This window comes from Edaphobacter sp. FHG110511_03 (genome assembly GCF_059115365.1).
This window is the reverse complement of record NZ_JBZYWL010000001.1, coordinates 749483-805182: the sequence shown is the minus strand read 5'-3', so window position 1 is coordinate 805182 and position 55700 is coordinate 749483. Positions and strand designations below refer to the sequence as shown.

59 protein-coding genes and 1 riboswitch (2 of these 60 running past the window's edge) are annotated in these 55700 nt (G+C 57.9%); of the genes, 26 read left to right on the top strand and 33 right to left on the bottom strand.

Annotation, left to right across the window (positions count from 1 at the left end; genetic code table 11):
* Both AC5S26_RS03165 and AC5S26_RS03160 read left to right on the top strand, forming a co-directional pair.
* Nucleotides 1-325: the final stretch of a hypothetical protein gene (locus AC5S26_RS03165; protein WP_494183397.1), read on the top strand. It extends 524 nt beyond the left edge of the window; the window shows 325 of its 849 coding nt (coding positions 525-849); the start codon falls outside the window, past its left edge; it ends in the stop codon at nt 323-325.
* A gap of 32 nt (nt 326-357) precedes the next feature.
* Nucleotides 358-636: a DUF2164 domain-containing protein gene (locus AC5S26_RS03160; RefSeq protein WP_494183396.1), complete on the top strand. Its 279-nt coding sequence runs from the start codon at nt 358-360 to the stop codon at nt 634-636.
* A gap of 8 nt (nt 637-644) precedes the next feature.
* On the opposite strand, the gene AC5S26_RS03155 is transcribed toward AC5S26_RS03160, so the two are convergent.
* Complete coding sequence (locus AC5S26_RS03155; protein WP_494183395.1) at nt 645-1220, bottom strand: elongation factor P; 576 nt, start codon at nt 1218-1220, stop codon at nt 645-647.
* Between the two features lie 102 nt (nt 1221-1322).
* Nucleotides 1323-1781, bottom strand: a complete 459-nt coding sequence (ruvX, locus tag AC5S26_RS03150; protein ID WP_494183394.1) for a Holliday junction resolvase RuvX — start codon at nt 1779-1781, stop codon at nt 1323-1325.
* Between the two features lie 337 nt (nt 1782-2118).
* Between ruvX and AC5S26_RS03145 the strand changes: the two genes are divergently transcribed.
* Nucleotides 2119-2424 carry a carboxymuconolactone decarboxylase family protein gene (locus tag AC5S26_RS03145; RefSeq protein WP_494183393.1) on the top strand — a complete coding sequence of 102 codons (306 nt, stop codon included), beginning with the start codon at nt 2119-2121 and terminating at the stop codon, nt 2422-2424.
* Nucleotides 2425-2540: 116 nt separating this feature from the next.
* On the opposite strand, the gene AC5S26_RS03140 is transcribed toward AC5S26_RS03145, so the two are convergent.
* From AC5S26_RS03140 to lpdA, 6 genes are all read right to left on the bottom strand, one after another.
* The gene (locus AC5S26_RS03140; RefSeq protein ID WP_494183392.1) at nt 2541-4181 is read right to left on the bottom strand and encodes a 2-oxo acid dehydrogenase subunit E2; all 1641 of its coding nucleotides are present in this window, start codon (nt 4179-4181) and stop codon (nt 2541-2543) included.
* 224 nt (nt 4182-4405) lie between these two features.
* Nucleotides 4406-4726 carry a hypothetical protein gene (locus AC5S26_RS03135; RefSeq protein WP_494183391.1) on the bottom strand — a complete coding sequence of 107 codons (321 nt, stop codon included), beginning with the start codon at nt 4724-4726 and terminating at the stop codon, nt 4406-4408.
* On the bottom strand, nt 4723-5268 hold the full coding sequence (locus AC5S26_RS03130; protein WP_494183390.1) for a hypothetical protein: 546 nt from the start codon (nt 5266-5268) through the stop codon (nt 4723-4725). Before AC5S26_RS03130 ends, AC5S26_RS03135 begins: the two co-directional genes overlap by 4 nt.
* A gap of 106 nt (nt 5269-5374) precedes the next feature.
* Complete coding sequence (lipB, locus tag AC5S26_RS03125) at nt 5375-6130, bottom strand: lipoyl(octanoyl) transferase LipB (RefSeq protein WP_494184597.1); 756 nt, start codon at nt 6128-6130, stop codon at nt 5375-5377.
* Nucleotides 6131-6157: 27 nt separating this feature from the next.
* Nucleotides 6158-8209, bottom strand: a complete 2052-nt coding sequence (locus AC5S26_RS03120) for a DNA/RNA helicase domain-containing protein (protein WP_494183389.1) — start codon at nt 8207-8209, stop codon at nt 6158-6160.
* Nucleotides 8210-8319: 110 nt separating this feature from the next.
* Nucleotides 8320-9741 (bottom strand): dihydrolipoyl dehydrogenase, encoded by a 1422-nt coding sequence (lpdA, locus tag AC5S26_RS03115; protein ID WP_494183388.1) that lies wholly within the window; start codon nt 9739-9741, stop codon nt 8320-8322.
* Between the two features lie 210 nt (nt 9742-9951).
* Between lpdA and AC5S26_RS03110 the strand changes: the two genes are divergently transcribed.
* A complete protein-coding gene (locus tag AC5S26_RS03110) occupies nt 9952-11514 on the top strand; it encodes a GMC oxidoreductase (protein ID WP_494183387.1) in 1563 nt (520 codons plus the stop codon).
* Between the two features lie 143 nt (nt 11515-11657).
* Nucleotides 11658-12641 carry a nucleoside hydrolase gene (locus tag AC5S26_RS03105; protein ID WP_494183386.1) on the top strand — a complete coding sequence of 328 codons (984 nt, stop codon included), beginning with the start codon at nt 11658-11660 and terminating at the stop codon, nt 12639-12641.
* 94 nt (nt 12642-12735) lie between these two features.
* On the opposite strand, the gene AC5S26_RS03100 is transcribed toward AC5S26_RS03105, so the two are convergent.
* On the bottom strand, nt 12736-13632 hold the full coding sequence (locus tag AC5S26_RS03100) for a 2-dehydropantoate 2-reductase (protein WP_494183385.1): 897 nt from the start codon (nt 13630-13632) through the stop codon (nt 12736-12738).
* A gap of 22 nt (nt 13633-13654) precedes the next feature.
* On the opposite strand from AC5S26_RS03100, the gene AC5S26_RS03095 reads away from it, so the two are divergent.
* Complete coding sequence (locus AC5S26_RS03095; RefSeq protein WP_494183384.1) at nt 13655-14392, top strand: aspartate/glutamate racemase family protein; 738 nt, start codon at nt 13655-13657, stop codon at nt 14390-14392.
* Here the strand turns inward: AC5S26_RS03095 and hemB are convergent.
* Complete coding sequence (gene hemB / locus AC5S26_RS03090; RefSeq protein ID WP_494183383.1) at nt 14346-15335, bottom strand: porphobilinogen synthase; 990 nt, start codon at nt 15333-15335, stop codon at nt 14346-14348. The two genes, AC5S26_RS03095 and hemB, sit on opposite strands and share 47 nt — an antisense overlap.
* A gap of 91 nt (nt 15336-15426) precedes the next feature.
* A complete protein-coding gene (locus tag AC5S26_RS03085) occupies nt 15427-15876 on the bottom strand; it encodes a hypothetical protein (RefSeq protein ID WP_494183382.1) in 450 nt (149 codons plus the stop codon).
* Between the two features lie 244 nt (nt 15877-16120).
* Here AC5S26_RS03085 and AC5S26_RS03080 point away from each other — a divergent pair, with 244 nt between their 5' ends.
* Nucleotides 16121-18697, top strand: coding sequence for an endonuclease MutS2 (locus AC5S26_RS03080; RefSeq protein ID WP_494183381.1), 2577 nt, complete (start codon nt 16121-16123; stop codon nt 18695-18697).
* Between the two features lie 66 nt (nt 18698-18763).
* On the opposite strand, the gene AC5S26_RS03075 is transcribed toward AC5S26_RS03080, so the two are convergent.
* From AC5S26_RS03075 to AC5S26_RS03055, 5 genes are all read right to left on the bottom strand, one after another.
* Nucleotides 18764-20341, bottom strand: coding sequence for a tannase/feruloyl esterase family alpha/beta hydrolase (locus AC5S26_RS03075; protein WP_494183380.1), 1578 nt, complete (start codon nt 20339-20341; stop codon nt 18764-18766).
* 189 nt (nt 20342-20530) lie between these two features.
* The gene (locus AC5S26_RS03070; protein ID WP_494183379.1) at nt 20531-20860 is read right to left on the bottom strand and encodes a hypothetical protein; all 330 of its coding nucleotides are present in this window, start codon (nt 20858-20860) and stop codon (nt 20531-20533) included.
* Nucleotides 20857-21207: a PadR family transcriptional regulator gene (locus AC5S26_RS03065; RefSeq protein WP_494183378.1), complete on the bottom strand. Its 351-nt coding sequence runs from the start codon at nt 21205-21207 to the stop codon at nt 20857-20859. The genes AC5S26_RS03070 and AC5S26_RS03065 overlap by 4 nt, the downstream gene beginning before the upstream one ends.
* A gap of 144 nt (nt 21208-21351) precedes the next feature.
* On the bottom strand, nt 21352-22362 hold the full coding sequence (locus tag AC5S26_RS03060; RefSeq protein ID WP_494183377.1) for a hypothetical protein: 1011 nt from the start codon (nt 22360-22362) through the stop codon (nt 21352-21354).
* A gap of 4 nt (nt 22363-22366) precedes the next feature.
* Nucleotides 22367-22780, bottom strand: coding sequence for a PadR family transcriptional regulator (locus AC5S26_RS03055; protein WP_494183376.1), 414 nt, complete (start codon nt 22778-22780; stop codon nt 22367-22369).
* Between the two features lie 108 nt (nt 22781-22888).
* Between AC5S26_RS03055 and AC5S26_RS03050 the strand changes: the two genes are divergently transcribed.
* Nucleotides 22889-24151: a serine hydrolase domain-containing protein gene (locus AC5S26_RS03050; RefSeq protein ID WP_494183375.1), complete on the top strand. Its 1263-nt coding sequence runs from the start codon at nt 22889-22891 to the stop codon at nt 24149-24151.
* Nucleotides 24152-24273: 122 nt separating this feature from the next.
* Here the strand turns inward: AC5S26_RS03050 and yidC are convergent, their stop codons facing one another.
* A complete protein-coding gene (yidC, locus tag AC5S26_RS03045) occupies nt 24274-26091 on the bottom strand; it encodes a membrane protein insertase YidC (protein WP_494183374.1) in 1818 nt (605 codons plus the stop codon).
* A gap of 152 nt (nt 26092-26243) precedes the next feature.
* On the opposite strand from yidC, the gene AC5S26_RS03040 reads away from it, so the two are divergent.
* Nucleotides 26244-26723 carry a GNAT family N-acetyltransferase gene (locus tag AC5S26_RS03040; protein ID WP_494183373.1) on the top strand — a complete coding sequence of 160 codons (480 nt, stop codon included), beginning with the start codon at nt 26244-26246 and terminating at the stop codon, nt 26721-26723.
* 24 nt (nt 26724-26747) lie between these two features.
* Here AC5S26_RS03040 and yidD read toward each other — a convergent pair whose 3' ends face one another.
* The 5 genes from yidD to rpmH form a co-directional block, all read right to left on the bottom strand.
* Nucleotides 26748-27014, bottom strand: coding sequence for a membrane protein insertion efficiency factor YidD (gene yidD / locus AC5S26_RS03035; protein WP_494183372.1), 267 nt, complete (start codon nt 27012-27014; stop codon nt 26748-26750).
* A gap of 2 nt (nt 27015-27016) precedes the next feature.
* Complete coding sequence (gene rnpA / locus AC5S26_RS03030) at nt 27017-27460, bottom strand: ribonuclease P protein component (protein ID WP_494183371.1); 444 nt, start codon at nt 27458-27460, stop codon at nt 27017-27019.
* A 68-nt stretch (nt 27461-27528) separates the two neighbouring features.
* Nucleotides 27529-27888, bottom strand: coding sequence for a PilZ domain-containing protein (locus tag AC5S26_RS03025; RefSeq protein WP_494183370.1), 360 nt, complete (start codon nt 27886-27888; stop codon nt 27529-27531).
* Nucleotides 27889-28109: 221 nt separating this feature from the next.
* Complete coding sequence (locus tag AC5S26_RS03020) at nt 28110-28283, bottom strand: hypothetical protein (protein ID WP_494183369.1); 174 nt, start codon at nt 28281-28283, stop codon at nt 28110-28112.
* Between the two features lie 214 nt (nt 28284-28497).
* Entirely contained in the window at nt 28498-28653 is a 156-nt protein-coding gene (rpmH, locus tag AC5S26_RS03015; protein ID WP_022843327.1) for a 50S ribosomal protein L34, read from the bottom strand.
* A gap of 710 nt (nt 28654-29363) precedes the next feature.
* Here rpmH and dnaA point away from each other — a divergent pair.
* A complete protein-coding gene (gene dnaA, locus AC5S26_RS03010; RefSeq protein ID WP_494183368.1) occupies nt 29364-30797 on the top strand; it encodes a chromosomal replication initiator protein DnaA in 1434 nt (477 codons plus the stop codon).
* Nucleotides 30798-30876: 79 nt separating this feature from the next.
* Here the strand turns inward: dnaA and AC5S26_RS03005 are convergent, their stop codons facing one another.
* Nucleotides 30877-31218, bottom strand: coding sequence for a head GIN domain-containing protein (locus tag AC5S26_RS03005; RefSeq protein ID WP_494183367.1), 342 nt, complete (start codon nt 31216-31218; stop codon nt 30877-30879).
* 31 nt (nt 31219-31249) lie between these two features.
* Complete coding sequence (locus AC5S26_RS03000; protein WP_494183366.1) at nt 31250-31696, bottom strand: hypothetical protein; 447 nt, start codon at nt 31694-31696, stop codon at nt 31250-31252.
* Nucleotides 31697-31831: 135 nt separating this feature from the next.
* Here AC5S26_RS03000 and AC5S26_RS02995 point away from each other — a divergent pair, with 135 nt between their 5' ends.
* Together AC5S26_RS02995 and AC5S26_RS02990 are read left to right on the top strand one after the other, a co-directional pair.
* Nucleotides 31832-32512, top strand: coding sequence for an RNA polymerase sigma factor (locus AC5S26_RS02995; RefSeq protein ID WP_494183365.1), 681 nt, complete (start codon nt 31832-31834; stop codon nt 32510-32512).
* A gap of 299 nt (nt 32513-32811) precedes the next feature.
* Nucleotides 32812-33336 (top strand): DUF3617 domain-containing protein, encoded by a 525-nt coding sequence (locus AC5S26_RS02990; protein WP_494183364.1) that lies wholly within the window; start codon nt 32812-32814, stop codon nt 33334-33336.
* A gap of 6 nt (nt 33337-33342) precedes the next feature.
* Here the strand turns inward: AC5S26_RS02990 and AC5S26_RS02985 are convergent, their stop codons facing one another.
* Nucleotides 33343-33987, bottom strand: coding sequence for an NAD(P)-dependent oxidoreductase (locus tag AC5S26_RS02985; RefSeq protein ID WP_494183363.1), 645 nt, complete (start codon nt 33985-33987; stop codon nt 33343-33345).
* Nucleotides 33988-34662: 675 nt separating this feature from the next.
* On the opposite strand from AC5S26_RS02985, the gene dnaN reads away from it, so the two are divergent.
* On the top strand, nt 34663-35826 hold the full coding sequence (gene dnaN / locus AC5S26_RS02980) for a DNA polymerase III subunit beta (protein ID WP_494184596.1): 1164 nt from the start codon (nt 34663-34665) through the stop codon (nt 35824-35826).
* Between the two features lie 170 nt (nt 35827-35996).
* Here dnaN and AC5S26_RS02975 read toward each other — a convergent pair whose 3' ends face one another.
* Nucleotides 35997-37124 (bottom strand): ScyD/ScyE family protein, encoded by a 1128-nt coding sequence (locus AC5S26_RS02975; RefSeq protein ID WP_494183362.1) that lies wholly within the window; start codon nt 37122-37124, stop codon nt 35997-35999.
* Between the two features lie 374 nt (nt 37125-37498).
* On the opposite strand from AC5S26_RS02975, the gene AC5S26_RS02970 reads away from it, so the two are divergent.
* The gene (locus tag AC5S26_RS02970) at nt 37499-38527 is read left to right on the top strand and encodes a DUF481 domain-containing protein (protein ID WP_494183361.1); all 1029 of its coding nucleotides are present in this window, start codon (nt 37499-37501) and stop codon (nt 38525-38527) included.
* A 109-nt stretch (nt 38528-38636) separates the two neighbouring features.
* On the opposite strand, the gene AC5S26_RS02965 is transcribed toward AC5S26_RS02970, so the two are convergent.
* Nucleotides 38637-39425, bottom strand: a complete 789-nt coding sequence (locus tag AC5S26_RS02965) for a tetratricopeptide repeat protein (protein ID WP_494183360.1) — start codon at nt 39423-39425, stop codon at nt 38637-38639.
* The gene (locus AC5S26_RS02960; RefSeq protein ID WP_494183359.1) at nt 39415-40215 is read right to left on the bottom strand and encodes a hypothetical protein; all 801 of its coding nucleotides are present in this window, start codon (nt 40213-40215) and stop codon (nt 39415-39417) included. Before AC5S26_RS02960 ends, AC5S26_RS02965 begins: the two co-directional genes overlap by 11 nt.
* Before the next feature lie 229 nt (nt 40216-40444).
* On the opposite strand from AC5S26_RS02960, the gene AC5S26_RS02955 reads away from it, so the two are divergent.
* The 3 genes from AC5S26_RS02955 (at nt 40445) to AC5S26_RS02945 (ending at nt 42290) form a co-directional block, all read left to right on the top strand.
* Nucleotides 40445-40906 (top strand): GyrI-like domain-containing protein, encoded by a 462-nt coding sequence (locus tag AC5S26_RS02955; RefSeq protein ID WP_494183358.1) that lies wholly within the window; start codon nt 40445-40447, stop codon nt 40904-40906.
* Between the two features lie 232 nt (nt 40907-41138).
* Nucleotides 41139-41582: a PA2169 family four-helix-bundle protein gene (locus tag AC5S26_RS02950; protein ID WP_494183357.1), complete on the top strand. Its 444-nt coding sequence runs from the start codon at nt 41139-41141 to the stop codon at nt 41580-41582.
* Between the two features lie 156 nt (nt 41583-41738).
* Nucleotides 41739-42290 (top strand): Jag family protein, encoded by a 552-nt coding sequence (locus AC5S26_RS02945; protein ID WP_494183356.1) that lies wholly within the window; start codon nt 41739-41741, stop codon nt 42288-42290.
* Nucleotides 42291-42322: 32 nt separating this feature from the next.
* Here the strand turns inward: AC5S26_RS02945 and AC5S26_RS02940 are convergent, their stop codons facing one another.
* From AC5S26_RS02940 to thrS, 3 genes are all read right to left on the bottom strand, one after another.
* Nucleotides 42323-43045 (bottom strand): PEP-CTERM sorting domain-containing protein, encoded by a 723-nt coding sequence (locus AC5S26_RS02940; RefSeq protein WP_494183355.1) that lies wholly within the window; start codon nt 43043-43045, stop codon nt 42323-42325.
* Nucleotides 43046-43232: 187 nt separating this feature from the next.
* Nucleotides 43233-43766 (bottom strand): SRPBCC family protein, encoded by a 534-nt coding sequence (locus AC5S26_RS02935; protein ID WP_494183354.1) that lies wholly within the window; start codon nt 43764-43766, stop codon nt 43233-43235.
* A gap of 309 nt (nt 43767-44075) precedes the next feature.
* On the bottom strand, nt 44076-46127 hold the full coding sequence (gene thrS, locus AC5S26_RS02930) for a threonine--tRNA ligase (RefSeq protein ID WP_494183353.1): 2052 nt from the start codon (nt 46125-46127) through the stop codon (nt 44076-44078).
* Between the two features lie 154 nt (nt 46128-46281).
* Here thrS and AC5S26_RS02925 point away from each other — a divergent pair, with 154 nt between their 5' ends.
* Nucleotides 46282-46536 (top strand): hypothetical protein, encoded by a 255-nt coding sequence (locus tag AC5S26_RS02925; protein ID WP_494183352.1) that lies wholly within the window; start codon nt 46282-46284, stop codon nt 46534-46536.
* Between the two features lie 10 nt (nt 46537-46546).
* On the opposite strand, the gene AC5S26_RS02920 is transcribed toward AC5S26_RS02925, so the two are convergent.
* The gene (locus tag AC5S26_RS02920) at nt 46547-47203 is read right to left on the bottom strand and encodes a TetR/AcrR family transcriptional regulator (RefSeq protein ID WP_494184595.1); all 657 of its coding nucleotides are present in this window, start codon (nt 47201-47203) and stop codon (nt 46547-46549) included.
* A 50-nt stretch (nt 47204-47253) separates the two neighbouring features.
* On the opposite strand from AC5S26_RS02920, the gene AC5S26_RS02915 reads away from it, so the two are divergent.
* The gene (locus tag AC5S26_RS02915) at nt 47254-48147 is read left to right on the top strand and encodes an aldo/keto reductase family oxidoreductase (RefSeq protein ID WP_494183351.1); all 894 of its coding nucleotides are present in this window, start codon (nt 47254-47256) and stop codon (nt 48145-48147) included.
* A 142-nt stretch (nt 48148-48289) separates the two neighbouring features.
* Nucleotides 48290-49360 carry a linear amide C-N hydrolase gene (locus AC5S26_RS02910; RefSeq protein WP_494183350.1) on the top strand — a complete coding sequence of 357 codons (1071 nt, stop codon included), beginning with the start codon at nt 48290-48292 and terminating at the stop codon, nt 49358-49360.
* Nucleotides 49361-49499: 139 nt separating this feature from the next.
* Here the strand turns inward: AC5S26_RS02910 and sugE are convergent, their stop codons facing one another.
* Nucleotides 49500-49823 carry a quaternary ammonium compound efflux SMR transporter SugE gene (sugE, locus tag AC5S26_RS02905; protein WP_494183349.1) on the bottom strand — a complete coding sequence of 108 codons (324 nt, stop codon included), beginning with the start codon at nt 49821-49823 and terminating at the stop codon, nt 49500-49502.
* 12 nt (nt 49824-49835) lie between these two features.
* Nucleotides 49836-49900: riboswitch (guanidine-III (ykkC-III) riboswitch) on the bottom strand.
* A 139-nt stretch (nt 49901-50039) separates the two neighbouring features.
* Here sugE and AC5S26_RS02900 point away from each other — a divergent pair.
* The 6 genes from AC5S26_RS02900 to AC5S26_RS02875 all read left to right on the top strand — a co-directional run.
* Nucleotides 50040-51527, top strand: coding sequence for a bifunctional folylpolyglutamate synthase/dihydrofolate synthase (locus tag AC5S26_RS02900; RefSeq protein WP_494183348.1), 1488 nt, complete (start codon nt 50040-50042; stop codon nt 51525-51527).
* 130 nt (nt 51528-51657) lie between these two features.
* Nucleotides 51658-52464, top strand: coding sequence for a lysophospholipid acyltransferase family protein (locus AC5S26_RS02895; protein ID WP_494183347.1), 807 nt, complete (start codon nt 51658-51660; stop codon nt 52462-52464).
* Between the two features lie 39 nt (nt 52465-52503).
* On the top strand, nt 52504-53292 hold the full coding sequence (locus AC5S26_RS02890; protein ID WP_494183346.1) for a gamma-glutamyl-gamma-aminobutyrate hydrolase family protein: 789 nt from the start codon (nt 52504-52506) through the stop codon (nt 53290-53292).
* 89 nt (nt 53293-53381) lie between these two features.
* Complete coding sequence (rsmG, locus tag AC5S26_RS02885; RefSeq protein WP_494183345.1) at nt 53382-53990, top strand: 16S rRNA (guanine(527)-N(7))-methyltransferase RsmG; 609 nt, start codon at nt 53382-53384, stop codon at nt 53988-53990.
* A gap of 224 nt (nt 53991-54214) precedes the next feature.
* Nucleotides 54215-55228, top strand: coding sequence for a ParA family protein (locus tag AC5S26_RS02880; protein WP_494183344.1), 1014 nt, complete (start codon nt 54215-54217; stop codon nt 55226-55228).
* 70 nt (nt 55229-55298) lie between these two features.
* Nucleotides 55299-55700, top strand: partial view of a ParB/RepB/Spo0J family partition protein gene (locus AC5S26_RS02875; protein WP_494183343.1) — the 5' end (the start) only. It continues 558 nt past the right edge of the window; the window shows 402 of its 960 coding nt (coding positions 1-402); the start codon lies at nt 55299-55301; its stop codon lies beyond the right edge, outside the window.

Here is a 55700-nt window from a genome sequence, read left to right as displayed (position 1 = left end):
CGATATACTCACCAAGTCAGGCGGGCTGTATCAAGGAGCGATTCAGGATCGCATGTTGAACAATGATGGCTCGCTGCAGAGCATTACGCTGGCGAATCCGCGGCGGTTTGAGCGCGCCGATTTTCGCAAGGCGAAGGGCGCGGACCTCGCCACCGTGCCGGAGGAGTTCTGGTTCAACATTCCAGGCAATCTCTTCATTGTGATGGCATCCGACATCGCCAACCTGAACCTGCGCTATATTCGCCGCAAGCCGCTCTCGTTCCAGCCTTCCAATGAGGAGCGCGAGGTGCTGACTCGGCTGCTGGACCGGTTGAAGGAGAAGTAAGGCCGCTGTTCGCGGCGTAAAATCTCATCGAGATGACGATTGAGATATCGGAACAGGCCCGCACGGAGGCCATCGCCTCCATTCAGCGCTACTTCGAAGAGAACATGCCAGAGCCCATCGGCAATCTCCCAGCAGGGCTGTTGCTGAATTTTTTCATGGAAGAGATCGGGCCACTGATCTACAACCGCGCCATCGCCGATTCGCAGGCGCGTATGGCCCTGCGAGTCTCAGATCTTGGCGGTGAGTTGTACGCCGATGAGTTTCAATACTGGCCCAAGGTTGACGCCAAGCGCAGAAACCGCAGAAAGTAGTTGGACAGTCATGCCCGTCCGGCGAAGTCACGCGTCTCGGTTGAGACCTTCACCTTCTCTCCCTCCTTGATGAAGAGAGGAACGCGAATCTCCAGGCCAGTTTCAAGTTTGGCTACCTTGGTGACGCTGCCACTCGATGTGTCGCCTTTGATTCCGGGCTCGGTCTCAGCAACGTTCAGCTCGACGAAGATCGGGAGCTGCAGGCCGATAGGGTTGCCGTTGTATTTATGCACCTGGATCTCAAGGCTCTCAATGAGAAAATCAGTTGCGTCACCGACCATTCCTTCTGTGAGCGTGAGCGTATCAAAGCTCTGCTGGTCGAGGAAATTAAATCCGTCGCCGTCACTGTAGAGGAAGGTTGCGGGAACGAGTTCCAGGTCGGGCTCCTTGAACTTTTCACCGGCCTTGAAGGTCTTTTCGAAAACGGCGTTTGTCAGCAGATTGCGCATCTTGAGACGTACAAGGGTCTGGCCACCGCGCGCTGTCGGCGAGCTTATGTCGGCTTCCATGCAGTAGAAGGGAATGTTTTCGTGCTCGAACAGCGTCTTGCGCTTAACGTTGATTGCTTCGATTAATGCGGCCATGCACTCCTCAACAAACAGGTCCAGATAAAGACAGCGGTACGAACCTGATCTTTACTCTTGAGTATAGGTGCCGCGGGTCGATGCATAAAGGCGGCTGCCCGGTTACTCTTCTCCGCGAGTTTCCTGCTTGAGGCTTTCCTTCTGTTCGCGAGCCTGCATCCAGTCGCGCAGGATGACCACAGCCGCAACCTGATCGATGACATATTTGCGATCGCGCCGGTCGTGTCCGGCCTCGTCGAGGATCTCGTGGGCGGCGCGGGAGCTTAGTCTCTCATCCCACAACTGCACCGGCAGACCCGAGCGTTCGCGCAGCTCTTCGGCAAACTGATGCACCTTCACAGCCCAGGAGCTGATGTCGCCGGACATGTGCAGCGGATTGCCGACGACGATCTCCGTAACCTCGTGCTTTCGAATCAATTGCAGCAGGCTGCGCAGGTCTTCACCACGGCCCTTGCGCCACACCGTCAGCAGAGGCTGCGCTGTGTAGCCCAGCGGATCAGAGAGAGCTACGCCGATGCGCGCCTTACCGACATCCAACCCCATCACGCGTCCCGTGGCCATGCCTCAAGTCTATCGCTCTCACTGGATGCGAGAGACTGCGTTGCAGGACTATAGTGATGTCGAGGTGCGACGATGAACTACAAGTGGTTGAGCCGGCTGAACACAGCTCGGGCCTGGATGTTCGGCGCAACGCTGTTCATCGTGGGAACCGTCTGGCTGGTCCGGCACTAAATCCTGCCCATTGCGGACAAGACACACGCACCTTTTATGTATGTGTAACCTTTGCCTGTCGCAATACCTCTAACGATTCGTCACGGCGGTAACCGCAATGGCATCGACTGGCCCACTTACTTATGCGAACACACATTCCCGAACCTTTTTATAAGGAGACGATTCCATGTTTGATATGAAGAACCTGACCAAGCTGAAGAAGCTTGAAGAGCACGCGCCCGAAGCAGCCAAGGCATTCTGGGCCTTCGATAAGGCCGCGTTTCAGCCTGGCGCAATCGACGTTCTACACAAACAGCTGATGGCGCTGGCCGTCGCGCTGACAACGCAGTGTCCCTATTGCATCGAACTGCACCGCAGAGCAGCGGTAGAGGCTGGCGCCACCGAACCGATGCTGGCGGAGACCGGTCTCGTCGCCGCCGCGATGCGCGCAGGCGCCGCAGTGACCCACTCGACGCATCTCTTCAAGGATTAGTTCTTTCAGGCTCCAACGAGTCGAATGATCTGAAATAAAAGCGGCGGCTCCGTGAGGAACCGCCGCTCGTAGTTTTTAGTGCCGCGCCGAAGGCGCCTTTCACCGTGCGCGCAGCACTAGCCGATGTCTTCGGACCAGTTCTCGAGGTAGGCTTTGAAGTCGCTCATGAACTTGCCTGCGTCGGCTCCGTCCACGATGCGGTGATCGAAGCCAAGCGTAAAGCGCTGGATCGAACGGATCGCGATGGAATCGTTGCCGTCCTTGTCGGTGAGGACTTCGGCTTCTTTGTTGAGTCCGCCGATGCCCAGGATGGCAGCCTGCGGCTGGTTGATGATCGGTGTGCCGAACTGCTCGCCGAAGATGCCGGAGTTGGTCAGGGTGAAGGTTCCGCCCGAGATCTCATCGGGAGCGAGCTTCTTGTTGCGTGCACGATCGGCCACGTCAACGATGCCGCGCGCGATGCCGAGGAAGTTCTTCTCTTCGGTCTGCTTCAGCACCGGGACGATCAGACCCCAGTCCAACGCGACCGCGATGCCGATGTTGATGTTCTTGTTGTAGCGGATCGCGTCGCCTTCGACGGCGCCGTTGACGATAGGATGCTTGCGCAGGGCATAGATTGCCGCCCGCGTGATGAACGGCATGTAGGTCAGCTTGACGCCGTTGCGCTGCTCGTACTTGGATTTCTCCTTCTCGCGCAGCTTCACGATGCGGGTCATGTCGACCTTGAAGACGGTGTGGACATGCGGGCTGGTGCGCTTCGATTCGACCATGCGCTGCGCAATGATCGAGCGCATCTTGGTCATCGGAACGACCTCGCCGGGCATCGGGGGTAGTGCGGCTGCGGGAGCAGCAGGCTTCGAAGCGGCAGGAGCGCTGGCTGTTGGGGCTGCGGCGGCGGGCTTCGCTCCACCCTCAAGGTGGCCGAGAATGTCTTCCTTGGTGATGCGGCCTGCGGAGCCGGTGCCTGCGACCTGCGCGAGATCGACGTTGTTCTCCTGCGCGATCTTGCGAACCAGCGGCGAGGAACGACCACGTTCGCCCGCAGAGGCTGACGTGGCAACAGGTGCAGCGGCAGCAGGTGCAGCAGGAGCTGCCTTAGCAGGTGCAGCGGCGGGCTTGCCCGCGCCTCCACCGATCACGGCGACGACCGTATTGATCCCGACGGTGTTGCCTTCTGCCACCTTGATCTCGGTAAGGGTTCCGGCGACCGGCGAGGGGATCTCGGCGTCGACCTTATCGGTTGAAATCTCAAAGATCGGCTCGTCTCGCTGGACGGTATCTCCGACCTTCTTGAGCCACTTGGTGATGGTGCCCTCGGTGATGGATTCGCCCATCTGGGGCATCAGGACTTCCGTCCCGCCGCCTTGTTCGATGATGGTGCCGGCGGCAACAGAATCGGCTTCGGCGGGATTGCCCTGGGTCGCCGCAGGAGCGTCCTCGGCGGCAGGGGTCACCGTATCGGCAGCAGGAGCTGCCGCAGTCTCGGACTTCGCCGGTGCGCCGTTGTTCACGCCTCTGCCGCTCGCCTCAATGATGGCGACCACGGTGTTGATCGTAACGGTGGTGCCTTCGCCGATCTTAATCTCCGTCAGCGTACCTGCCTCGGGCGAGGGAATCTCTGCGTCGACTTTGTCCGTGGAGATCTCAAACAGTGGCTCGTCGCGCTGAACTGTATCTCCTGGCTTCTTCAGCCACTTGGTGATGGTGCCTTCTGTGATGGACTCGCCCATCTGGGGCATGACTACGTCTGTCGGCATGAAATTCTCCCTGAAGCTGGTGCGGGCGGGGTTTGAGCGACACTCCGTCCATCCCGGCGCGAACCGGGCGTACGAATCGGATTATACGGGGATTGCAGCGTGGATGGCTTGCTGCTGGTGCGGTTAGCGAACTTGATGTGCTTTTAGCGAGCACCCTGTCTTCCTTCGCGGGAAACGACCCGTTTCGTCTCTCCCGGAGAGGCTAATTCCGCCGTAAAACCTGTCTATAAAAGCCGTACCAGCGGTGGAAACGTAAGGAGCAGGCTGCCCACCAGAAACGCAAGGGCCAGTTTTACGGCAAAGGAGCAGGATGGCGGACGTGTCCTCCAGAAATGCGACAGCGCCGCCCATGACAGGAGGAAAGCCAGGGATCCAAGGAGAAGCACTCCGCTCAGCGCTCCTGAAGGAGGGTAGATGCCGAGAAGGTGATTGACGCCCGGACTGCTGTTGCCTAGCAGATAAAGCAGTCCGAAGGCGAAGCAACCGACAGAAGACGCGACCAGCATGGAGCAGGCGGAGACGTAATTCGGAAGATCCTGGTTCATTGTGCCCCCATTGAGAAGCTGACCGCGTCCGTGACTGGAGCATATTTGTTAAGGAAGGCCCCGGTAAGTCCTGCGACACCGGTAGCAAAAAGCGCGGTGGCAGCAAAAACAAGGACGCCGAGACGCAATGGCGGATGTTCGCGTAGAGCAACACGGCAGCGTATTAAAAGAAAGACGGCCGCCGTGAAAGCGAGGGGCGCAATGAGAGCGATGTGCTCCTTCCACTCCATGCCCATGGAATGAAGGGATGCTGTGGAGGCATGGGAGAGGAGAAACGCTCGTGGATGCATGTGAATGTCATCGCCAGCAGTGCTCGGAGCACGATACCAGGGATACACAAGAAAGGTTCCGGAAAGGACGGCCGCCCATCCGAAGATGGCTGCGCCGGAGAGATAGACCCGCTCCCACAGCGGAAGAGTCTCTGGCAGGGAAAGATGCCTATGGTAGCGAAGGCTCTCAAGAAGCAACGCATAAGAGGCCAGCAGGAAGAAGACACCGAAGAACAGGCCATGGAGCTCTGTCCAGAGTGCGTGATGAGCCATCGGGTGGGATCCCTCCAAGAGCAATGTAGACGATAGACGCCATCCGGTAAATGCTGACGGCACGTGAGTAGAGGCCCTGTGGAGCATCACCGTCTTTGCCAAACCACTATGGAGCGCCGACCGCCAGCAACTTGTCGAATGAGTTACTGGCAACAATCTGGCGCTGAAAGACACGGCCAAAGGCGCGCGAAGTGGAGTGGATGGCGTTCTCCATCGTAGGCTGACGCGACGGATCTCCGGTCGCCTGGGCCTCCAGCTCGAGCGAGGTGACAGTGCGATCGGTGATGCCGCAGGGAACGATGAGGTCGAAGTCGCGCAGGTCGGTGGTGACGTTGAGCGCGAAGCCGTGCGAGGTTACTCCCTGCGAGACGTGAATGCCGAGGGCGGCGATCTTCTTCTCCTGAATGCTGCCGCCCGCCGCGGTCCAAACGCCGGTGCGCCCGGTGATGCGCTGAGCCAGGATGCCGAAGTCGAAGCAGACGCGGATGAGAACTTCTTCGAGCATGCGCATAAAGTCGACCGGGCCGAGGTGCGGGCCGCGTTTGCCGGGCAGGTCGCCGCGCAGGTCGAAGATGGGGTAGCCCACCAGCTGTCCGGGGCCGTGGTAGGTGACGTCGCCGCCACGATTGATCTCGTGCAGCTCAACGTCGCGCGAGGCGAGGAGTTCGTCGGAGGCAAGGATATTTTCGCGGTTCGAGTTGCGGCCAAGCGTGAGGACGGGGGGGTGCTCCATTAGTAGCAGCGTGTCGCCGATTGCACCCTGTTTGCGTGCATCGACCACGCGTTTCTGGATAGCGAGGCCTTCAGCGTAAGGAATGCGGCCGAGTTGGAGGAGGTAGAGGTACATAACCTTTCCCTTTATTATCCCGGACCAAGACGTTACCGGCCACTATACAAACAGGCCAAGAGGTGCTTCAGCCTCTTCTTCGATTTCTGTGGGTTCTGCGTCGAGTGTCAAGACACCGCAGCGTAGAAGAAATTGCGCAGTCGCATCAAACTCGTTTGACGCGTGAGTCGGATCATTGCTCGAACCGGCGGGCACGTAGATCACCATGCCCTGTCGCGCGCGTGTAAGCAATACCCGATAGGCATTCTTGCGATAGGTCACTTTCTCCGTACTCTTGATCGACGACCATTTACTTGGGGAGCCGTGACGCAGAGCTCGCAACTGCCAACCATCCCTCCTCCAGATCATGTCTCCGCCCCAGCAGAGTCCGATCCAATCGAGTTCCAGGCCTTGAATCTCAAACTCCGTTGCAAAGACCTCGCAGCAATAGCTCGAACGCACATCGTCGGGTTTTGCGAGGTACCAATGTTCCCACGGATACTCTGCGTGAAACGAAGAGCTCGGCTCCAAACCATCTGCTCGCAGTCGCGCGCCTCCGGAGGAGCCGACCAACCCATAGCGTATCTCTCCTTTGCGCTGACTATGCAACATTTCACGGGCCCTGCTTAGACTGCGCGTCAGAAAGATTGGGAACCTGGCTGTAACTCCGATCGCGGCTGCGCTTTTGTCATCTCCCTCGATGACCTTGTTTACCCAGCTTGCCAGCTGCTCAGCGCGGAGACTGCGATTCGACGTTCTCAGGTGCAGATGGGGATTCGTGGCGACAACGCGCGCGGCAACACCTTCAGCGAACAACCTGTGGTTAGCTGTTGACGGCCCTCCCTCAAGAACCTCCGGTGAGGCATAGATCGTCCACGCCTTACCGCTTTCACTCAATGCTTGGCCCCACTCTTCCAGCCCGGCCTCGCCATCGTTGATCTCCTGGCCGCCTCCTACCAGCGCGACAACAAATGACCAATCTTCGTGCCGCTCCATAATTTGTAGCAGCATCTCGGGTTCCGAATAGTCGCGCTTAAACTTCCTCAAATTTTGCGCCTTATTCCATGCTCGCTGCGCTTCATCGAAGATGATTGCGTGATTGGAAGGAGCGCCTTTGTCATCGTCGGTGTAGGTACGTGCAAAGACGTGAACGTTTTCGATCAATGTGCGTGCATGCTCTTTGGCCTCATGCGAACGTGTTCCCTGACGCATGCTCTCTTGCGTAAAGAGGTGTTGAAGCACCTTTACGAGGGGTCCATTGCCGCTCATAAAGTGGATGGGACATTCTTTATTCTCACTTGAATGAGCAAGACCTAGGCCGACCAGCGTTTTACCGGAGCCAGGAACACCAGTCAGAAAGCAGATTGCATGTTGACTCTGCGTTCGTGCCATATTCATGTAAGTCTGGATCGTCTTCCCGACCTCTTCAATCTCATGCTCTGATGCCTCAGAGTGTGCGATCTCGCGGATAGAAAGGCCTGTACTAAGAGCTGTTGCTGCATCAATGATGCTTGGTACGGGAAAGTACGGACTTTGCTCCCACTGTAGTGCCGAGAGCTGTTCTCCGCCTTGAGCATCAATGTCCAGGAGCAGATCGGAGAGTCTGTCCCATGAACTGCTCATCACTGGAGCGATCCAATACTGTGGCATCTGCTGGAAAAACTCTCTCTGATTGAGCGCGACAAGATCAGGCACGGCGCATTTCGACGACACAAGCACTGGCACGATCCTTCGATTTGCTGATCCCTTATGGAAGTAGTGCAGCAAAAGAGCATAGGTTTCTAGTTGCTGCTTCGCAGTTGATCCTACGTCTGCGGTCTTAGCCTCGATAACTACGATCGTGTCACGCACAAGCAAAACGACGTCGATACGTCGTTCCTTGCGAGGGATCGAAAACTCCAGGATTACGCCCCAACTACTCACATCCTGCGACTGCTCCGTGCATCGCAATAAAGTTGCTTGCAGAGACTCCAAGTCGCTCTGCCAAGTCAATGTTTGGTCGGCATATTGCGATGTGTAGCCGCGATGGGCATAGGCGGTGGAGAGATTCGCAAGAAGGATAGCGGGAGATTGCGACAGAAATTGCTCGACTGCTGCGCAGTAAAAAGAGGCCATTGGTGTTTGTACGGTTCGGCGCCAGGATACCAAGTAGGGTGTCGCAGTTATTCCAAAAAAGAAATCGGCGACCCTGAAGGTCGCCGTTTCATCTCGAAAATACCGCTTGCTTACACGTTGATGGCCTTGCCTTCAACGCTGGAGAAGGCATCCAGCAACGCCTCGGCCACCGTCGGATGAGCGTGGATGGTGAACATCATCTCTTCGACCGTGGCTTCGAGCTGAAGTGCGGTTACGGCCTCGGCGATGATCTCCGTCGCGTAGGGCCCGATGATGTGGACGCCGAGGATTTCGCCGTACTTCGCATCGGAGACCACCTTCACGAAGCCGTCGTGCGCATCGAGAATGGTCGCCTTGGAGTTGCCGACGAAGGGGAATTTGCCCACCTTGACCTGGTAACCCTTCTCCTTGGCCTGCGCCTCGGTCAGGCCTACACTGCCAATCTGCGGCTCGGTGTAGGTGCAACCTGGGATACGCTGGCGGTTGATCGGCTTGGCGTACTTGCCCGCGATGCGCGCCGCGACGACGAGGCCGGCCATCGCGCCGACGTGTGCGAGCTGCGGCATGCCTCCGACGATATCGCCGATGGCGTAGACGCCGGGCTCGGTCGTCTCCATCCACTCGTTGGTCATCACGAAGCTGCGCTCGGGCTTGATGTTGGTCTTCTCGAGCCCGATGCCCTCGGTACGCGGCGCGCGGCCTACGGCCATCAGCACCTTCTCCGCCTGCTTGGACTGCGCCTTACCGTTGGAATCGGTCCAGGTAACCAGCGCACCCTGCTTGTTCTTCTCGATCTTGGTGTCCTTGATGGAGAGGTTGACGTCGATGCCGCGCTTCTTGAACTGGCGCAACAGTTCCTTCGAGACCTCCTCGTCTTCTACCGGAACGACCCGTGGCAGAACCTCGAGAACCGTGACCTCAGCCCCGAAGCTCTTGAAGATGGAGGCGAACTCGACTCCCACGGCCCCCGAGCCGATGACGACCAGCGATTTCGGGGCCTCGGCGATCTTGAGGATCTCGTAGTTGGTCAGGATGGTGTCGTCCGGCTTATAACCCGGCAGAACGCGCGCGTCGGAACCTGTCGCCAGCACGACTTTTTTGGCCTTGATGGTTTCGGACTTGCCGTCCGCGAGCTTCACCTCAACGGTATGAACGCCGTCTTTTGCTGGTCCGGTCAGTTTGCCAAAACCCTTGAAAGTAGTGATCTTGTTCTTCTTCATAAGGAAGTCGAGGCCCTTGGTATGCCGCGTGATCACATCGTCCTTTCGGGCGAGGACGTTCTTCCAATTGAGCTTTGGCGCGGATACGCCGTCGATGCCGTAGCTCTCGGCGTGCTTCAGGTGATCCCAGATCTCGGCCGTGAACAACATGGCTTTCGTCGGAATGCATCCCCACAGGAGGCAAGTCCCACCTAATCTGTCATTTGCATCTACCAAAGCTACTTTAAGTCCATACTGCGCCGCGCGGATACCGCAGGTGTAACCGGCAGGTCCGCCGCCAAGAACCACTACGTCAAAGATCGTGTCAGCCAAAGCCATCTCCTTCTCGTATACCCAAACATATTAGATTACACAGGTTGTCAATCGATCCGAGGCAGGGTCGAGAGATAGGTCTTCCCTAAAAGCCTCCATCCAGTAAAAGATTTAGCTTGCAGAAATATGGTCGTGCGATAGACTCACGTCATTCTCGAGCCCGGGCCCTGGCATCGATTGAAATAATTACGCCTTGTAAGCGAACGGAAGATGATCATCCACGGGAGTGCCGTAGAGAATAATTCGATTCTTCGTGCCCAGTATTGCGTTGTGGGTTCGGGCATGGGCGGCGCTGCTGTCGCGTCCAGTTTGGCTCGCGCCGGCAAAGACGTCTTGCTGATCGAAGCGGGTATGGCACAGCCCTCGCCCGCGAACATTCTTGGCAATGTGACCGCCGAGCATACCGGCCGCCCCTTCGGCATACCGATTACGCGTTGTATTGAGCTCGGAGGCACGAGCAACGCCTGGCACGGTAACTCCAACCCATTGGACGAGCATGACTTCGAGCCCAGGCCCTGGCTTGGTGCTGATGGTTGGCCGCTGCGTCGCGAGGATCTTAACCCGTTCTACGAGAAGGCTGCTTTTCTGCTGGGACATGATTCCTGTAGCGGCCTCCAGCCCGAGCTTCTTCCCTCGGCGGTGCATCGCGGCATCAAGAAGATCCAGTACGATCCGGCGATCCTGCACCCGAAATTTCTTGAATATCGAAAACCGCCCCACCGATGGAAGCCCGTGCTTCTCGATCTGGCAAATGCCGGCAAGCTCCGATGCCTTCTTGATACCTGCGCCCTCGAGCTGCTCCCCGATGAAACCGGCTCCGGAATTACTGCTCTTAAGGCAGCCGCCCCGGGCAGGACCTTTCGGATCGAAGCGAGCACCTTTATCGTTTGCGCGGGCACGCTTGAGACCCCGCGCCTGCTGCTGAATTCGCGGTCGCGGTCGCAGAACGGAATCGGCAATGATCATGACCTGGTCGGCCGGTTCCTGATGGATCATCCGACCGGCCCCTTTTCCATGCTGCGGTTCCGTTTTCCTCTGCGAGCTCTCGCCTATTCCGATCTGTCCCTGCCTGGCGGCGTCCGGTACTTCAGAGCCGCACTGACGCTCCGGCCGGAGCTTCAGCAAACCGTCGGCACGTCGAACCACTACTTCATGATCCGCCCCTGCATAGGATCGAGGCACGTCCAGGAAAATCTGCGACTCTCTTTTCTCTCGGCGCGGTCGTTCCGCGATCTGACGACCCGGCAGATGATCGGCATTCTGGGCACTCCCAACCTGATGTACCGCATCCTGATTGCGCGCTGCGGCCTGCCTGCCTTCTACCGGTACGGCGAGCTGTTCTTCATGGCTGAACAACTTCCGAATCCGGAGAGCCGCGTCAGCCTGTCGCATGGATCGCGTGACGCTTTCGGCTACCCCATCGCCTCCATTCACTGGAAGCCGGCTGTAAACGACTTCAGCAGCCTTGAGGAGTTCACCCGTGCGGCCTTTGGCAAAGGGCTTCAGTCCCGCCAGTATCGTATGGCGCGCGAGGGCACGATGGAAGACTGGATCCAGAACTTTACCTCGGCCGCGCATCACCTCGGCACCGCCCGCATGTCCTCCACGTCCACTACCGGCGTAGTGAGCCCGCAGCTTCAGGTCTTCGGCATGAGAAACCTCTACGTCTGCGATGGCTCGGTCTTCCCGACCGCGGGAAGCGCGAACCCCTCGCTCACGATCACGGCGCTGGGCATTCGTCTTGCAGATCATCTGCTTCAACAACCAGCATGACTCCTTGCCGGGGCAGGCAAGGGAAGGAAATTCCAAATTCCTCAACTCACGTGCGGTGTTTTACGCGGACAAGCAGAGCCATGGGATAATCCGGCGGCGGGCTCTTTTGCGCCCAAAACTGTGTCGGAGAGAATACCGGAGATATGCCACATCGTTCAGGCTACGCTGCACTTGTCCTTGCGCTCACTTTAGCTGTCATCGGAACAGTGCGGGCGGAATTGCGCGAACCCGTGAAGGTCATCATCGACACCGACGTGGGCGATGACGTGGACGATGCCTTCGCGATTGATCTCGCGCTCACAAGCCCCGAGCTGAAGATTCTCGGGTTATCCTCGGCGTGGGGAGACACTGCCCTGCGGGCGCGGATGTTGGACCGCATGGTCTGCGAGACCGGGCGCTCCGATATTGCTGTTCGTGAGGGCGTGCCAACGAAGTCAACGGCCACGTTCTCCCAAGCCACCTGGGCCAAAGCTGGAATTGAACGCAAGCACGAGGACGCTGTCGCCTTCCTGCTCGAACAGGCCAAGGCTTATCCCGGCGAAGTCACCCTGCTCGCCCTCGGCCCGCTCACCAACATCGGCGCCGCAATCGATCGTGACCCTGTAGCCTTTCGCAAGCTGAAGCGCGTCGTTCTGATGGGAGGCTCGGTCTATCGCGGCTATGGCGCCCCGGGCAAGGCACCCGAGCCGGAGTACAACATCGCCCGCGACCCGAAATCGGCACAGAAGTTGTTTCGCTCAGGCGTACCGATCTTCGTGCTTCCTCTCGATTCCACGCAGCTTAAATTCGATGACGCAAAACGTTCCTCGCTTGCGTCCATCAGCACGCCCATGACCGACGCCCTGCAGGTGTTGGTCACGGAGTGGGGCCACGCCTCTCACCAGGCATCGCCTACGCTCTTCGACGCCGTGGCCGCGGCCTACACGATCGATCCCATGACCTGTCCCATGACGCCGCTTCACCTCGAGGTCGACGACAAGGGAATGACTCGTGCAACGGCGGGCAGTCCCAACGCCCAGGCCTGCCTCCAGCCGAAGGAAGATGCCTTCTTTGCGCTGCTGATGCCGCGTCTGCTGAACCAGAGACTTAAGGGCACCCAGGCCTGCGTCATTCCAACGGCTAAGTAATTAGTGCAGATTGATCTGGCGCATTATCTTCGTACAGCCTCATCGTGCCGAAGAGCAGGATTGAGAGCTCTCGCCCTGCCTATCCCTTCCCACCTCAAGCATTCCGCTGATCCGCCATCGTATTGAGCAGCGCCACCGCCATGCTGTTTGAAGGTGTGGGAATGCCGTGCTTCTTCCCCAGCCGCACGATCGCGCCATTGCGGGCATCGATCTCCATCGGACGACCCGCCAACCGGTCCGCGTGCAGGGAGTTGACCGAGTCCGGGGCCGATCTGCGATATGCTGCAAGCACTTCTTCCGCGACCGAGTCCGCCAGCAGCGCACCCTCGGCACGTCCGACCGCGATGCACTCACGCACCATGTCCATGGCAACTGCGCCGATAGCATCGTCGCGCAAGACACCCGCGGGCTGCAGCAGCAGCGCCGGAAGTGCCCCGGCAGCGTTGTGACAGAGCTTCCTCCAGGCCACTGTGTTCCAGTCTTCCACTGCCGCCGCCTCAGCCGCCGTTGCTGTAAAAAGCTCTACAAAATCACGCCCCTGCGCGCCATCAGGAACCTTCAAATTCATCGGGCCGCGCTGAACGATGCGATCCACACCATCTGCAGGCGGCTTGCGCTCTGCCGGGCAGTCCACGATCACTGGGACAATGTTTTCTTTGGCGACATAGGGCGCGAAGCGGTCACGATGCTCCACGCCATTCTGCAGCACGGCAACCGGAGCGCCTGCGGCGCAGAGCGGATCGAGCCACAACGCTGCCGCGGCCACATCGTAGGCTTTGGTTGCAACGATCACCCAGTCCACCGGTCGCGCCTGCTGAGGCTGCGTCAACACAGTCGCGTCGATACACATGTCACCGTCGGAGTTTTCAACAACAAGCTGGCGGATTGACCGTCGCACGCACAGTACCAGCTCATGCCGTCCAGCCGTCTGCAGCAACGAAGCCACCACGCCGCCAATCGCACCCGCCCCTACAATCGCAATTCGAGCCATGAAAGCATTCTAGAATCACACCATGGCCCAGCACATCGGCATCGTCGCCTGTTCCGCCGAAGGAGCCGCACTCTGCTATCGCACCGTCTGCGTGGAGGGAGCGGCATGGATGGGCCCGCATGGCCACCCTGAGATCTCCATACACTCGCATTCGCTAGCGGATTATATGGACTGCATTCACCGCGATGACTGGCAGGGTGTCGGGGAAATTATGCTCTCTTCCGCAGGTAAGCTGGCGAAGACCGGCGCTGACTTTCTGATTTGTCCGGACAACACCATCCACCAGGCTTTGCCGTTCATCGAGTCGCGTTCGCCGCTACCGTGGTTGCACATCGCAGAGGTGGTGGCACAGGAGGCATCGAGACGCGGTTTCCGGCGCGTAGGACTTACCGGCACACGCTGGCTGGTCGAAAGCAATGTCTATCCCGAAAAACTCACCGCTGCTGGAATCGAATACCTTCGCCCAAACAAGGAAGAGCGCGAGGCGATCAGCCGCATCATCATGGACGAGCTTGTCTATGGCGTCTTCAAACCAGAGGCCATCGCTTATTTCCAACAGGTCATGGGGCGGCTGAAGACCGAGGGCTGTGACGCGGTCGTGCTGGGTTGCACGGAGATTCCCCTCATCATGAACGACGAGAATTCGCCCCTGCCGACCCTCGACTCTACGCGTCTGCTCGCTCGGGCTGCGCTACGCCGTGCGGTCGAGACTTCTAACCCAGCACCTTCGACGCATCCTTCGCGAAGTAGGTCACGATAAAGTCAGCGCCAGCTCGCCGGATTGAGGTGAGCGATTCCATCATCGTTCGCTCGGGCTCCAGCCATCCTCGTTCGAATGCGGCGTGCAGCATCGAGTACTCCCCCGACACCTGGTATGCGCCCATAGGAACGTCGAAGCGCTCCCGTGCAGCGCGCATGACGTCCAGATAGGGCATCGCCGGCTTCATCAGCAGCATGTCCGCACCTTCGACCAGATCCTGCTCGATCTCGCGCAGGGCCTCGCGCAGGTTCGCACCATCCATCTGGTAGCTTCTGCGGTCGCCGAACTGCGGGGCCGAATCTGCCGCCTCGCGGAATGGTCCGTAAAACGCGCTCGCGAACTTTGAGGCATAGCTCAAGATCGGCGTCTGTTCGAGTCCATCTGCGTCCAGGGCCTCGCGCATCGCCGCTACCCGGCCATCCATCATGTCGCTGGGTGCGACGATATCGGCGCCGGCCTTTGCGAGCGACGCGGCGGTTCTGGCGAGAAGGGCAACACTCGAGTCGTTCTGAATATCGTAATGATCGCCATCACGCGCAACCACGCCGCAGTGGCCGTGCGAGGTGTACTCGCACAGGCAGACGTCGGCCATCATCACCAGCGAATCCAGCCTGCGATTCTTCTTCAACTCGCGGAGCGCGGTCTGCACGATGCCGTCTTCGGCCCACGCCCCGCTGCCCTGCTCGTCCTTCTCGGCCGGAAGACCAAACAACAGCAGCCCTCCGATTCCAAGCTCCGCGCACTGCTCGGCTTCTTTCATGGCCTCGTCCAGCGACAGGTTGAAGATGTTCGGCATGGAGCTGATGGGCTTGCGAACACCCTCTCCGGGGCAGATGAAGAGCGGATAGATCAGCGCCCCGGGACGCAGATGGGTCTCGCGTACCAGTGAGCGCATCGCCTCAGTGCGGCGCAGCCGGCGCATACGCATCATGGGAAAGTTCATCCCCTCTAGTCTATCCCCCGCCGCGGTGGCTCCGTAGGGTCTGCCAACGCCCACGTTCTATTGGGAACGGGAGCATGCTACAAGGCGACTATCAGCTTTGATCGGCGATCGCGTCGTATTCCACCGCCGAGCTCATGGGTGCAAGCACCCAGAGCGTGTAGATGCCCAGCGCCGTGCCCACAGGAAACTTGACCAGCGAGAGTATCGCCAGGACGATCGTCAGTATACGAGCCCAGGGTTTGCGGTTGAGCAGGCTGAAACCGGCAAAGAGCGCCAATGCCGCCATTGCGACCGTGATGGTCACAAGAACCGGCAGGAACGCCATCCAGGGTGGACCGTGCATACCGCCCCAGCCACCAAAGGGCCAGTCACCTCCGAAATGCCGCCATGTTACGGCACGGAAGACGAAAAAGCCGAGAAGGCCCGCTAGGATGCGGTACGCCCCGAAGACGCACCACAGGATTCCGAGGGTTTGAAGATGCCTTTGCACTCGCGGGGCAGTAATCGCTGGAGGATAAGAGGGATAGGGCGCATATCCCATGGGCGGGGGAGCCGGTTGAGAGGCTATCTGTGCTCCGCAATGTGGGCAGAACCGCCCCCCGCTTTCAACTGTGTTTCCACAAGCCTGACAGACCATGCCAAACCTCCGGAGGCTCAGAGCCACCTTCTGGCCATCCACTTCTGCTTGCTACGCACGCGGTGAGCAGCCGGTTCCATATGCGATCACGATACCGTGCCGTCTCAAATTTACGATACCCGGATAAGTCCGCAATTACGATAGAGATGTGGTCCCGCCTGATTTCATTCCGCAGATCCCTTCTCCGCTCGTGGACTCGAGCGCCGCGGCACTCGAATGGCCCCGTCTGCGCGAGCATATCGCGTCACGAACCTTCTCTCCTCTGGGCCGCGCCTGGATCGTCGCCCTGGAGCCCTCGGCGGACCTTGCCTGGATCGACACCCAGCAGCAGCGCACCGAAGAGATGCGCGGCCTCTTCGCCTCCGGCGTCAGCTTCGATTTTCACGGGCTTTTCAACCCGACCGATCTGCTCGACAAGGCACGCATCGAGGGCTCCGCGCTTGAACCGCTTGAGATCGTCGCGCTGATCACCGTCGTCGAGCGCGTAGAGGCCTGGGGCAACCTGATCTTCCCCAAAGCTGGCGCCCCAAAGACCGGCACCCCTCAGGCAGCGATTTCGCAGGATACCCAAAGCAGCAGCATTGCTTCCCTCTCCTCACCCCTTCGCGACCACGACCTCGCATCTCTTCTGCGGCAGTTACGCGGCAAGATTGAACCCGACGGCTCGCTCTCCGACGATGCCTCGCCTGAGCTCAACCGCATCCGCCGCGCCATCGACCGCCAGCACCGCGCCATCGAAGAGAGCCTGCGGCGCTCGCTTCGCCGGTTGAGCGATGACGGCAGCACCCGCGACGAGCTCATCACCATTCGCGGCGACCGCTTCGTCATTCCCGTGCGAGCCGAGTTCAAGCGCAAGGTTCCGGGCGTGGTGCATGGCTCGTCGTCTTCAGGACAGACCGTCTTCGTCGAGCCGCTGGAGACCATCGAGCAGAACAATGAGCTGGTGCGTCTGCTCGATGAGGAACAGTCAGAGATTCACCGCATCCTGGTCGCGATGACCCGCGCCCTGGCCGCGAACTCTGGCGCGATCCAGATCGGCGCGGCCATCCTCGCCGAGATCGAGGCTCACGCCGCACGCGCGCGCTTCGCCGCCGAGCTCAACTGCGTCCGCCCCTCCTTCAACGCTGACGAAGTGGGTTTGCAGGACGCGGCCGGGGATGTTCCAGCCGTCGCTCTTACATGCGCCCGGCATCCTCTCCTTGAGCTGCGCATGATCGCCCAGGCACGCTCCGAGGGAACCGCCGCCGCCTCACCCGTTCCCCTTACCATCGCGTTGGCCAGCGATGCCCGACAGCTGATCATCAGCGGACCCAACACCGGCGGCAAGACCGTCTCGCTCAAGACCGTAGGGTTGCTGGCTCTGATGGCCCAGGCCGGGGTTCCGGTCCCGGCGGTCGAGGCACGGCTTCCGCTCTTCACCGCCATCTACGCCGACATCGGCGACGCGCAATCCATCGAGCGCAATCTCTCCAGCTTCTCCGCGCACATCGTCAACCTCGACCGCATCTCCCGAGAGGCCACCGCCTCTTCGCTGGTCCTGCTCGACGAGCTCGGCTCGGCCACCGATCCCGAAGAGGGAGCCGCGCTTGCCGTCGCCGTCGCGCATCATTTTCTGCAGATGCGGGCATGGTGCTGCATCACCACCCATCTCACGTCGCTGAAGATTTACGCCGCTAACAACACCGGTGTGCTCAATGCCGCGGTCGGCTTCGACCAGGAGACCCTGACCCCCACCTACCAGCTGCGCCTAGGCGTGCCTGGCGCGTCCGCTGGGTTGAACATCGCGGCGCGACTTGGCCTCGATCCCGCTATCGTCGCTGCAGCCCGCTCGCAGCTCACCACCCAGACCGCCGATATCGCCGCCTTCCTCGATCAGCTGCATGAGCAACTTGCTGCAGCTGCAGCCGAGCGCGAGACTCTGCGGCAACGCGAGCAGGAGTTGGCACGAGCGAAGATGCAGCTCGATCTCGAAGGACGTGCCGAGCAGCGTGCCCGCACCCGCGAGCTTGAGGCCAAGCTGAGCGCTCTGCTCGACAACTTCGCCGTTCAGCTTCGAGAGTCGGTCAAAAACATTGGCGACAAGGCCGCGGCCAAGCGGATCCAACGCGACTCCGCACTTGCGCTAGCTCGCGCACGCCGCGAATTCTCCTCGGAATTTCAATCCACCATCGCAACCCACACCGCGACCGCAGGCGCGAAGACGTCAGGCAGCACGCCGAAGCCCGCAGCGATCGTGACACCGGAGGCCGGGGATACGGTCAAGCTCAAATCGCTGGGCCGCGAAGGAAGAGTGGAGCGTGTCCTGGAATCCAGCCCCAGCGGTAGCCCCAAAACCTTTGAAGTCTCCGTAGGCCCCATGAAGATGCGCGTCCCGCTCGACGACATTGCAGAGATCGAGAAGAGAAAAGAAATTACCCCGCTCGAAGCCGCGCGAAGACGTGGGGGGATAACGGTCTCCACCAGCGACGATCCCGATTCCATGAGCTCGGAGATCAATGTCATCGGGCGCACTGCCGATGAGGCCCACGACGAGGTCGCTCGCTTTGTCGACCGCGCCTTCCTCGCTGGTCTCCCGCGTATCCGCATCGTTCATGGCACCGGTATGGGCATTCTGCGCCGAACTCTACGCGACTACCTGCGCAGCCACCCACACGTGGCCAACATCACAGAACCGCCGCAGAACCAGGGTGGACAAGGCGCTACCGAAGTCGAGCTGAGGCAGTAATAGGCGCATGCGCGTCGCGCCACACCCTTTCCAGCCAGATAGATAATGAAGTGCTCGTTACTCAGGCTATCGGCCCTGTGGCACCTTGCAGGCGAAGCTCGCGGCATCGTTTGAATCCCCTCTGCCGGAGAAGACAGCCATCTGCGGATAAGGGCATAGTGGGCGTGTACGGTCGATGACTCCGTGGGTAGCGTGCGAGGCAACGATCTGGGTGGGAGCCACACCCTTTTCCACCCACCGCTCGACCGCCGAGACAGCATCGAAGCTGTCCGTACCAGGTCCGCCGCCGCAGTGCTGCATCCCTGGCACCAAAAAGAGGCGGGCGAAATCGCTCGTCCTTGAGCCGGTCGCCTGCTCCATCGCCCTGTAATAACGGATCGTATTGAGAGGAGAGATATCCGGATCACTCCAGCCGTGGTACAGGATCAACTTCGATCCCCGCTGCTGGAAAGGGCGTAGATTCGTATCTACTGCATCGAGAGCGGGCGATAGCCGATCCAGTGCTTCTTTGTCGCGGTCATAGTCAAACGTCATCGGGTTGTAGTTCGGGTCGCGCATCACCATGAAGCGAAAGAAGCCGTCGGCCGCTTTCCAGTGTGTTGCGCGAAAAGGCGCGGAACCCGTGATCCAGCTCTGCCACCCGTTTGCTCCCCCCTCACCACCCGGAACCAGGCCGGGGAAGATCAGCTTCCCATGGTCGTCCCACGATCCCGCCCAGATGTCCTTCACCGCCTTGATCTGCTTTGGGGTGAAGCAGGTTCCGGGATCCTGGCCTTCTTTGCATGCCAGCACCGCGGGGTCGACGTGGCATGCGAGCGGATCCTCCAGAACACCATCCGTTATCCCATCCTTGGCATCGCATGCCTGGTTAACCGCGTCGGCCAGCAGCTTCACCTTCGCGGGTTGGATATAGCTGTCCGGATCCTTCAACGTGCTCGTCGCGTAGTACAGGTGCGCTCCCGCATAGAGCCGGGTCCAGTTGTAGGCTGGATCGCCCGCGACGATACCGTCAAAGTCCGCAGGATATCGTTGAGCCTCCATCAGCCCCTGCCCGCCTCCCTTGGAACAACCCACATAGTAAGCGTGGTCGGCAGTCTTTCCGTAGAACTCGCGGACGATCTGCTTGCCATTGACCGTCGTCAAATGAAGTGCACGATGACCAAAGTCCTCGATCAGCCCTGGCTCGTTCAGCGACCAGCTCGCATCAAAGCCACTGGTGGGCTGGCTCATGTGGCCCGTATTCGTGCTGGCCGCAGCATTGCCGCGCCTCAGAGCGCCTGCCATCGCGCTGTAGCTGATATTCCCAGCCATGCCACCGTTGCCTACTACTTCAAAGCGGCCGGTCCACTTCTCCAGCGGCATCCATATTTCAAACCCGATCGCCGGCTTCGTCTCCCCGATCACACGGCAGAAAGGAGCCAGTCTGCGAATCGTGGTGACGGAGCCCGGCGGATTAAAGGTGCCATCCGCAATCACCGCAGCCGATTCTATGGTCGTGTCGTTCAACCGCATCGACGCCAGTCTCGCGCAGGACGGATTGCTCTGGGCCGAAGCTGCTGCTGGATAAGCGAACGACAGGCTCATCGCCAGTCCCGCTCCCACCCATCCCCTTTTCCAGACTATCCTTCCGTAACGCGCGCTCATCGGCCTCCCAGGCTTGGGACCGATTGTAGCGTCTTTAGCCAAACGAGAGAATCACCGGAATTTCTCCCGGTTCAGGGGAGCGTGGTAATAAAAGCGTTTATCTCGCGCAGCACATCTGCTTCGTTGGAGAGAAAGATGTAGTGATCCGCATTCGCAATCAGAACCACGTTTTCCTGAGCCTGGTCGATCTCACTTCAAAATCCACACAATCGCCGGAACGGTCGCCAGGGCGAGCCCGGCTCCGAAGTAGAAAATCGCGAGCAGAGCCTGGGCCACCCTCTGCGCAGGCAGGGCCGATTCGATCTCGACGTAATAACCGCTCGTCGCAAGCTGCTCACTCGGCGGCCTTAGACGTCGAAGGACGATCGAGCGCGCAGCATCGAAGAAAAGCGCCGCCACTTTTCCCTGGCGGACCTCTTCGTCAAAGATCCACAACATCTCCTCTCCAAACTCACTTCGGAAAGAGGCCGGGTACAGGCGGATCATGCCGCGATAGAGGATACGGAAAAGATCTCTCATACGCTGCGAGGTTTCCTTTCACGAAGACGGGTCCGGGCCGTAGAGATCACCTCCCGCAGGCGCTCGACTTCGGAGCTGAGAACGTCGCGGCCCGTAGGAGTAATGCGGTAAAGCCTACGATCTTCGTCTTTCGAGAGCGTGGAGCGGGGCGCATCCACCACCAGCTTCTGATCCATAAGCTTCTTCAGGTTGTCGTATAGAGTGCCTGGACCAACCCTGTAGCTCCCCTGCGATTGGCGGGCGATCTCCTGAATAATGCCGTAGCCGTGTAAATCCTCTCCGGCAAGCGCCAGAAGGATGTGCAGTGTTGCCGCAGACAGAGGGGGCGAGTTTGGAGATTCATTCATAATCGGATTCCGACTATATCGATATCCGACCATGAATGCAACCTTTTCCCCGCTTTAGTCACCTCGCCGATCGGGAGCCTTCGGAAAGGTAATAAGGAAGCCAGTCCAAAGCCGCGAGCCGAATCAGGCTGCTCCCTTTGGAGACTACTTCGCTGCAGCAAAGTCGGCGCTATGCCTATGCGAGGCGCTGAGAAGCTTCCATCCCTCCCAGCAAAAACTCACCAGCGCAATCGCGAGCGCAATCTTGAATCCAAAATTGATTCCTGCATTGATTCCATTCAGGGATTTGAGATTGTTCGCCGAAATCGTGGCTCCCGCGACAAAGTACGTTCTTACCTGAACCATGATCAACGGCACAAGAACACCCAGGGCGCGCACTGCCAGTTCGAGATGCTGTCTCCACCGGCGAAGAGACGGAAACAGCATCGCCGCCTTCAGAGGAATCATTGCGATCAGCACGGTGACAATCTGCCAGTAGAAGACATGCCATTCGGGGGTAAGGCCAAAGGGCATATTGTGAACAAGGCGAAGGCCAGGGCCGAGGATGAGATAGGGTCGATCCGGCACAGCCAAGAGCCACACAATCGTAAGTGTGCTTACGATCACGTCAGCAACGCCGTGTGCAAAGGAATGCTTCGGCGCTTCGTCCAGAGGAGGAAGATCGCTCGCTCTCCAATGCGGAAGCGTCAGCTTGGGAATGTAGCGGCTTTGAACATATTCAAAGACTGCAAAGCCGAGTGTCATGATCGCCCAGAAGGTAAAAGCTACCGCGGGAAAGTGGGCCACTGCCGATCCAATCCGTTGCCCCAGTTGAGTTGCTGAGTCGGCCGCCAGGAACGTGGTGATTGCCTGGACCGCAGCGTACGCCAGGATGACCAGGGGGAAGCTCTTCTTTAGCGTGTACCAGTAGAAAGGAAACAGCCCTGGGCCGATAAGAAACTGCTGCTGCCCGTAACGGGCGGCTACCAGGACGGGCATGCCATGGGCTTCCAGTACCTTGGCAATCTCGGCGTTGTTCAGGGCACGACCGAGCTCCTCTTCACGGCCTTCGATCTCGGCCTGTAGATTCGCCCTCAGCTCGCGAAGCATATCCCCACGGCCTCGTGCCGGAAGATGCTCGCCTACCGCCTTCAGATAACGCTCTAGTAGCTCCATAGCCTTATCTCTCCTTGTTGAGGTTTCCACTTTCGACAATTCGGTCCACCGAATCGTTAATCCCGCGCCATTCGGCAAGCAGCGTTTCCAGGATTCGCATCCCCTCGCCCGAGAGCCGGTAAAAGCGCTTGTTCCGCTTCTCCTCTTCGCGCCATTCGCTCGTCAGCAGCCCCTGGGTCTCCAGCCGCCGGAGCAGCGGATACAGCGTGCTCTCCTCGATCTCGAGACCAGCTTCGGCAAGCGACTTCCGCAAGGTGTAGCCGTAGTGCTCTCGCCGCAGTTGGGCCAGTACGGCCAATACCAGGCATCCCCGGCGCAGTTCCAGCCGCAGAGCATCGAAGAGCTCTGTCTGGGGAGAGGATCCGTTGGCCGTGCCAATTCCGTTTTTGATTTGCGACTCCATTACTGTACGAAACATACTGTATGAAATACAGTGTGTGGCGTCAAGTACTTTTATGCAAAAATTGAATCTTAGTTGCAAGCTGAATGGAACCAGTAAGATACGGGCACCGTATCTATTGCAACGATGGACAAGTCAAAGCTACTCGCTCACTCGTTCTTCACTCTGGTCACCTGCTGCGTTCTTCCGGCGCAGACTTCTCAATCTTTCCACTCCTCCATCCGGCGAGTGGATGGAACACGTGTCCCTGTATTGGAAGCCGAAGCGATGGCTCGCCGCACGCTTGCTGAAAATCATGTGACGGGAGCGCAAATCGCTTTGCTGAACGACGGGAAGGTCGTCTGGACAGCAGCTTTCGGTCTGCGCGATCGCGAGCACGATTTGCCAATGAACCCGGAGACCACCACGTGGGCTGCCTCCATCACCAAGAGCGTATTTGCCGTCTACGTGATGATGCTCGTCGAGCGGAATCGCCTTAGTCTCGACACACCGGTTTTCCAGCTGCTTGAAAAGCCGCTCGACAATTATCCCGAATATCGACAGAGCGCCGGCGATCTGGTCCGCGACCCCCGCTTTGCGAGTATCACTCCGCGTATGCTGCTCAGCCACAGCTCTGGCCTTGCCAACTTCGCCTTTCTTGAGCCCGACAAGAAGATGCATCTCCACTTTGCGCCTGGATCGCGCTTCGCCTACTCCGGCGAAGGCCTCAATCTGCTGCAATTCGTGATCGAACAGCGCGAACACAAGCCTCTGGAAGAGCTGATGCAGGACGCCATCTTTACCCCGCTCCAGATGCACAGCACCTCGATGCTCTGGAACGAGAGATTCGCCACGAACGTCGCCGACCGTTACGACATGCATGAGGAATTTATCGCTCACACCCGCCGAGACCACGCCCGCGCCGCAGGCTCCATGACTACCTCCGTGGCTGACCTGGCCCGGTTCACAGCGGCTCTGATCGACGATCCGTCTCAAGGGAAACGAACTGGCAATTTACAGCCAACGACGTCGGTTCTGCGAGCGGAAACGATGAAAAGCATGCTCACGCCGGTCCTTCGTATCGATGCGCTGCACGAATTCCCCACGTTTGAAGAAACGAAGGGGACGGAGGGCCCCGACGTTGGCCTTGCTTATGGGCTGGGCTGGGGTTTGCTGACAAAGACGAAGTACGGTCCTGCCTTCTTCAAGGAGGGACATGGAGACGGCGCACAAAATTACATGATCTGCTTCACGAAGCATCGCGACTGCATGATTCTGCTTACCAATAGCGATAACGGAGAACTCGCCTTTCGCCCGCTGCTCGAGCATCTTCTCGGCGACACCGTAACGCCATGGGTGTGGGAGAACTACACGCCAGAGGCAATCGCCGCCTCTCGGGAACAGCACTAAGCTCCTGTGATCGTCTCGCCGCAAATTGACGGCAGATCACGGAGTGAAAACGCATAGGGTACGCAGAAAGAAAAAGGGCTCCGTGAGGAGCCCTCTTCATCTGTTCGTTGATTCTTGTTGCCTTAGCGTTTGCCTTGGAGCGTGGCGGGAGCCCCAGCCTTGCGGCGAGCGCGTTTAGCAGCGATCTCGCGCATCTCCTTGCCCAGTGAAGTGCGGTTCATCACCCACTGCTGCGCGATGCCGAAGAAGTTTCCGACAGCCCAGTAGAGGCCCAGACCGGAGGCGTAGTTGAGAACGAAGTAACCGGTGACAAGAGGCATCATGAAGGCCATCATCTTCTGCTGCTGCGGGTCCACACCCGGGGACGGAGTGTAGTACTGCATCAGGAACTGGCTGATGACCATGACGATAGGCAGAATGTAGTGCGGGTCGGGCGCTGTGAGGTCGGGTAGCCAGAGCCAGTGTGCGTGGCGAAGCTCGACGACGCGCGGAAGCATGGAGTAGAAGGCGAATAGCAGGGGGAGCTGAATCAGGGTCGGGATACAACCGCCGAACATGTTCACCCCGTTGTCCTTCTGGAGCTTCATGATCTCGGCATTCATCTCGTTGCGCTTGGGATCGTTGATCTTGTACTTCTTGTACCGTTCCTTGATGGCGTCCATCTGCGGCTGGATGCGCTGCATCTTCAGGCCGGACTGCATCGTCTTGACGCGAAGCGGAAGCAGAAGCACATTGATCGCAAGCGTGAGCAGAATGATCGCCCATCCCCAGTTGGAGACGATGTGCAGGTGGATGAACTGGAGCGCTACGAAGAGGTACTTGCCGATGGCTCCCCAGAAGCCGAACTCCAGCAAAGGGGCGAGCGAGATCTTCGCGCCGTTGCTCGAAGTGGCATAGATGTTCTTGAGAACGTTGGAGGCCTTGGGGCCGACGTAAATGCGCGTCTGGGTGTGGCCGCTGGTGTCGCCAAGCGCGGCTCCCAGGATGGAGACATTGATGGCCTTGGTGGAGGGCGAACCGGAGCCGAAGCCGGTGCGATGGATGGTCTTGGCGACGTCGAGTTCGTTATGCGTAGTGACGACGCTTGAGGTCGCTGGAGAATCCGGGAGGAAGATTGCAGCGAAATAGGTGTCGCTGACGCCGGCCCAATCGAAGGGACCATTCATGGTCTCGCCACCGGAGACCTTCTTGGGGGCGATGTGCTGATCTTCAGCATTGCGTGAATAGTCGACCTGCGCACCGGCATAGGCCAGCGCATTATCCTGATCGCCGAATCCTCCGGGCCACGCGATGAGCGCGCGAAATGGGCTGCCATCACGCAGAACCTGCACATCAGCGTGCAGAACATAGGTCTCATCGAAGGAGAAGGTCTTGGTCGCTTCAAGGCCTCCGTTTGAGTATTTGAAGGTGAGCGTCGCGGGCGCGGTAAGTGTGCCGGTGGCGGAGGGGACGTAGTGCGCCTGGGCGAGCGCACTGTTTACGCCTGCATCGTAGGTGTGAAGCGAAAGGGGATAGCCGAATTTATCGGCGGCCTGGGTATGGACCAGGTTCAGAGGATGGCCCTCGGAGTCCAGATACTTCTTGAGGATCCAGCTCTTGACCTGCGCTCCACGGTTGGTGAACTCGATGCGGTAGAGTTCGTTCTCGACGATCGTCGTAGACTCAGCGGCGGCCTGAACAGCGGGAGTCGTGGAGTTCGATGTTGAGGATGCCTTCTGTCCTAACGCGGGGACAGGCGCGACGCTGGGCGCGCTGGGCGCCGACGTCTGCGGCGTGGACTGCGCCGCGGGCGAGTTGGGCGAGACCGTCTTCGGGTTCGTCTTCTGGCGGTAGTAACTGAGTCCGAAGAAGACCGCGATCATGAAGAACATGACAACGAAGAGGGAACGGCTGTCCTGTCCGCCACCACCCTGCTGATTGGGGTTTTTAAACTCTGCCAAGAGATGCTTCCTGTTCTTTCGTGGAACTGTGGGCTTTGAAGTCTCGCCGTCAGGGCGAGAGGCCGCACGTTCTATGGTAAATCGTTCGGGCTAATCGGGAAGAAATACCGGGGGTCCGAATATTACGGCCGTGTGAGAATGAGGCCATGCTGATGATCCGTCCGGCCTTGGCGCAGGATGCCGATGCGCTATGGTCCATCCTGGCACCTATCCTCCAAGCCGGCGCTACCTATCCCTTGCCGGTCGACATAGGACGGCAGGATGCTCTTGCGTATTGGTTTACGGATGGGCATGAGGTCTTTGTCGCCGAAGAGGAAGGCGCGATACTGGGCACCTATTTCCTGAAGGCAAACCAGAAGAGTGGTGGCTCGCACGTGGCGAATTGCGGATATATGACCGCGCGGGAGGCGACAGGTCGCGGCGTGGCGCGCAGGATGTGCGAGCATTCGCTGGAGCAGGCCCGGAGCCGAGGATTTAGCGCCATGCAGTTCAACTTCGTCGTCAGCACCAATGAAAGAGCAGTGCAGCTGTGGCAAAGCTGCGGTTTCGCCATAGTGGGACGCCTCCCCAAGGCCTTCCTGCATCCTGAGGCCGGATATGTCGACGCTTACGTGATGTATCGGGAGCTTTGAGAGGTAGTCCGTCCGGTGGATGGACTAGGGACGCGCTTTCGCGGCAGGAAGGTCGGGGACGGGGTCCAGACCGCCCTTGGCGAAGGGATGACAGCGGGCAAGACGGCGGAGGGTAAGCCAGGAGCCATGGACGACTCCGAAACGCGTGAGCGCAATGTAGGCATACTCCGAGCAGGTGGGGAGATAGAGGCATTGCGAGAAGCTGAAGACATGCAACGCGGGTGACAGGACTGACTTGTAAACATGGAAGGCAACGCGGATCGCTAGCGAAGGTTGGGGATCGTCGGGCATGGTTACCGTGATGGGGCTTCGGGCATAGATCGACTCATCTTGGAATCTGGACTCGAAATCGTTCCGCTGCCAGGCTCTCTTGCTACCGGGTTCCGCGCAGCTTTGCGAATTGCGTTGAAGACCTGGGCGACCTCGCGATCAAGCAAGGCGAAGTCTAGATCCAGAACGGTTCGGCGCGGATGAAGAACGACGTCGAGCGGGCCTTCAAGAAGGGCTATATTGCGGCGCACCGCCTCCCTCATGCGGCGCTTGATGCGATTGCGATCGACTGCCTTTCCCATCACCTTGCCGACCGTAAGGCCAACGCGCGGACCTGCCTCGCCGTCGCGAGCCTGCGTATCGCGCGGCGCGACGAAGTAGCTCATCTGCCGGGAGAACTGCTTGCGGCTGGACTGATAGACGCGCTGGTAATCGGCGTGTTTGCAAAGGCGGAAGGTAAGCGCCATAACGTACTCTCTCGGGATTGACGATCAACCACTGCCCGCAGAGATTCAGTTTACCGCGCAAGATCGGTTTATCCTTCTGAGGTCTTAGGCTCGGAGTGTGACAAAGTACCAAGCTCTTCCACAAGCTCCTGCAGTTGACGATGGCTGCGATCGCTCAGGTAAAGAATCTCGACACCGATATTGCCGGATGCTTGAATGCCTCGCACAACGCACTGCGCGCGGAAGACAAGGTGGTTAACCTCGAAGCGGATCTCGAGCTGATCCCCAACCATGCAATCGCTGCCGGCCTGTGGCTCAATGAGGCAGCCGTGGAGGCATACATTGAGGATGCGCCCTTTGCGCAGAGTCCAACCCTGAATGCGGAAATCGATTGGGCCCTGACAGCGATGACGTGGAACTCTTCGCCGTTCCTTGCTATTGCCATTCATGAATTGCATCCGGGTTGCATCATCGGCCACAGGTAAGCCATAGCCTTTCTTCCCATCTATCGGCCAAGGCTTGCGATAAGTTGAGCCAGACGCTTGGGAGCGCGGCGGCAAAGGCGATTTGCAAACGAAAGAGCCCGCTCGTTGGCGGGCTCTTCGGTCAGGCGATTCCATCGCCGTAGATCACTTTTATAAGGAGTTGAGTTGAGATTGAGGGCTGGGAGCTATTTCTTTTCGCCAGGAGCAGATTGTCCGCTCTTGTTGCCCTGCCCCGGTGAACTGTATCCACCCTGCGCGGGACGATTGCCCTGTTGTGTCTGCTGACCTGATTGCTGGCCCTTGGATGGATTGTTCGGCTTGTTTCCCTGACTCGGATTTTGCGGATTCTGTTGATTCATTGCGATTCTCCCTGCAATTGCCGGCAAAGCGCTTCGTTCGCTTTCGCGGTGCCGACAGAAGAATAGGAGGCTCGAAATGCAGCAACAGGTTGCCCTACAGACCGGGCAGGCCAAAGAGGACTAGCCTAAGTGTCGTAAGCACTGACACATATCTTCGAAATTATTTTTGGGTGCTTGGACGAGCGCCTGAAGACGCCCGGCCCGTCAATATGGGCTAGTCGCGATAGCCAGCGCTGACAGCGATCTTATGACGGCCCTTAGCACGGCGGCGGTTGAGAACCGCGGCACCCGCCTTGGTCTTCATACGGCTCAGGAAGCCATGGGTTTTCGAGCGGCGGCGACGGTTGGGTTGAAAGGTACGCTTCGGCATGGAACTGAACTCCTCGAGGGCAGGAGGCGTCCTGCCGGATCTTTTTAGCTATTGCAGCAATTTCTAATTGTACCCTATCGGACGGGATTTTCACAGGGTTCAGCTTGGGCGCGCCATGCATGACGCATGGGCAAGTGGCGCGAGCGCATCGCATGTCGCATTCTGCATCCTTCTGCACCTCGGATGCGTCGCATATGTGCGATGACGAGCACAGAGGGAATGTGAGGGATGCTTCCCAGGGGGAACGAAACGGCCCGGGGAGAATCAGCAACTCGCGAACATGGCGTGAGGATTGCAGGTCTATCACGGACATAGGATTGCTGGTAGACAATTGGCACGATCAGGAGGTTTTTTTCGCAATACAACGAAGGTTTTACGCGTCTTCACCGCGAATGGTGCAACTCGATTTTTTTGGCGGCGGCGCTTGAAAAGCGCCTGGTTTTCCGTGCTACTATCGAACCCGATTCGCAAGATGTTTTTTGCAGATCCAGCAGCTCCGCACTCTGCCTTACATTGCACTACTCCTCTTTACGACGCAAAGTTATGCATGCGCACGGAAGAGACTTCTGGCGAGACAGATTTGTCGCAACTTGCCCATTACGGCGAGAGGGACTTCTGTTTGCTGGCTTTTGACTTTTTGGCTGAGAGCACTTACCGCAACCGTGCGGACCGCTGGTTAAAACAGGGAACAGATAGAAGGAAGTATAAGAATGTCATTCGTCCCGACGGCTACCGCCGTGCTGAATTATTGGGTTCGCATCCTTGCCGCGCTTGAGAAGAAGATCAATCGTCAGTCGTACGAGACATGGCTGAAGCCGACACGATTTTCCCACCTTGAAGGCAAGAGGCTCTTTGTGCGGATCCCCTCTGCCGACTTCCAGCACATCGGCGATCGATACGCCGACCTGATCCAGGAGGCAATCGACAACCTTGGCCTTGAGATCGAAACGGTAACCTTTACGACTCCGGAGCAGGACCCGAGAGCGCCAAAGGTACGCGAGGACGGAGGATTCGCTCCGGTGCCCAGCCACAGCCAGAATGCGCCGAAGCAGACCAGGCCGGGCTCGCTTACGACAGGCGCTCAGGCCGGGCCCATGCCCGAGCAATCGCGCTTTGACTGGAACACGGCCTCGCAGCTGAACCCGAAGTATCTGTTCGATGCTTTCGTGATCGGCAGCGGCAATCAGTTTGCCACGGCTGCCGCGCAGGCTGTCGCCGAGCGCCCATCCAAGGCATACAACCCGCTGTTCCTGTACGGTGGCGTAGGCATGGGCAAAACGCACCTGATGCAGGCCATCGGCCACGAGGTAAAGCGACGCATGCCCCATGCTTCGATCTGCTATGTGAGCGGAGAGAAGTTCACCAACGAGATGATCGATTGCGTGCGCTACCAGAAGATGACCAGCTTCCGGGACAAGTTTCGCAACGTAGACGTGCTGTTGATCGACGACATCCAGTTTCTTGCCGGCAAAGAGCGCACCCAGGAGGAGTTCTTTCATACCTTCAACGCGCTGCACGAGTCGATGAAGCAGATCGTGATCGCGAGCGATCGTCCACCGAAAGAGCTTGCGGACTTTGAAGATCGCCTCCGCTCGCGCTTCGAGTGGGGACTGATCGCCGACATTCAGCCGCCGGATCTTGAGACCAAGGTTGCGATTCTGCAGAAGAAGGCGGAGAACGAACAGACGTCGCTGCCTACCGATGTCGCGCTTTTCATTGCGTCGAACGTGCGGACCAATGTACGCGAGCTCGAGGGCGCGCTGGTTCGGCTGATCGCGTGGTGCTCGATGCATGGCGTGGAGATTACGTTGGTGGTCGCGCAACAGTGCCTGAAGCAGTTCATCGACACGCAGGTGCGCAAGATCACAATCGAGACGATCCAACGTACGGTTGCAGAAAACTTCGGCATGCGGGTTGCCGAGCTGAAGCAGAAGAACAACTCGCGCCAGATCGTGGTGCCGCGACAGATTGCGATGTATCTCGCCAAGCAGTTGACCGAGGCCTCGCTTCCCGAGATCGGACGGCAGTTCGGCGGTAAGCACCACACCACCGTGATGCACTCGATCGCAAAGATCGATGAGCAGCGCCGTGCAGACAAGGATCTGAACCGGACGATCAACAAGATGATGGAGACGCTGAGCTAGACAGGCTCAAGCAGCCCACCTTTAAAACGAATGCCCAGACTTTTCAAGGTCTGGGCATTCATTTTGTCTTCTCGTAAGGTCAGTCGAGTTTGAGGCTGGAGACCTTCAGGGTGTCGCCCTGCAACTCTCCATCGACGTCAACGCGCAGGTGATCTTTTTTACTGGAGGCTTTAAGGGCTTCGACGATTTTTGCATTTCCTTCAGCATCGAACTTCAGGAACTGCTGATCCTTGGTCAGGATGCCGTAGCCGCTCTTGGCACATGCCAGAGCGCAGGTGCGAGTGTGGGAGTCGGGATCGGCGGCGGCTTTTTTGGAACAGCTGGCATCGATGACGGTCACATCTTTATAGGTTTCGGTGGCGGCGAGGGCAGGCGCGGCAGATAGCCCTGCGAGGAGCAGCAGCGAAGTAAGTTTTCTCATAACGATTCTCCGTTTGGGTTTCCGATATGGATTACGGGTGGACAAGAAGCGATGGCGATGCTCCTGCATCGATGGGATATGCCTTGGCTTCGCGCAGGGCGGAGAGTTGCGAGAGAGCGAAGGCTGCAATCGCAATCTCGAAGTCACGCATGGCGAGATCATAGAACATACCGGTTGCAACGAGATTGATGGAGATAGCCAGCAGCCAGGCCATGACGAGGTAGGCTCCGATCTTCGTCCAACGGCTGAGCACGAGGAGTCCAGCAAGGATCTCGACAAGGCCGACGGTATGCATGAAGGTGCTTGCGCTTACGGGAACAATCCTGGTCGCCATGGGGCTAAGGTACATTCCCCACTCGGCGAGCTTGTTAAAGTACTTGTCGATGCCGGTGATGATGGGCCCAACTCCGAGACCGATTTTCAGAGCCCACCACACGACGTCGAGGCGATCTGCCGGGCGGTCTTTAAAATTCAGCATTGCTTTACCTTCTGCACAAGAGAGCGGCGAACGGGGAAATGGTTACAGAGACGGAGAAATAGATCGGGGCGGTATCGCCGATGATTGCCTGCGTGTAACCTTTTTGCGGTTGCGAACTCTGTATTGATGAGAGCTATGGAAGCGACTGAGAGCCTTGAACGGGCAAACTTCGAGGGCTGGACGGATCTGCAGGTCATCGAGCAGGTGAAGGCAGGCAATACGGCCCTGTACGAGATCATCATGCGCCGTTACAACCAACGGCTGTACCGGGTGACGCTCGCGATTCTGCGGGACGGGGCAGAGGCAGAGGATGTTATTCAGGACACCTATGTGCGCGCCTATCAGCATCTGGACCAGTTTGCCAGGCACGCGGCGTTTTCGACGTGGCTGACTCGGATCGCAGTGCATGAAGCCCTGCGGCGTCTCCATCTGCGGGATCGTGATCAGCAGATAGACGAACCCGATGAGGAAGGTGCTATGAACTTGATTGAAACATCCCCGAATCCGGAGCAGAGAGCATCGATGGTTGAACTGGGTCAGCTTCTGGAAGAGGCAGTGCTGGGGCTTCCGAGCCAGTACCGGAGCGTTATCATGCTGCGGGATGTCGAGGAGATGAGCACGGCGGAGACGGCCGCTGCGCTCGAGCTTACCGAGCAGAACGTCAAGGTTCGACTGCACCGCGGGCGCGCCATGATGCGGGACCATCTCTATGCGCGGGTTGGAACCGGGGGAAAGACGGCGTTTCCTTTTATGGGCGCTCGTTGCGATGGGGTAGTGAGGGGCGTCTTTGCGCGCCTGCGGAGATTGAGCTCCTGACGCTTCTTTGAAGCATGACATTCGTTCTCGATACGGGGGAATGGATAAATAAGGAGCGGATTGGGGTTGCAGCGCGTCTTCCGGCTTTGCAAAATTTGCCCGCTGCTGCTGGAGGCTCCGGGGCCTTCGCCGCTGGTGCTTGCGACGAAGCCATAGAGCACGGGGCTGCAGACCAGAGCGAGGTGTGAATATGCACCTCGCTCTTTTATTTCCACGAGTAGAATTTTCAGAGCATACCTGGGTTTGCCCCAAGGCTTGAAGGTCGATTCAATTCGACCCAGAGAAGATGGAGAGTGCTGATGAGGAAAGTTTTTTTTGTCGCAACGATGATGGCACTCCCTTGTGTGGCGAGGGCGCAGTCCACGCCTCCGGTCAAGATGGGATTGTGGCATGGAACGACCGTCTTGACGATGACGGAACTCCAGCTTCCGCCGGAGACTGCGGCTCGATTGAAGGCTATGGGAAGGCCGGCGCCTGGCAGCGAGCCAACGACGACGGAGCTGGAATCGTGCCTGACTCCGGAGAAGTGGAAAGAGATGTTGACCGGGACACAGGGCAAGGAGAATTGCAAATATACGACCACGAAGATGGATTCCAAGGGCATGTCGGCTGACATGGTGTGCACTATGGAGAGCGGGGGAGCAGCGAAGGGCCACCTGGAGATGAACTTCCTGAGCCCCGAAAAGGTGCACGGAACGGTGCACATGGAAGTCTCCTCCCAACGGCAGCCTCAGCCGATTCTGATGAATATAACGGTCGACAACACCTACGAAGGATCGGACTGCAAGGGAATTTCGCCAGAGGATCCGAAGGTGGTTCGCTGAAGCCATTCAGTTGCTGAGGTACACACCGCGGCGAAGCCATTGCGCGCTTTCGAGCTGCTGGAACATAAAGTTGGCTACGTCCGCGCGAGAGATGCTTTTGCCGTTGCGAGGGAGAGCATCACCGTCGATTCGATAGCGCCCACGGGCTGGACCGTTAGTGAGCACAGACGGCATCACCATGGTCCAATCGAGCTCACTCCCGGCTAGTATGCGGTACTGCATCACCTGTTCGTGCACCGGCCATTTGAGAAAGAGCCTGTAGACGATCTTCTGAACGATCCAACGGCGCCAGACCGGTTGTTTTGCGAGCGAATCGGGCAGAGCTCCCGCCGAGCCAAGAGCGATGATGCGACGGACTCCGGTCTGTTGCATCATCGCCCGGACGATAAGCGGAACGGCCCGGGGAAGCACATTCTCATTGCGTATCGGGGAATGAGCCCCGAGAGCTGAGAAGACGACGTCGGAACCTTCCACCGTGCGGGAGACAGCCGAGAGATCGAAGGCGTTGCCTTCCACAATTTGCACCTTATTGCGAAGAGAGAAGGTGCCGGGGTTGCGCACCAGAGCGATTACCGTATGACCGGCAGCCAGGGAATGCTCGGTCAGGAGCTGGCCAGTGGCCCCGCTGGCGCCAAAAATAGCGATCTTCATTCCGTCTCACCCTCCCTGCTTTCCAAACTGCCTTCTTTTGCTCGCCCAGAAGAGACCCTTTTGTTCCGTGCCGATTATCCTCCGGCCAAGCGCTGTGCTGTGTAAAACAGAGACGATGCAAGCCTTTGAATTTATTGATTCTTCTGGAAATTCCCACGGTAGGCATAGAGTCTTCTCGGCCAATGTGGAGAGCTCACTGTGAAGAACAGGGATAAAAGCGGATCAAAGTATGGGTCTCCACCCGATCTTCCTTGTCTTGCGCTTTTCCGGTCCGGGTTTTCTAAAACGGGACACGGTCTCAAATAGTTGAAGATACAGGGGATGGTAAGGTTATCCACTTTTCATGGGACAACGATTACGACTACGAGCAATATCTCTACTAAATATCTTTCTTTTTAGAAGCAGTACTCGCCCCGTTCTGGTTGCATTTCCGATCCAAGGCAGACGCACTCGATTTGCCACATACCCGACCCGGTTTCCACAGCTAATTCCTTCGCGTCTAGGGCCTTCGCACCCTAGAATCAAGCTGTCGCGCTTACCCGAAACCGGAAGGCCATGGCATTGCCGGTCCGATTCGGTGTACAGTTTGGCCAGCAGCCAATCAAATGAGTCGACTGCGGGCGAACGCCGGCGACGGGAGAGAACACTGTGACCACCGCTACTCAGGATTCCGAGATGACCGCAAACGCAGCCCCCACGGGCAACCTCGAGATCACCGTCTCCCGCGCGGAGCTTCTGCGCGAGTTGACGGCCGCTCAATCCGTAGTCGAACGCAAGACGACGATTCCGATCCTGTCGAACTTCCTCTTCGAAGCCACGCAGGACGAGGGTGGCGATCGGTTGACGATTACGGCGACGGATCTGGACCAGAGCCTCAAGACCAGTTGCGCCGCGCGGGTGAAGAAGCCTGGCGCGTGCACGATTCCGGCACGCAAACTGTACGACTACATCAAATTGCTTCCTGAGGGCGATATCTCCATCAAGTTGATGGACAACCACTGGGTACAGATTCGCGCTGGCCGCTCCAACACCAAGATGGTGGGCATGGCGCGGGCGAACTTCCCCCAGGTTCCGGAGTTTCCTGCCGCGGGCATGGTGAAGATTCCAGTGGCAGCGCTCAAGAACATGGTCTCGAAGACCATCTTTTCCATCTCGAACGAGGAATCGCGCTACACCCTGAACGGTGCGTTGCTGGTGCTGAAGGCCGAGTCGATGGCAATGGTAGCGACGGATGGCCATCGGCTGGCGCACATCGAAAAGCTGAACGAACACCTTGAAGGTGTGCAGGGCGAGAAGAAGACACTGATTCCGCGAAAGGCGCTGGGCGAACTCTCGGGCCTGCTGTCGAATACAGACTCCGAATCGATCGATTTTGCCGACGACGACCAAACGCTGTTCTTCCGCGTGGGCGGCCGAGTGCTGACCAGCCGCAAGCTCACCGGTCAATTTCCGAACTACGAAGCCGTGCTTCCGCGGGATAACAACAAGTTCGTGATCGTGCGCTCGGAGGACCTGATGGGTTCGATCCAGCGCGTCGCCCAGTTTGCGGATGAGCGCTCGGGAGCCATCAAGATTCGTCTGGAGCAGAATGAGCTGAAGTTGTCCTCATCGTCTACCGATGCAGGCGAGTCGGAGGACTCGATCGAAACGCCGTATAACTACGATCCCCTGGTCGTAGGCTTCAATAGCCAATACCTCCTCGACTTCCTGAAGGCCATCGGCAATACCGGCGAGGTAAGGCTGGAGTTCAAGGACGCACAATCTGCTGGTCAGATGCGTCCTGAAGACGGCAACGAAGATGTGAAGTATCGCTACATCCTGATGCCCATGCGCATTTGAAGTGATTCGCACACATAATAATCATGAAAATAACCCATAAGTTGGCTGTTTAGCCAGTTTATGGGTTATTTGCATTTGCATATATTCGGCCGTGGAATTTTCAAAGATGAAATTTCAGCGGCCCGGCTAGCGGTCTCCGTTCACCGGGCCAAGTATCTCCATCCGCTCTCTTACGGAACGATGATCTTCACAATCTGCCCCGCTCCCGGAGGCGCAGCCCCGAAGTTCGACACATAGAGCCTTCCATCCGGCCCGAACGTCATACCCGTCGGCACCGATAACCCCGTAGCCACGTCCTCAATCTCACCCTGCCGATTCAGCCGAACAACCTTGCCCAGCCCAGGAGTTGGAAAGCCCGACCCCTCCGACAACTCCAGCGCATACAGCAGGCCGTCCGGACCAAAATCCAGGCCCAACACCGTCGTGAAGCCCGCGCGTGAACCCGACAGCCTCAGCCCACGCTGCGGTTGAAAGCAGCCGAACCCTGACAGAAATGGCCAGTTGCACCCGTCCTTCGTCAGCGTCAGCACCTTCTCCATCTGCGGAACAATTGGAAACGTTCCCAGGTTCCCCAGGTAAAACGTTCCATAGTTCTCCGTAATCGCAGTCGGAACGATGTGATTCTCCGCCTTGGAGATATCGATCTCCTCCTTAATCCCTCCAAACGGCGTGACCGAAAACACCTGCCCGTGATTTGGCTCGACCGTATACAGCACGCCTCCGCTTGCGATCATGCTGTAGAACGTCCCATCCGGTTCAAAGTCCCCTGCGTTGGGGTACTTCGCAGGATGGTTCATCAGAAATGTGCTCAGGTCGGCCACCTGCTTCCACGTCCCCTGCTTCGCATCCACCTTGATGACCGAGTTGACCGTCCCAGGGTTCCCATGCGAACATCCGGCTCCCGCAAGCACGGCATACAAGCTCCCATTCAGGAATGCAACGTCGCCGACGCCCTCATAGTCGCCGATCGGCGAGACCGAAGAAGGCAACCCCGAGACTACCGCGCTGACCGTGCCGAAACGGTCGACCTTGGAGATGCGCGCTGTATTGCCTCCAAGATATGGTCCCACCGGCGGCGGCACTTGCTCGCACTGGCCTACTGTGGAGTTCGTTCCTCCCGTTCCCGCCTCGGCCACGTACAACGTGCCGTCGGGGCCGAACTTCAGCCCTCGCGGTCCGTTCAATCCCGAAGCAAACACCGTTGCATTCGATGAAAGTTGTGCGTAGATTGTTCCCGTATTGATTGCCGCAACTGCACCGGCAACCAGACATAGACATGCACCAATTTTTATTCTCACCGCCATTCTCCTTTTACTGACATTGCAGGCCTAATCTCATGCGCTGGCGCACAATCAATAGACCTGGTAGTGAATGGGGGCCCGGCATCATTACATCCCCGGGTAGAAGAATCGTCAAATTCCCGCACCTCTCATACTGTCGCTATCCATTCGCATTAGGAGCATGGCAGCTTTGTTCTGAATCAGAAAATCATTCAGAATCTCGATGGAGTGCGTATGCTTCAAACTCTTGGCCGGATTTTGGTCTATGAAGCGCGTTTCGGCCAAGGTATGCTCTCAAGAACTCTGATCCAGAAGAGATAAAGGATCTGATGATGCTTTTTGCACATCTTTTTCCCCATCAGTGCAGGCTTTTCTGTGGAAGCTTGGAACGATTGGCTGTTGTATTCGCCGTTACGTTCCTGTTCCTGCACGATGCGCGCGCGAGTGGCCGGCCCAAGACAGATGTTGTCTATATGAAGAACGGAGATAAGATCACTTGCGAAATCAAGTCTCTCGAAAAGGGGCAACTAACCGTCAAGCCCGACTACAGCAACGGAAACGTTGTCCTCGATTGGACGAAGGTTGACCATATCGAAAGCTCACAGGACTTCGTCGTCAGCAATACGGCCGGAATAATCTACAGCGGGAAGATTCAGCATGACGCCGAGACAAAAGATCTCACGATCATCAGTTCAGATACCACACGCTTACCTAATCTGTCCGTAGTTCAAATCGAGGAACTTGGTAACAGTTTCTGGAATCGCATGCGTGGCAATATTGATTTCGGCACCAGTTTCGCCCAATCCAATAATCAGAAAAATGTCTCCGTACAAGGAGGACTCAACTATCAGTCAAAAAAGTATCTCTTCTCTCTCAGTTCGAACTCACAGTTCACCAGTCAACAAGCAACAAACGACACCAATGAGACCAATGTAAAGACCGATTTTTATAAGGAATTGCGTAGGTCTAACTGGTACTACGGAGGCATCGGTAACTTCCTTTCCTCTACTGCACAGCAGATTGATCTCCGCTCAACCCTTGGTGCTACGTTGAACAAACGCCTTATCTTTACAAACCATACCAATCTCAACGCGGTGGGAGGCATGGCGATTACGATCGAGCGCGACGCAGAAGGCTCCCAAAGTACCGCGCGCACCAAAGCCCTAGACTCTGCGTTTGCGGTTGACTACTCCACTTTCCGTTTCGATTCCACGACCTTCGACACAACATTCTGGCTCTATCCCAGTATTACGTCACCGGGTCGGATTCGCTTTACCCTAAACCAGGACGTCTATTACAAGTTTCTTGGCGACTTCTATATCCGCATGAGTTTCTATGACAACTACGACAACCAACCAGTCGTCGGTGCCCCTACAAACAATGTTGGAGGATCGACAACGGTCGGCTGGTCGTTTCACTAAGCATGGCGATCACGTGCGTCGAATTCTCTGTCTGCTGGATTTATGCGATGCAGTTCGATTCGCTATTCGAACCGAAAAATCTCACTTTTCGCTGCAGTAGGCGTGGTGTTTATGGGTCGCGGTACTCGCGTCGCTTGAGTTCGCGTCGCGCATGTTCGTGACCCTGGAGGGCGGCCTGACGAATCCAGTGGCGGGACAGTGTGTAGTCATGCTCGATGCCTTGGCCAGTCGCATAGAGATGGCCGAGCTGGAACTGGGCTTCGGCGTTGCCGTGCTCGGCGGCCTTGCGATACCACGCGGCGGCCTGTGTATAGCTGAGCGGAACACCGTGACCAAAGTAGTAGAGGTCAGCTAGCTTCTGCTGTGCCTCGGCAAAGTTCTGGGTGGCTGCCAGGCGATACCAGTAAGCAGCTTCGGCGTCGTCTTGTGGGACGCCTTCACCCTTGCGATACATAAGGCCGAGGTTGTATTGCGCCCAGGCGAGATTCGCGTGGGCAGCGCGCTGGCACCATGCGAAAGCTTCAGGAAAGTCGTCAGCTGCGTAGTAGCGGAAGCTGAGGTTGGCCTGGGCGTAGGCGTGCCCCTGCTCGGCGGCCTTGCGCTCCCAGTGGGCTGCCTGTGTGTCGTCCTGCAGAAGACCCTGACCCTCGTCGTACATCGTGCTCAGGAGGTACTGTGACTCGGCATGGCCTTGTTGTGCTGCGAGTAGGAAGCTAGCTGCGGCTTCGGTGAATTTGCCGGCGTTATAGTCAGTGACGGCCTGCCGGTAGTGAGGGTTGGAGGCTGCGTTGGCGGCATCGCGGCGACCGCGGGCGATGATGCCGGAGCGTGTGGAGTGGAGTGACAGCGCGGCGCCAGTAGGAATGTGCTGCAGGCCGCCTTGGGCTTTATCGTTCATCGTCGCTCTGTCGTCTCTGGGCCTTCACCTGGCGTTCGACGAATTCGAAGCGGTGCCGGGCATCGGAGATCTGCTCGCGGAGGCTGGCTGCCAGCTCGGTGAGGAGATCGCGGTGTTCGCGGGCTGCGGCCTCGGCGTCGAGGTGCAGTTGGGCGATCTCGCCGGAGAGCAGTGTGTGTCGCTCGGCCTCGAGTGTGGCGATGTCACGCTTAGCGTGCTGGATCTGGCGCGTGATGCGGAGAAGCTCGGCCGCCGCACCTTCGCCAGCGATGGAGGCGTTGATCTCACGATGGTCGTCAAGGAGTCGCTGCAGCATCTCGGTATCGCCGCGACTATAGGCCTGATTGGCGCGAGCCATCAGCAGGGTGAAGTGCTTCTGCTCGGTATCGTCGCGTGCGAAGTCGGGATGGATACGCTTGGCGACGTCGCGGAAGAGGGTCTTGAGGCTGGGCGGCGGGTCGAACTCTTCGGCTTCGCGGGCCTCGCCGTATGCGGCATCATGGGTCTCCTGCGCCTGCTGGCGGGCTTCCTCGGCTCTGCGCCGGGAGGAGTCGGAGTCGTAAAGGTCGACTTCACGCTCGGCGATGCGTGCTTCGAGATCGTCGAGCTCGGCATAGAGAACACCGACCTGACGGAGGTAACGGCCTTCAAAGGTCTTGAGCTGGGCGCGGATCTGGGCAAGCTCCGATTCGCGCTCGGCGAGCGTAGTGCGAACCGCGGCAAGCTCTGCGCGCTTGTCGAGAAGAGCGACGTCGTCCGGTGTTTGCTGGAGGATGATTTCAGCTGGCATGCTACTTTCCGTGAGTGGAAGTTCTAGTTTAGCGGAGCGGAACTTACCGGGAACATGGCTACCTGGGCGATGTGCTCACCGCCGCCTGGTGGCCCGACGAATCCGGCATTGGACAAGTGACCTTCCGCGGAGTAAGTTACGACTCGTTTTGTGGGTGTGGCCACATTATTCTTCAAAGAGCCGAACCACGGTCTTCAAACGCGGGCTGAAATCAAAAGAAGAGGATGAAATGATTGATACGCCAGAGATTGTGGAATCAACCGCCCAGAAGATCGCATTTATCCGTGTCAATGCGCCGCGCGACCAGATCATGAAGGCGATGCATGCTGGACTGGATGAGTTGAGCACTGTGTTGAAGGCGCAAAAGGTCCCTCCTGCCGGCCCGTGGTTTACCCACCACTTCCGGAGGCCGAACGAAACCTTCGACTTCCGTATCTGTTTCCCCATCGAAGGAGAAGTGAAACCGGAGGGGCGGGTTGAGACCGGGGAGCTGTCTGCGGCAACCGTGGCGCGCACAGTTTACAGGGGAGGCTACGATGGGCTGGGTGATGGTTGGGGCGAGTTTCAGGCTTGGGTAGAAGCGCATAACTATAAGACTCGTGACGATCTTTGGGAGCGCTACGTCGTGGGTCCCGATTCAACCAAAGACGTTTCTGAGTGGCGCACGGAGTTGAATCGCCCGCTTGCTTGACTCCCTCCTGAGGGCGGGAGCATTACGCGATCCCATGAGATTCCCTGGATACCATAAAAATAAATTATCATCTCGGCAGATGCTCAATTTCCGGCGTTGAAACAAGGATCGCTTTGTCTGAAACAACGATATTTAGCCGATATTGACTAGTCGATGTGGACACCCGAGCAACCTTTCTCCTGCACAACCACCTATCATCAAGCCCCATCTCAAATTTGCAGAGGGGTGATTTATGGCTTTTGAAAATAAGGTAATCCGCACCGTCATCGAAGTACTTCACGATGGAGAGAAAGGTTTCAGATCCCTGGGCGAAGATTTGAAAGATTCGTCAGCCAGGTCTTACTTTATGGAAGAATCTGCGACAAGGGGCAGATTCGCGTCAGAGCTGGAATCAGCATTGGGTTCCGCCACAAACGAAAAGGTCACGGAGGGCGGCACTGCATCGGGCGCAATGCACCGTGCCTGGGGAGAATTGAAGGCAAAGATGGGTGGCAGCGATCACACCCTGCTTGAAACTGCAGAACAAGGTGAAGACGCAGCCAAGAAAGCCTACGAAGAAGCATTGAAGATGAAAGAGGTTCCCGCTCCCGTTCAGACAGTGTTAAGAAAACAGCAAACGCACATTCTCGCAGTTCACGACAGGGTAAAAGCTATGCGGGACTCTACTGCGGCATAGTCGGCCTCGCTATAAAGCGGCAGGTCCTATGGCTTAGCTGGACCTGCCTACTTTAACCTCGATTATTTTTCTGTGTTTTCGCAGGCCGCTGCGTATCCTCTTCGGGTTAGCTGGCAAACCATCTTTCAAATTAATTCCGTATACTGAACAGGTCCCATGGAAGATACGGAAGCGAAAAAGAAGAAGGTCACTGACTTCCTCCAGACCCTCACCTCCCCAGGCCGTCTGAATCTGAAGTTCAATATCCTCGACGTGCCGCCGGGCCCTGCCGATGCGTCGGCTGCCGAAATCTCCGTCGAATTCTCCGGCCCTGATGTTCCTCTTCTTGTGGAGCGCAACGGCGAGCTTCTCCTCGCGCTCGAACACGTTGCCGCAAAGATTCTCCGCTTCGAACACGAAGATCACGATCGCATCTCTTTCGACGCTGAAAACTTCAAGGTTCTCCGTCACCAGGAGTTGCGCATGGCCGCCGACGCTGCTGTTGAACGCGTCCGCCGCACCGGGCAGCCTTACAGCTTTTCGCCAATGAGCTCACGCGAACGCCGCCTGCTTCATCTGGCGCTTTCTCCGTCCGGTCTTCCGACTGCTTCCTCAGGCGAAGGCCCACGCCGTTTCGTCGTTCTCTATCCTGAGGGCGAAAAGCCTGCGCCGCAGCCAACCAGGGACGACCGCGCTCAGGCCATCCGCCAGCGTTTTCGCCGGCGCTAAAAGACTAGCGGAACCATCGTTCCGCTAGTCTCTCAAAACGACCATGCGACCTGCCGGAATCTTCGGCGAAGTGCACCTATAGCTCCAAGGACTCCCGTCCCGACCAGCAATAGACTGCCTGGCTCAGGAGCCACCGCAGTTGGTGGCGGGTTTGTGGGAGGACCGCTGGGCGGGTTTGACGGGTTGTCGCCCCCCGGCCCATCCGTTGGCGGATTGGTTCCTCCGCCTCCTCCCACTCCTCCTCCGCCACCACCACCCCACGGTCCTCCCCCAATGCCACCCACACCGGGATTCCACCCACCACTCTGTTCAGGTCCGCTATTCGATGCAACTAATCCCTGCGGGCCGGAGGTGGTGTCGTCGTCCCCCCACATCGGACCGGCTCCAAAAACAGGTGCTGGCTCAAAGGCAACAGCTTTGTTTAGCTCCAACGTGTCGAGAGGAAGCTCCCCGCACGCAAACGCCAGTTCTCGCAGCGTCTCTTCCCGTGTCATCTTCGGACGCTCAAGCCGCGCCGGCAGGACGCGTGTCCGCGGATGCGGTTTCGGCCGGTTCAACGCTGCCACTTTACGATGAACGTAGTGATGCAATCTGCGCTTGGCGGCATTCGCACGCTTTACCAGATTCGAGTGTGCCAGCTCGTTTCGGTATTCGGAGATCCAACGCTCGCACTCCGTCGACGCGTGCACCTGGACACTGGTGGCAACGGAGGCAAAGACCAGAAGGAGAACGAAAGCAAAAGAAACACGGCGCATCAGCATAACCCAAGGCCCAGGTGGCTCTTCGCTCACCAGTGATATGTCCAACTTGCCTATGAGTTATGCAATTGAGAAACCAAAGGTGTCAGAGTCGATTTATCCCGCAAAGAGTGTGCAATTTGCATCAAAATAGCGACAGTTTTTCCACTTTACAAGTGCGGGAAGAACCGCATTTCCCCCTTTGTTAAGCAAACCGTTGCATATTGCTTACCATCTTCTGGTGCTCATTGACCGTAATCGTCTCTCGAGTAATGTCGCTGGCCTCAACGTATTTCTGCCATTCATTCGATTCGGCGAGACGCTTCAGCTCGGCATTTCTCGTAGCCAGCATCTTTGCCAGACTCGCGCGAAGCATCGTCAATTCGACGAGTCGCCCAACCGGGCCCAGTCGAGTACTGAATCGGATCTCGTTGCGAACCCGGGTTCCATCATCCATTTGCGCGAAGTGATGGTCATGTTCATAGTTCTGGAAGATTCCTGAAACCATGGTCTCCCGAAAGTAGCTATAGGGCCTGATCGCATCGATTCGACTGGTATAGAGCTGCTTGTTCCAGCCCATTCTCCAACCGAGAGAATCCCCTAACTTCAGTGAGTCCGGGCCTGCTGGGCGCGTCAGAACTTCATTCGATAATAGCGCAGAAAAGTCTATGCTGGTGGCCAATAAAAAGCACCGCTCCACGGGAGCGTTCACCCATGTCGTCAATCGAATTGTAGTCATAGGGGAAAACCATCCGTAACGTATCAACTGCGGGATCTCCGTCCCCGATAAACTATCTATCTGTTAGATGCATAGCGTAACTTTTAGGAAGCCGGCCCTTTAAATAACGTCCGCGCACACGAATGCTGCGTGTCTGATCCTCCTCCTTTAGAGGGGAGGACAGAGACGTTATTCCATTCCATCTTCGTAAGTCAAAGATTTATTTCTATCGGGTCCGGAGCTCGAGAGACCAACTCTTAACTCGGGACCGGTCCTCGTTCTCAAGAAAACGCAGGAGCGGCGACGCATAGTTTTGCAGCACCGCTCGGCTTATGCCAGTTCCGTGCCCCTCGAATCCACCAGCCGCTTCGACCGAACGATAAATGCCTCCATCGCTACCGAGCCTTCATCGCCCTTGCCCCGCGTGCGAACGCTTACTGTCTCCGCCGCTGCTTCCTTGTCTCCCATCACCAGTACAAACGGAACCTTCTGTATTGTGAACTCGCGAATCTTCGCGTTCATCTTCTCGTTTCGCGCGTCCAGCTCTACCCGCAGTCCTGCAGCCTCGAGCTTTGCCTTCACGCTCTTCGCATACTCGATGTGCTTCTCTGAGATCGGCACCAGCCCCACCTGCACCGGCGCAAGCCACATCGGGAATGCTCCCGCGTAGTGTTCGATCAGCACTCCGAAGAATCGCTCGACGCTTCCGAAAAGCGCGCGATGCACCATCACCGGCCTATGTTTCTCTCCATCCTCGCCCGTGTACTCCAGCTCAAATCGCTGTGGCAGGTTGAAGTCGAATTGCACGGTCGAGAGTTGCCACAGGCGTCCCAGCACATCCACCAGCTTGATGTCGATCTTCGGCCCGTAGAACGCAGCCTCGCCCGGAATCTCGCGATAAGGAATTCCCTTCGCATCGAGCACCTTCTTGAGCGAGCCAACCGCCGTCTCCCAGTGCTCGGGCGAGCCAACATAGCTCTTCTGATCCTTCGGATCCCAGGTCGAAAGCTCTACCTTGAACTCTGCAAAGCCGAACGCCTTCAGCACTTCGTCGGCAAACTCGACGCAGGCAGCAATCTCGCCCTCGATCTGCTCCGGTGTGCAGAAGATATGCGCGTCGTCCTGCGTAAAGCCACGTACACGCAGCAGGCCATGCATCGTTCCCGAGCGTTCGTAGCGATACACATTGCCCAGCTCCGCATAGCGTTGCGGCAGATCGCGGTAGCTCTTCGGCGAGTTCTTGTAGATCAGGATGTGGCCCGGGCAGTTCATCGGCTTCAACCGGTACTCCGCGTCATCGAGCTCCATCGGCGGATACATATTCTGCCCGTAGAAGCCCTCATGGCCCGAGATCTTCCAGAGCTCCCGCCGCATAATATGCGGGGTAAACACCATATCGTAACCGCGACGGATACATTCATCGCGCATCCAGTCTTCCATCGTCTTGCGAATCAGTCCGCCTTTTGGATGCCAGAAGATCAGCCCCGCGCCCGCAACTTCCTGGATGGAAAACAGGTCGAGCTGTTTGCCCAGCACGCGATGATCGCGAGCCTTGATCTCTTCCAAACGCTTGAAGTGCGCATCGAGATCCTTTGCGTTGAAGAAGGCCGTTCCATAGACGCGCTGCAGTTGTTGGTTCTTCTCGTCGCCCAGCCAGTAGGCACCAGCGATGCTCGTCACCTTGAACGCTTTAACGCGTCCGGTAGAAGGCACGTGAGGTCCCCTGCAGAAGTCGGTGAAGTTCCCATTCTTGTAAAGAGAGATCTCATCACCCGGCTTGGTGAACCGCTCGATGAAGTGCACCTTCATGAAGTCGCCGTGGGCGCTGTATTCTTCCAGGCCCTTCTCTCGTGACTCATGCTCGCGCACGAACTTCTCATCGCGCGCCACCACCTCGGCCATGCGTGCTTCGATCGCCGCCAGGTCCGCCTCGGTAAACGGCGTCTCGCGATAGACATCGTAGAAAAACCCTGAATCCGTTGCCGGACCATGTCCCAGCTTCGTCTCCGGAAACAACTCCAGGATCGCCGTCGCCATTACATGCGCTGCCGAATGCCGCACCACCTTCAGGGCAGCTTCATCCGTCTCCTTCAGCAGCTCCAGCGCGACGTCTTCGTTCAACGGAGCCGACAAGTCCACCAGCCGCTCTCCCGTTTCCGCAGCGGAGCTGTACATTCCAGCTTCAGTCTGCGCTTCGCTGGCCTCTTCGGCGGCCGTTTCATCCTCGATAACCGGTGCGGTCAGCGGTCGGATCCGCGCCACCACGACAGCTGCCGCCAGCCGTGGGGAGATGCTCATCGCAATGTCATACGGTGTGGTTCCGCGAGCGACCTCGCGTACCGATCCATCTGGAAGCTGTACCTTAATCATCTGTTCACTCATAACGCGTATTTATCCAGCATATTTGCTTTGCTTGCCTTGCACCAACTCCCAGGGCAAATCACGCATCTATACTGGAAGAGAAAGGGCTCCATTAAGTGAGCTCACGTAAAAACCGGTCATTCTTTACCACTGCAGTTATCGAATAGGAGTCCCTATGCAAGTCTTGTGTCATCCTTCGGACACCCCCGCCGACATTCATTGCCCTATCTGCAACCAGGGTTTTCGCCTCTACTGGGAGCGCCCCAGCGCCCCCGATCAGGAGGCCGCTCTTCCTGGAATCTATCAGGAACTGCGCGACCACCATCGCGATAAGCGTGCGATTGTGCATCCGGATATTCCCTTCAACATCCCCAGCTGGGCGGGATTACCGCATTTTTCAGCTGCCGCCCTTCTAGGCGGAGCGTACTAGCTCAGCTCATCTACGGAACGCCTGCGCCATGGCCGGGTAAGTCAGGGCCTGAGGCGCAGGCGTTCACGTAAGCGCACATCATCACCAGCAGTCCGTGCTTCATCGCCGCCATCGCCTTTGGCGAGTTGCTTGCCTCCAGCATCCTTCTGCTCACCCCTGCCATCGCCGCCATCATCGTCGAAGCCACTACCTGCACGTCCTCGCCGAACTCCGCGCCTGAAGATTTCAGCATCGCCGTAACCGCGCTTATGCCGCGCACGCCAAGCTGCCGCACAATCTCCGCCCCACCAACGTCATCGCTCACAAAGTAGAGGGCCCTACTCGCCTCCACGTTCTCCAGCTTGGCTGTAAGGAACTCCGTGACCAACGCGTTTGCCATCTGCTCGAGGGGCGCCCCCGCCTCCCTTGCGCAGACCGCCTCAACCGCACAGGTAACCCCCTCCATGTGGTTTCGCAGTACCGCCTGCAGCAGCGAGCTCTTGTTCGGGAAGTACTGGTATAGCGTTCCCACGGAGACGCCTGCCCTCGCCGCCACCTTCGTAGTGGTCAGGCTTTCCTTTCCTGTGCTCAATAAAACCTGAATCGTCGCCTCGCAAATCGCTTCCACGCTGGCGTTCGAGCGCGCCTGCATCGGCGATTTTCGCGGTTCCAGCTGCGGTTTTAACACCTTCGGCAAATGCGAACTCCTAACCTGAAGCTTCCCTCATCTAAACACGCATGAGCACACAAGCCAATCTCGCTGGAACCTTTACCTTTCCCGGTACCAGTCTCACTGTCCATCGCATGGGCTATGGGGCCATGCAGCTCGCCGGTCCCCACGTCTTCGGCCCTCCGCGCGACCGCGAAGCCGCAATCGCTGTTCTTCGCGAGGCCGTCGCCACCGGTGTCGATCACATTGACACCAGTGACTTCTACGGCCCTCACATCACCAACCAGATCATCCGCGAAGCCCTGCATCCCTACAAGGATTCCCTCGTTATCGTCACCAAGCTTGGGGCCCGCCGCGGCGACGATGGCTCCTGGATTATGGACGCCTCCCGCGAAGGTTTGACCCAGGGTGTCCAGGACAACCTCCGCAACCTCGGACTCGAGCGGCTCGACGTCGTCAATCTCCGCGTTGGAGGAATCACAGCTCCAACTGACGGCTCCATCGAAGAACCTTTTACCGTCCTCGCCGAGCTCCAACAGAAGGGGCTCATCCACCACTTCGGCCTCTCCAACGTAACCCCGGCGCAGCTCGCCGAAGCGCAGAAGATCGCTCCAGTTGTCTGCATCCAGAACTTCTACAACATCGCCAATCGTACCGACGACAACTTCATTGACTTACTCGTAAAACAGGGCATCGCCTACGTCCCCTTCTTCCCTCTGGGAGGCTTCACGCCGCTTCAGTCTTCCACGCTCGAAGAAGAGGCAAAGTCGCTCGGCGCTACACCTATGCAAGTTGCGCTCGCATGGCTCCTGCATCGCTCGCGCAACATTCTCCTGATCCCCGGAACGTCCTCCGTTGGTCACCTGCGCGAAAATATCCAGGCCGCGGCACTCCAGCTTCCTCCCGAAGTCATGGACAGCCTCGGCTCCATAGCGCAGGGACAGGAAGTTTCCAGCTCCTGATTGCGAGCCACTTCGTACTTCAAAACCCGTCGTCACGTGTGCCTGCTGGGCTTGTCTTCTCAAAAGAGACAGCTCTCCCTGAAATCTTCGGAGTATCCTATGCGCATTGAATTCTTACATCGAAGACCAGGGAGAGCAGCCTATGCTGAGCTTGACGAGATCTTCTTTTGCGTTTGCATTTCTTTGGGCCCTCAGCATTCTTCTGTCCCCTCCCTCCGCTGGAAACGCGTGTACCCGCGCCGTCTATCTCGGATCTGACGGTACAGTCATTACCGCCCGGTCCATGGATTGGAAGGTAGACGTCGGCACAAACCTTTGGATCTTTCCCCGTGGAATGCATCGTAGCGGCGAGGCCGGTCCACGTTCTCTCCGCTGGACATCGAAGTATGGCAGCGTGATCGCAACCGGTTACGATGTCTCCACGACCGATGGCATGAATGAAAAAGGTTTGGTGGCGAATCTCCTTTGGCTGGTTGAATCGAAATACCCAGATGCTCGCTCCTCCACCAAGCCCATGCTCGCCATCTCCATCTGGGCCCAGTATGTGCTCGATAACTTTGAGACGGTGCAGCAGGCTGTGGATGCCTTGCAGCGTGAGCCCTTCACCCTTGTGACCGCTAACGTGCCCGGTGAAGAGAGGCTTGCAACTCTCCACCTTTCCATCTCCGACTCGACCGGCGACAGCGCCATCTTCGAATATGTGAATGGTCGTCAGGTCATCCATCACAACCGCAAATACCAGGTCATGACCAACTCCCCTTTGTTTGAGGAGCAGCTTGCATTGGAAGAGTATTGGAAGCAGATTGGAGGTACCGTTTTTCTTCCCGGAACCAACCGCGCGTCCGATCGCTTTGCCCGTGCTTCCTTCTACATAAACGCAATTCCTCAAGACGAGGCACCCGATGTCCTCATCGCCAGTGTATTCAGCGTCATTCGCAACGTCTCCGTACCCTACGGAATCAATACTCCCGATCAACCGAACATCTCCTCCACCCGTTGGCGTACAGTCTCCGACCAAAAGAGAAAGATCTATTTCTTCGAATCAGCTCTGACCCCAAACACCTTCTGGGTTGATTTCAAGGATGTTGACTTTTCTCCAGTTACCGGCAAAGTGTTGAAGCTCGATCTTGGCGAACACCAGCACAATATCTTCTCCGGCAATGCGGCAAAAGCCTTCACAGAAGCTCCTCCCTTTAAGTTTCTCGGCCTCTAGGAGCGACGGCTCTCTTACACCCAAGCCACAATTGCGGCGACAAAAGACAACACAAATCCGGAGATGACCTTGTGTGCCTCGCGCGGCCAAAATGTCTTTATGTCCGCTTGGGGCAAAGCCTCAGCTGGGTCGTCTTCAATCAGTGGCTTGTAACCTTTAGCCCGACGATCGAGATCAGTAACAGCATCAGGAAGCCGATCCGCGCCGCCGAAGCCGGTTCATGAAACAGAGCGATTCCAAGGATTGCGGCGCCCATCGCTCCAATACCTACCCAGACTCCGTACGCGGTACCGATGGGCAGCGTCTCACTCGCTTTGGCCAGCAGATACATGCTTGCCGAAAGCGTGGCAACGGTAAAAATGGTGGGACGCAACCGCGTAAATCCGTTCGTGTACTTCAGTCCAATTGACCAGCACACCTCAAGAAGGCCAGCAATGACCAGGATGGTCCAGTTTGAAAACATGACAAGGCTCCGGTCGCGTCGTCTTGTCCTAACCGGGTACGGCGCATCTCGTCCGGATTGCATGTGGAAGGATCTCGTCTGCCTCTAAACCGGCAAACGGCATCTTTTTATTTTACTTTCTATCTTTCGGTTGGGGTATGCATCCTGTTCTGGAGATCCCGGAGATCCGCAGGTAGATCGGAAGCGAAAACCAGGCGATACCCATAAAATATCGTCATGTCCTATGCCTCAGCGATCGACCATCTGTATGCCCGTGGGCTCGAGCTCGCCCCTGACCCCACCGCGCCTGCCGGAACCCGTCGCAAGTTCGATCTTGAGCACATGCGCATCCTTGCGCGGGCCCTTGGCGACCCCCAGACACGCTTTCCCTCCGTCCTGATCGCGGGAACCAACGGCAAGGGATCCACGGCCGCCACACTGGCCAGCATTCTCACCGCCGCCGGCTACCGCACTGCGCTCTACACCTCGCCGCACCTCTCCCGGGTCAACGAGCGCATCCAGATCGATGGCCAGCCCATCTCCGATGACGACTTCGCCCGGCTCTATTTTCAGGTCGATTCCTCCGGCGAGGGGCTCGTCGTCTCGGGAGATCTTCCCAATCACCCCAGCTTCTTCGAAACTCTCACAGCACTCGCCTTCCTCTACTTTGCAGGAGAACAGGGAGATTCCGCCCACCCCGTCGATATCGCCATCCTCGAGGTCGGCCTCGGGGGTCGTCTTGACGCCACCAATATCGTCGACCCGCTCCTCTCCATCCTCACCGACATCTCACTCGATCACCAGGACTATCTCGGCAACACCATCACTGAGATCACTCGCGAGAAAGCCGGAATCCTGCGGTCCCGTGGAACCCTCATCACGCTGCCGCAGCATCCCGAGGCCAATCAGGCCATCGGTGAAGCTGCCGCCACGCTCGACCTCCACGCCATCAGTGCAGCTAACTACATCCCCACCGCCGACAAACTCCTGCATCCTCCTTTGGAAGGCAGTGCCAGCCCGAGCGAACGCAGCATATCGAAGGACTTGCGGTTCCGCAATCGGTACACCCTCACCCTTGACGGTCAGCCTCTCCGTGTTGACTCGCCCCTCTGGGGCCAGCACCAGCAACGCAACATCGCTCTTGCCATCGCAGCGGCAGAGGAATTACGTAACCAAAGTGGTTACAAATGTGATAAAGGTAACATCCATAGTTACAAAATAACCAACGCTCAGATCGAAGAAGGAATCCGCCGGACCCGCTGGCCCGGCCGCCTCGAGCTGCTTCCGCTCCCGGGCTCCGCCCCTCTTCTGCTCGACGTAGCCCACAATCCCGCGGGCGCCTGGACCCTGCGCGCCGCACTCGCGCAGCTTCCCGAGGAGCAGCCACGCACCCTGCTCTTCTCCTGCCTCCGCGATAAGGACCTGCGCGAGATGAGCCAGATCCTTCTCCCCCTCTTCGACGCCTCCTCGCCAGATCGCCCGAACGATCGCATCCTCTTCGCTCCGATCAACAGCCCCCGTGCGGCCTCGCTTGATGAGCTGGTCGAAGCTGCTCGTGCCCTCGAGATTCCTGCCGAGACGCAGCCAACCCTTGCCGACGCTCTGAAACGTGCGCGGGAGATCACACCTCGCGATGGCATCATCATCGCCACCGGCTCTGTTTACCTCATCGGTGAGCTGCGAACGCTCCTTGGTGCATCCTCAGATACACTGACGCCTTCTTAAAAAGAAAGGCAGGAGGCTATCAAAAAAGAAATGCCATCTCTGACTTAAGAAGTGTCATTCTGAGCTAAGCGCGACGTCGAAAGACCTGCGATTCGCCCGAAGCCAAGAGGAAGCCCAAGGAATCCACCCAGTGCCTGAATCCGCCGAATCCTCAACCCTGACCCCCACCGCGAATAAGAGCCCCATTAAGCCTTCCCCTGTCCCGGCCTTCTTCCGCTGGCTCACTTATCTCATACTCACTCCTTTCATCCTTATCTCAACGACCTTCTTTGGCTGCATCTCTCTGATCTGCGGCTTGTGGGATAAGTCAGGACGACAGCAGCACTTTATCGCTCATCTCTGGGCTCGGTCGCTTATGATCCTCAGCCTCTCTCCTGTAACCCTTGTCGGCAAAGAGAAGCTGCATACCGGCGAGACTGCGGCTTACGTCTCGAACCATCTTAGTTACTACGACACCCCGGTGCTCTTCGCCCGGCTTCCCTTCCAGTTCCGCATCCTGGCCAAGCAATCGCTCTGGAAGATTCCCTTCATTGGCTGGTATCTGAACCGTTCCGGTCAGGTTCCTGTCGATCAGTCGAGCGCCAGGAATGCCGTTGCCAGCCTGAACCGTGGCGTTCAAACTCTGAAGCACGGTATTCCCCTCGTCATCTTTCCAGAGGGCGGGCGAACTAATACCGGGCACCCCCAGGCATTCGTCTCTGGTGCTGCCTATATGGCGATCAAAGCCCAGGTTCCCATCGTGCCGATTACCCTTGTGGGAACCTACGAGCTTCTTCCCATGCATACTTATCATCTCCATCCGCGCCCCCTCGCAGTTATCGTTGGAGACCCGATCTCGACTGTAGGCCTCACAACTCGAGATGCGGACGCCCTGACCGAACAGCTTCTGAGGATCATCACCGCTACGTACATCGAGTACCATCCCGAATTGAACTGACGCGCTCTCTGTTTTCTCGCCGTATCATGGATTATTGCCATGAAGCCGCGAATCGCTATCCCCGTCCCCACCAGCACCGATCCCGAATACAACGCCCGGTCGTGGTTCCAATATGCACAGGCAATTACGCGTGCCGGAGGCGAACCTGTCGAAATTCCCCTGGACGCAACCCCGCGGGCTACAGCAGACCTTATCAATACATGTCACGGCGTGCTGCTTCCAGGCTCGCCTGCTGACGTGAACCCCCACAAGTACGGACACGAGCCCATTCCCGAGTGCAATCCCGCGGACGCGGCGCGCGAGAATGTAGATGAGCTTTTGATTCAGGACGCCCATAACCTCTACAAGCCGATTCTTGCCATCTGCTTTGGGACCCAGTCTCTGAATGTCTGGCGTGGCGGAACCCTGGTGCAGGATCTGTCCCCGATTCCGGTAAACCATTCGGCCGGACGCACGGTTGCCGTGGCCCATACTGCGGGGGTCGTACCCGATTCCACGCTTGGATCGCTTCTCTCCAGAGAAGAAGCCCCCGAGCAGAAAGGCTTCCTTCGCCTTCCTATCAACTCCAGCCATCACCAGGCCCTCGGAGTTCCCGGGGACGGACTGCGCGTGGTCGCGCGAAGCTCAGAAGATGGGGTTGTAGAAGCTGTGGAGGGCGGACAGGATCCGCATAACCCTCGAGCGCACTTTGTTCTGGGAGTGCAGTGGCATCCGGAACGCAGCTATGACATCAGCGCCGCCTCCCGTGCATTGTTCGACCGGTTTATCTCGGAGGCGACTTCCTGGTCACCACGATCCATTCACACATCCGTGGCACAGAACTCCTGAAGATGTTCCACGTGGAACAATGAGCTGGGCATCGGCTGCTTAAGGGATGTTCCACGTGGAACATCCTGCATCTGCGATACTGATTGACGATGCTTGTACTTCCGGAATCCGAGATAGCGAGACTCCTGAGTCCCTTTCTCTCCCCCTTATCTCCTGAGTTGATTGCCCGGCTTTCGCTCTATCTGGACGTTTTGGTGCGATGGAACGGACGAACCAACCTTACCGCGATTCGTACCCCGGAGGAGATGGTCCGCAGGCACTTCGGGGAGAGTCTGTTTGCCGCCCACAATCTGGGGGATACGCTGCCTGGAACTCTCCTGGACCTGGGATCGGGGGCCGGATTTCCTGGAGTTCCCATCGCTCTGCTCCACTCCGGGATAAAGGTAACGCTCGCGGAGTCACAGAATAAGAAGGCCACCTTCCTACGAGAAGTAGTTCGCACTCTTGGCTTGTCCAACGTGGAGGTGTGGGGAGCACGGGCTGAATCGATGCCTTCTGAACGCCAGTTCCACACAGTAGTTCTGCGGGCAGTCGACCATATGGATGCGGCGCTCTCCGCAGCGGCCCCCCGGGCCAGCGACCAGATGGTGCTTCTCGCTACCGGATCCCCACGCCTTCCGACCGAATTCGAAGAACAGGCCCAGATCGCGCTTCCTGAGAGTAAATCCGGGTTCCTTTTCCGTGCAATCCGAACCTGATGTTCCACGTGGAACGCTCATTCGATTTTCCTACCCGAATCAGCGCTTAAAAACGGCATAGGTTGCACATGGAATATAAAGATTTCCACATGGATCGTCCGTGAACCCCTCCATTTCTCGCGCGTTTCGCGCGTTCCACATGTTCTCCACAGCCTGCCCGAGTTCTTCACAACCCCACCGGGATTGCTCTCGACGAGTTGTGCCGCTAACCTCTTCTTAGCCCGATGAGTAGCCCAAATACCACTCCTTCCAACCCGCCCGCCAAGACCCGCTCCGAAGAGACCTCCAGTGAGAATGGGAAGTCCACCCAGCCCCAGAAGACGGAGAAGCCGGCCACGGAGAAGGCCGCCAAACAGGCCTCGCGAGTCATAGCGATCGTTAACCAGAAGGGTGGGGTGGGCAAGACTACGACCGCCATCAATCTGGCCGCGTCTTTCGCGTTGGAGGGGATTCCCACCCTACTGATCGACTGCGACCCCCAGGCGAACTCATCCGGAGGCCTGGGCGTGGCTCGCCAGGGAGAAGATGATGAGCATCGGAACAGCACCTACGATCTGTTGCTGGGAGACGCCACACTTGCAGAGAGCATGCTTTCGACCGACGTGGAGAATCTGAAGCTCGTGCCTTCCAGCAAGAATCTGGTGGGAGCAACAATTGAATTGATCTCAGCGGACCGGCGGGAGTACAGGCTGCGCGAGGCGATTGAGCCAGTGAGATCGCAGTTCTCCTTCATTCTTCTCGACTGTCCCCCGGCGCTCGACCTGTTAACCCTGAATGCGTTGGTTGCGGCCGATGGTCTGCTGGTGCCGATGCAGGCCGAGTATTTCGCCCTGGAAGGAATCTCGGAGCTAATGTCGACGCTGGATCGCGTGACCGCAAGCTTCAATCCGAGCCTGACGCTCGAAGGCGTTTTGCTGACCATGTATGACGATCGCACAAACCTTGCGGTTCAGGTGACCGATAACCTGAAGGCCTTCTTCAACGACAAGCTGCTGAAGACATCGATTCCGCGCAACGTGCGTCTGGCCGAAGCTCCCAGCCACGGCAAGCCGGTGGCACTCTACGATGCGCGCTCGCGAGGAGCAGAGACCTATCGCGAACTCGCGCTGGAACTGCTGAGCCGGAACAATATGGAAAGCCCGGAGGCAAAGAGGCGCAAGGCTGCCGCCGCCGCGGCTGCCAGCTCTCTGAAGTCATTTAATAAACCAGAGAAGAAGTCCCGATTCTGGCGATCCTGAGCCGACCGGTCTTCCATCTGTCCCCAGGACCCTGTATCCGTCATTTTTATCTGTAAGAAAGCTGATCACCATGCCAACTGCAACGCCTGATACCAAACGTCGTGCCCTGGGCAAAGGGCTGGAATCCCTTCTTCCGCAACGACCTGCCGCGCAAGCCTCAGTCCCAGCCATCGCTGCGGCTGCTGCGACGGCTCCTGAACCCGCAGGCCGTCCCCTCGAAATACCTCTAGACCAGATCGAGCGCAACCCATGGCAGACGCGGAAACACTTCGATGAGGCTCAATTGGGGGAGTTAGCCCAATCGATTGTAGCGAGTGGCGTAGTACAGCCGATAGTGGTCCGACCAATGCCACCCTCACCACATCAAGCGCCGGGCCACAATCCTGTGCGCTATCAGCTGATTACCGGGGAGCGGCGATGGCTGGCCTCCCGCAAAGCTGGAAAGGCCACGATTCCAGCCATTGTGAGGCAG

Coding starts and splice junctions, on each gene's coding strand:
- AC5S26_RS03160 (WP_494183396.1), top strand. CDS start 358: ATGACGATTGAGATATCGGAACAGGCCCGCACGGAGGCCATCGCCTCC.
- AC5S26_RS03155 (WP_494183395.1), bottom strand. CDS start 1,220: ATGGCCGCATTAATCGAAGCAATCAACGTTAAGCGCAAGACGCTGTTC.
- ruvX (WP_494183394.1), bottom strand. CDS start 1,781: ATGGCCACGGGACGCGTGATGGGGTTGGATGTCGGTAAGGCGCGCATC.
- AC5S26_RS03145 (WP_494183393.1), top strand. CDS start 2,119: ATGTTTGATATGAAGAACCTGACCAAGCTGAAGAAGCTTGAAGAGCAC.
- AC5S26_RS03140 (WP_494183392.1), bottom strand. CDS start 4,181: ATGCCGACAGACGTAGTCATGCCCCAGATGGGCGAGTCCATCACAGAA.
- AC5S26_RS03135 (WP_494183391.1), bottom strand. CDS start 4,726: ATGAACCAGGATCTTCCGAATTACGTCTCCGCCTGCTCCATGCTGGTC.
- AC5S26_RS03130 (WP_494183390.1), bottom strand. CDS start 5,268: ATGGCTCATCACGCACTCTGGACAGAGCTCCATGGCCTGTTCTTCGGT.
- AC5S26_RS03120 (WP_494183389.1), bottom strand. CDS start 8,209: ATGGCCTCTTTTTACTGCGCAGCAGTCGAGCAATTTCTGTCGCAATCT.
- AC5S26_RS03110 (WP_494183387.1), top strand. CDS start 9,952: ATGATCATCCACGGGAGTGCCGTAGAGAATAATTCGATTCTTCGTGCC.
- AC5S26_RS03105 (WP_494183386.1), top strand. CDS start 11,658: ATGCCACATCGTTCAGGCTACGCTGCACTTGTCCTTGCGCTCACTTTA.
- AC5S26_RS03100 (WP_494183385.1), bottom strand. CDS start 13,632: ATGGCTCGAATTGCGATTGTAGGGGCGGGTGCGATTGGCGGCGTGGTG.
- AC5S26_RS03095 (WP_494183384.1), top strand. CDS start 13,655: ATGGCCCAGCACATCGGCATCGTCGCCTGTTCCGCCGAAGGAGCCGCA.
- hemB (WP_494183383.1), bottom strand. CDS start 15,335: ATGAACTTTCCCATGATGCGTATGCGCCGGCTGCGCCGCACTGAGGCG.
- AC5S26_RS03085 (WP_494183382.1), bottom strand. CDS start 15,876: ATGGGATATGCGCCCTATCCCTCTTATCCTCCAGCGATTACTGCCCCG.
- AC5S26_RS03075 (WP_494183380.1), bottom strand. CDS start 20,341: ATGAGCGCGCGTTACGGAAGGATAGTCTGGAAAAGGGGATGGGTGGGA.
- AC5S26_RS03070 (WP_494183379.1), bottom strand. CDS start 20,860: ATGAGAGATCTTTTCCGTATCCTCTATCGCGGCATGATCCGCCTGTAC.
- AC5S26_RS03065 (WP_494183378.1), bottom strand. CDS start 21,207: ATGAATGAATCTCCAAACTCGCCCCCTCTGTCTGCGGCAACACTGCAC.
- AC5S26_RS03060 (WP_494183377.1), bottom strand. CDS start 22,362: ATGGAGCTACTAGAGCGTTATCTGAAGGCGGTAGGCGAGCATCTTCCG.
- AC5S26_RS03055 (WP_494183376.1), bottom strand. CDS start 22,780: ATGTTTCGTACAGTAATGGAGTCGCAAATCAAAAACGGAATTGGCACG.
- AC5S26_RS03050 (WP_494183375.1), top strand. CDS start 22,889: ATGGACAAGTCAAAGCTACTCGCTCACTCGTTCTTCACTCTGGTCACC.
- AC5S26_RS03040 (WP_494183373.1), top strand. CDS start 26,244: ATGATCCGTCCGGCCTTGGCGCAGGATGCCGATGCGCTATGGTCCATC.
- yidD (WP_494183372.1), bottom strand. CDS start 27,014: ATGCCCGACGATCCCCAACCTTCGCTAGCGATCCGCGTTGCCTTCCAT.
- rnpA (WP_494183371.1), bottom strand. CDS start 27,460: ATGGCGCTTACCTTCCGCCTTTGCAAACACGCCGATTACCAGCGCGTC.
- AC5S26_RS03025 (WP_494183370.1), bottom strand. CDS start 27,888: ATGAATGGCAATAGCAAGGAACGGCGAAGAGTTCCACGTCATCGCTGT.
- AC5S26_RS03020 (WP_494183369.1), bottom strand. CDS start 28,283: ATGAATCAACAGAATCCGCAAAATCCGAGTCAGGGAAACAAGCCGAAC.
- rpmH (WP_022843327.1), bottom strand. CDS start 28,653: ATGCCGAAGCGTACCTTTCAACCCAACCGTCGCCGCCGCTCGAAAACC.
- dnaA (WP_494183368.1), top strand. CDS start 29,364: ATGTCATTCGTCCCGACGGCTACCGCCGTGCTGAATTATTGGGTTCGC.
- AC5S26_RS03005 (WP_494183367.1), bottom strand. CDS start 31,218: ATGAGAAAACTTACTTCGCTGCTGCTCCTCGCAGGGCTATCTGCCGCG.
- AC5S26_RS03000 (WP_494183366.1), bottom strand. CDS start 31,696: ATGCTGAATTTTAAAGACCGCCCGGCAGATCGCCTCGACGTCGTGTGG.
- AC5S26_RS02995 (WP_494183365.1), top strand. CDS start 31,832: ATGGAAGCGACTGAGAGCCTTGAACGGGCAAACTTCGAGGGCTGGACG.
- AC5S26_RS02990 (WP_494183364.1), top strand. CDS start 32,812: ATGAGGAAAGTTTTTTTTGTCGCAACGATGATGGCACTCCCTTGTGTG.
- AC5S26_RS02985 (WP_494183363.1), bottom strand. CDS start 33,987: ATGAAGATCGCTATTTTTGGCGCCAGCGGGGCCACTGGCCAGCTCCTG.
- dnaN (WP_494184596.1), top strand. CDS start 34,663: ATGACCGCAAACGCAGCCCCCACGGGCAACCTCGAGATCACCGTCTCC.
- AC5S26_RS02965 (WP_494183360.1), bottom strand. CDS start 39,425: ATGAACGATAAAGCCCAAGGCGGCCTGCAGCACATTCCTACTGGCGCC.
- AC5S26_RS02960 (WP_494183359.1), bottom strand. CDS start 40,215: ATGCCAGCTGAAATCATCCTCCAGCAAACACCGGACGACGTCGCTCTT.
- AC5S26_RS02955 (WP_494183358.1), top strand. CDS start 40,445: ATGATTGATACGCCAGAGATTGTGGAATCAACCGCCCAGAAGATCGCA.
- AC5S26_RS02950 (WP_494183357.1), top strand. CDS start 41,139: ATGGCTTTTGAAAATAAGGTAATCCGCACCGTCATCGAAGTACTTCAC.
- AC5S26_RS02945 (WP_494183356.1), top strand. CDS start 41,739: ATGGAAGATACGGAAGCGAAAAAGAAGAAGGTCACTGACTTCCTCCAG.
- AC5S26_RS02940 (WP_494183355.1), bottom strand. CDS start 43,045: ATGCGCCGTGTTTCTTTTGCTTTCGTTCTCCTTCTGGTCTTTGCCTCC.
- AC5S26_RS02935 (WP_494183354.1), bottom strand. CDS start 43,766: ATGACTACAATTCGATTGACGACATGGGTGAACGCTCCCGTGGAGCGG.
- thrS (WP_494183353.1), bottom strand. CDS start 46,127: ATGAGTGAACAGATGATTAAGGTACAGCTTCCAGATGGATCGGTACGC.
- AC5S26_RS02925 (WP_494183352.1), top strand. CDS start 46,282: ATGCAAGTCTTGTGTCATCCTTCGGACACCCCCGCCGACATTCATTGC.
- AC5S26_RS02915 (WP_494183351.1), top strand. CDS start 47,254: ATGAGCACACAAGCCAATCTCGCTGGAACCTTTACCTTTCCCGGTACC.
- AC5S26_RS02910 (WP_494183350.1), top strand. CDS start 48,290: ATGCTGAGCTTGACGAGATCTTCTTTTGCGTTTGCATTTCTTTGGGCC.
- sugE (WP_494183349.1), bottom strand. CDS start 49,823: ATGTTTTCAAACTGGACCATCCTGGTCATTGCTGGCCTTCTTGAGGTG.
- AC5S26_RS02900 (WP_494183348.1), top strand. CDS start 50,040: ATGTCCTATGCCTCAGCGATCGACCATCTGTATGCCCGTGGGCTCGAG.
- AC5S26_RS02890 (WP_494183346.1), top strand. CDS start 52,504: ATGAAGCCGCGAATCGCTATCCCCGTCCCCACCAGCACCGATCCCGAA.
- rsmG (WP_494183345.1), top strand. CDS start 53,382: ATGCTTGTACTTCCGGAATCCGAGATAGCGAGACTCCTGAGTCCCTTT.
- AC5S26_RS02880 (WP_494183344.1), top strand. CDS start 54,215: ATGAGTAGCCCAAATACCACTCCTTCCAACCCGCCCGCCAAGACCCGC.